The organism is Pantoea sp. (genome assembly GCF_032114055.1).
GTDB lineage: Bacteria > Pseudomonadota > Gammaproteobacteria > Enterobacterales > Enterobacteriaceae > Pantoea.
On record NZ_DAMCTB010000005.1, the window covers coordinates 306,011 to 354,235 of the forward strand.

46 protein-coding genes are annotated in these 48,225 nt (G+C 55.8%); 35 read left to right on the forward strand and 11 right to left on the reverse strand.

The features are described 5' to 3' along the window. Positions 1–273: 273 nt before the first annotated feature. The 5 genes from asnB to nagB all read right to left on the reverse strand — a co-directional run bounded on the left by asnB (position 274) and on the right by nagB (position 6,282). A complete protein-coding gene (gene asnB, locus RT657_RS11430; RefSeq protein WP_313654599.1) occupies positions 274–1,941 on the reverse strand; it encodes an asparagine synthase B in 1,668 nt (555 codons plus the stop codon). 309 nt (positions 1,942–2,250) lie between these two features. After that, a complete protein-coding gene (locus RT657_RS11435) occupies positions 2,251–3,003 on the reverse strand; it encodes an HAD-IIA family hydrolase (RefSeq protein ID WP_313654600.1) in 753 nt (250 codons plus the stop codon). Positions 3,004–3,042: 39 nt separating this feature from the next. Then, positions 3,043–4,263 (reverse strand): N-acetylglucosamine repressor, encoded by a 1,221-nt coding sequence (locus tag RT657_RS11440; RefSeq protein WP_313654601.1) that lies wholly within the window; start codon positions 4,261–4,263, stop codon positions 3,043–3,045. 7 nt (positions 4,264–4,270) lie between these two features. Beyond that, on the reverse strand, positions 4,271–5,419 hold the full coding sequence (gene nagA, locus RT657_RS11445) for an N-acetylglucosamine-6-phosphate deacetylase (protein WP_313654602.1): 1,149 nt from the start codon (positions 5,417–5,419) through the stop codon (positions 4,271–4,273). Positions 5,420–5,481: 62 nt separating this feature from the next. After that, on the reverse strand, positions 5,482–6,282 hold the full coding sequence (gene nagB, locus RT657_RS11450) for a glucosamine-6-phosphate deaminase (RefSeq protein WP_313654604.1): 801 nt from the start codon (positions 6,280–6,282) through the stop codon (positions 5,482–5,484). Positions 6,283–6,610: 328 nt separating this feature from the next. On the opposite strand from nagB, the gene nagE reads away from it, so the two are divergent. The 3 genes from nagE (at position 6,611) to RT657_RS11465 (ending at position 11,089) form a co-directional block, all read left to right on the forward strand. Beyond that, complete coding sequence (nagE, locus tag RT657_RS11455; RefSeq protein WP_313654605.1) at positions 6,611–8,638, forward strand: N-acetylglucosamine-specific PTS transporter subunit IIBC; 2,028 nt, start codon at positions 6,611–6,613, stop codon at positions 8,636–8,638. Positions 8,639–8,790: 152 nt separating this feature from the next. Further along, complete coding sequence (gene glnS / locus RT657_RS11460; RefSeq protein WP_313654607.1) at positions 8,791–10,458, forward strand: glutamine--tRNA ligase; 1,668 nt, start codon at positions 8,791–8,793, stop codon at positions 10,456–10,458. A 235-nt stretch (positions 10,459–10,693) separates the two neighbouring features. Beyond that, positions 10,694–11,089 carry a hypothetical protein gene (locus RT657_RS11465; RefSeq protein ID WP_313654608.1) on the forward strand — a complete coding sequence of 132 codons (396 nt, stop codon included), beginning with the start codon at positions 10,694–10,696 and terminating at the stop codon, positions 11,087–11,089. 69 nt (positions 11,090–11,158) lie between these two features. Here RT657_RS11465 and fur read toward each other — a convergent pair whose 3' ends face one another. From fur to ybfF, 4 genes are all read right to left on the reverse strand, one after another. Next, on the reverse strand, positions 11,159–11,602 hold the full coding sequence (gene fur, locus RT657_RS11470; protein ID WP_128085774.1) for a ferric iron uptake transcriptional regulator: 444 nt from the start codon (positions 11,600–11,602) through the stop codon (positions 11,159–11,161). 347 nt (positions 11,603–11,949) lie between these two features. Next, on the reverse strand, positions 11,950–12,480 hold the full coding sequence (fldA, locus tag RT657_RS11475) for a flavodoxin FldA (RefSeq protein ID WP_111141029.1): 531 nt from the start codon (positions 12,478–12,480) through the stop codon (positions 11,950–11,952). A gap of 132 nt (positions 12,481–12,612) precedes the next feature. Then, positions 12,613–12,888 carry a LexA regulated protein gene (gene ybfE, locus RT657_RS11480; RefSeq protein ID WP_003852811.1) on the reverse strand — a complete coding sequence of 92 codons (276 nt, stop codon included), beginning with the start codon at positions 12,886–12,888 and terminating at the stop codon, positions 12,613–12,615. Positions 12,889–13,056: 168 nt separating this feature from the next. Further along, positions 13,057–13,821 (reverse strand): esterase, encoded by a 765-nt coding sequence (gene ybfF, locus RT657_RS11485; RefSeq protein WP_313654609.1) that lies wholly within the window; start codon positions 13,819–13,821, stop codon positions 13,057–13,059. Between the two features lie 250 nt (positions 13,822–14,071). Here ybfF and seqA point away from each other — a divergent pair, with 250 nt between their 5' ends. Together seqA and pgm are read left to right on the forward strand one after the other, a co-directional pair. Beyond that, complete coding sequence (gene seqA / locus RT657_RS11490; protein WP_313654610.1) at positions 14,072–14,620, forward strand: replication initiation negative regulator SeqA; 549 nt, start codon at positions 14,072–14,074, stop codon at positions 14,618–14,620. A gap of 27 nt (positions 14,621–14,647) precedes the next feature. After that, the gene (gene pgm, locus RT657_RS11495; protein ID WP_128085777.1) at positions 14,648–16,288 is read left to right on the forward strand and encodes a phosphoglucomutase (alpha-D-glucose-1,6-bisphosphate-dependent); all 1,641 of its coding nucleotides are present in this window, start codon (positions 14,648–14,650) and stop codon (positions 16,286–16,288) included. A gap of 215 nt (positions 16,289–16,503) precedes the next feature. On the opposite strand, the gene kdpE is transcribed toward pgm, so the two are convergent. After that, positions 16,504–17,178 carry a two-component system response regulator KdpE gene (kdpE, locus tag RT657_RS11500; protein ID WP_313654611.1) on the reverse strand — a complete coding sequence of 225 codons (675 nt, stop codon included), beginning with the start codon at positions 17,176–17,178 and terminating at the stop codon, positions 16,504–16,506. A gap of 256 nt (positions 17,179–17,434) precedes the next feature. Between kdpE and RT657_RS11505 the strand changes: the two genes are divergently transcribed. The 11 genes from RT657_RS11505 (at position 17,435) to nei (ending at position 26,662) form a co-directional block, all read left to right on the forward strand. Continuing rightward, a complete protein-coding gene (locus RT657_RS11505) occupies positions 17,435–17,635 on the forward strand; it encodes a YbfA family protein (RefSeq protein WP_313654612.1) in 201 nt (66 codons plus the stop codon). Between the two features lie 155 nt (positions 17,636–17,790). After that, entirely contained in the window at positions 17,791–18,747 is a 957-nt protein-coding gene (locus RT657_RS11510) for a 2-thiouracil desulfurase family protein (RefSeq protein ID WP_313654613.1), read from the forward strand. Between the two features lie 12 nt (positions 18,748–18,759). Beyond that, positions 18,760–20,184, forward strand: coding sequence for a deoxyribodipyrimidine photo-lyase (gene phrB / locus RT657_RS11515; RefSeq protein WP_313654614.1), 1,425 nt, complete (start codon positions 18,760–18,762; stop codon positions 20,182–20,184). A gap of 18 nt (positions 20,185–20,202) precedes the next feature. Further along, positions 20,203–20,946, forward strand: coding sequence for a type 2 GTP cyclohydrolase I (locus tag RT657_RS11520; RefSeq protein WP_313654615.1), 744 nt, complete (start codon positions 20,203–20,205; stop codon positions 20,944–20,946). 159 nt (positions 20,947–21,105) lie between these two features. After that, entirely contained in the window at positions 21,106–21,762 is a 657-nt protein-coding gene (gene pxpB / locus RT657_RS11525) for a 5-oxoprolinase subunit PxpB (protein ID WP_313654617.1), read from the forward strand. Further along, positions 21,756–22,685, forward strand: coding sequence for a 5-oxoprolinase subunit PxpC (pxpC, locus tag RT657_RS11530; protein WP_313654618.1), 930 nt, complete (start codon positions 21,756–21,758; stop codon positions 22,683–22,685). The genes pxpB and pxpC overlap by 7 nt, the downstream gene beginning before the upstream one ends. Next, on the forward strand, positions 22,675–23,412 hold the full coding sequence (gene pxpA / locus RT657_RS11535) for a 5-oxoprolinase subunit PxpA (protein ID WP_313654619.1): 738 nt from the start codon (positions 22,675–22,677) through the stop codon (positions 23,410–23,412). The genes pxpC and pxpA overlap by 11 nt, the downstream gene beginning before the upstream one ends. 51 nt (positions 23,413–23,463) lie before the next feature. Next, positions 23,464–24,192 carry a DUF969 domain-containing protein gene (locus RT657_RS11540; RefSeq protein WP_128085634.1) on the forward strand — a complete coding sequence of 243 codons (729 nt, stop codon included), beginning with the start codon at positions 23,464–23,466 and terminating at the stop codon, positions 24,190–24,192. After that, on the forward strand, positions 24,192–25,208 hold the full coding sequence (locus RT657_RS11545) for a DUF979 domain-containing protein (protein ID WP_313654620.1): 1,017 nt from the start codon (positions 24,192–24,194) through the stop codon (positions 25,206–25,208). The genes RT657_RS11540 and RT657_RS11545 overlap by 1 nt, the downstream gene beginning before the upstream one ends. A gap of 6 nt (positions 25,209–25,214) precedes the next feature. Next, positions 25,215–25,862, forward strand: coding sequence for a pyroglutamyl-peptidase I (gene pcp, locus RT657_RS11550; protein ID WP_313654622.1), 648 nt, complete (start codon positions 25,215–25,217; stop codon positions 25,860–25,862). An 11-nt stretch (positions 25,863–25,873) separates the two neighbouring features. Then, positions 25,874–26,662, forward strand: coding sequence for an endonuclease VIII (gene nei / locus RT657_RS11555; RefSeq protein ID WP_313654623.1), 789 nt, complete (start codon positions 25,874–25,876; stop codon positions 26,660–26,662). Positions 26,663–26,927: 265 nt separating this feature from the next. Here nei and RT657_RS11560 read toward each other — a convergent pair whose 3' ends face one another. Further along, positions 26,928–28,211 (reverse strand): citrate synthase, encoded by a 1,284-nt coding sequence (locus RT657_RS11560; RefSeq protein WP_313654625.1) that lies wholly within the window; start codon positions 28,209–28,211, stop codon positions 26,928–26,930. Between the two features lie 632 nt (positions 28,212–28,843). Here RT657_RS11560 and sdhC point away from each other — a divergent pair. The 19 genes from sdhC to cpoB all read left to right on the forward strand — a co-directional run bounded on the left by sdhC (position 28,844) and on the right by cpoB (position 48,010). Further along, positions 28,844–29,233, forward strand: a complete 390-nt coding sequence (gene sdhC / locus RT657_RS11565) for a succinate dehydrogenase cytochrome b556 subunit (RefSeq protein WP_313654627.1) — start codon at positions 28,844–28,846, stop codon at positions 29,231–29,233. Continuing rightward, positions 29,227–29,574, forward strand: a complete 348-nt coding sequence (gene sdhD, locus RT657_RS11570) for a succinate dehydrogenase membrane anchor subunit (protein WP_009091417.1) — start codon at positions 29,227–29,229, stop codon at positions 29,572–29,574. The genes sdhC and sdhD overlap by 7 nt, the downstream gene beginning before the upstream one ends. Further along, complete coding sequence (gene sdhA, locus RT657_RS11575; protein ID WP_313654628.1) at positions 29,575–31,341, forward strand: succinate dehydrogenase flavoprotein subunit; 1,767 nt, start codon at positions 29,575–29,577, stop codon at positions 31,339–31,341. 14 nt (positions 31,342–31,355) lie between these two features. Beyond that, positions 31,356–32,072, forward strand: coding sequence for a succinate dehydrogenase iron-sulfur subunit (locus RT657_RS11580; protein WP_009091413.1), 717 nt, complete (start codon positions 31,356–31,358; stop codon positions 32,070–32,072). A gap of 200 nt (positions 32,073–32,272) precedes the next feature. After that, a complete protein-coding gene (sucA, locus tag RT657_RS11585) occupies positions 32,273–35,080 on the forward strand; it encodes a 2-oxoglutarate dehydrogenase E1 component (protein WP_313654629.1) in 2,808 nt (935 codons plus the stop codon). A 15-nt stretch (positions 35,081–35,095) separates the two neighbouring features. Next, positions 35,096–36,316: a 2-oxoglutarate dehydrogenase complex dihydrolipoyllysine-residue succinyltransferase gene (odhB, locus tag RT657_RS11590; protein ID WP_313654630.1), complete on the forward strand. Its 1,221-nt coding sequence runs from the start codon at positions 35,096–35,098 to the stop codon at positions 36,314–36,316. Between the two features lie 68 nt (positions 36,317–36,384). Beyond that, a complete protein-coding gene (gene sucC / locus RT657_RS11595) occupies positions 36,385–37,551 on the forward strand; it encodes an ADP-forming succinate--CoA ligase subunit beta (RefSeq protein WP_313654631.1) in 1,167 nt (388 codons plus the stop codon). Further along, positions 37,551–38,426, forward strand: a complete 876-nt coding sequence (sucD, locus tag RT657_RS11600; RefSeq protein ID WP_111141778.1) for a succinate--CoA ligase subunit alpha — start codon at positions 37,551–37,553, stop codon at positions 38,424–38,426. The genes sucC and sucD overlap by 1 nt, the downstream gene beginning before the upstream one ends. Before the next feature lie 570 nt (positions 38,427–38,996). Further along, positions 38,997–40,568: a cytochrome ubiquinol oxidase subunit I gene (cydA, locus tag RT657_RS11605; RefSeq protein WP_313654632.1), complete on the forward strand. Its 1,572-nt coding sequence runs from the start codon at positions 38,997–38,999 to the stop codon at positions 40,566–40,568. An 11-nt stretch (positions 40,569–40,579) separates the two neighbouring features. Further along, positions 40,580–41,719, forward strand: a complete 1,140-nt coding sequence (gene cydB, locus RT657_RS11610) for a cytochrome d ubiquinol oxidase subunit II (RefSeq protein ID WP_313654633.1) — start codon at positions 40,580–40,582, stop codon at positions 41,717–41,719. Positions 41,720–41,734: 15 nt separating this feature from the next. Further along, positions 41,735–41,839, forward strand: a complete 105-nt coding sequence (gene cydX / locus RT657_RS11615; protein ID WP_313654634.1) for a cytochrome bd-I oxidase subunit CydX — start codon at positions 41,735–41,737, stop codon at positions 41,837–41,839. Next, positions 41,839–42,132, forward strand: coding sequence for a cyd operon protein YbgE (ybgE, locus tag RT657_RS11620; RefSeq protein ID WP_313654635.1), 294 nt, complete (start codon positions 41,839–41,841; stop codon positions 42,130–42,132). The genes cydX and ybgE overlap by 1 nt, the downstream gene beginning before the upstream one ends. 178 nt (positions 42,133–42,310) lie before the next feature. Continuing rightward, on the forward strand, positions 42,311–42,715 hold the full coding sequence (gene ybgC, locus RT657_RS11625; protein WP_313654636.1) for a tol-pal system-associated acyl-CoA thioesterase: 405 nt from the start codon (positions 42,311–42,313) through the stop codon (positions 42,713–42,715). Beyond that, positions 42,712–43,398: a Tol-Pal system protein TolQ gene (tolQ, locus tag RT657_RS11630; RefSeq protein ID WP_128085646.1), complete on the forward strand. Its 687-nt coding sequence runs from the start codon at positions 42,712–42,714 to the stop codon at positions 43,396–43,398. The genes ybgC and tolQ overlap by 4 nt, the downstream gene beginning before the upstream one ends. 13 nt (positions 43,399–43,411) lie before the next feature. Next, a complete protein-coding gene (gene tolR / locus RT657_RS11635; RefSeq protein ID WP_013357153.1) occupies positions 43,412–43,840 on the forward strand; it encodes a colicin uptake protein TolR in 429 nt (142 codons plus the stop codon). 27 nt (positions 43,841–43,867) lie between these two features. Then, complete coding sequence (gene tolA, locus RT657_RS11640; protein ID WP_313654637.1) at positions 43,868–45,217, forward strand: cell envelope integrity protein TolA; 1,350 nt, start codon at positions 43,868–43,870, stop codon at positions 45,215–45,217. A gap of 114 nt (positions 45,218–45,331) precedes the next feature. After that, positions 45,332–46,627, forward strand: coding sequence for a Tol-Pal system beta propeller repeat protein TolB (gene tolB, locus RT657_RS11645; RefSeq protein ID WP_313654638.1), 1,296 nt, complete (start codon positions 45,332–45,334; stop codon positions 46,625–46,627). A gap of 51 nt (positions 46,628–46,678) precedes the next feature. Beyond that, positions 46,679–47,206 (forward strand): peptidoglycan-associated lipoprotein Pal, encoded by a 528-nt coding sequence (gene pal, locus RT657_RS11650; protein ID WP_111141611.1) that lies wholly within the window; start codon positions 46,679–46,681, stop codon positions 47,204–47,206. 9 nt (positions 47,207–47,215) lie between these two features. Continuing rightward, positions 47,216–48,010, forward strand: coding sequence for a cell division protein CpoB (gene cpoB, locus RT657_RS11655; protein WP_313654639.1), 795 nt, complete (start codon positions 47,216–47,218; stop codon positions 48,008–48,010). Positions 48,011–48,225 lie beyond the last annotated feature (215 nt).

Consider the following 48,225-nt stretch of genomic DNA (forward strand, 5'->3'; position numbering starts at 1 on the left):
CCTGTGACCCCAGCATTATGAGTGCTGTGCTCTAACCAGCTGAGCTACGTAGCCATCTTTTTTTCGCGTTACCTTCATCGGCGTTGCGGGGCGCATTATGCGGAGTTGACCTGACAGCGTCAACCATTTTTTTAACGATTTTTGCCAGATAATCGCTGTTTGACTGGCTTATAACCAGCCTGGGTGTTTATTCGGCAATTTTCCAGTGAATACAATGCCGATCGTCAAAAAAAATGGGCCGCAGCGGGCCCATTCTGACGTCTTTCTGTTTGCTTATTTATAGGCGGACTGATGCACACCGACCGCACGGCCTGATGGGTCATCCATGTTTTTAAACGCTTCGTCCCATTCAATCGCTTTAGCAGACGAACAGGCCACCGATGGGCCGCCCGGTACACACTCTGCCGCGCTGGCTAACGGGAACAGCTCTTCGAAAATCTCACGGTAGAGATAGGCTTCTTTCGAACCCGGCGTGTTGAACGGGAAGCGGAAATGGGCGGTCGCCAGCTGCTGGTCGCTGATTTGCTTCGCGGCCACTTCTTTCAGGGAGTCGATCCAGCTGTAGCCCACGCCATCCGAGAACTGCTCTTTCTGTCGCCACGCCACGCTCTCTGGCAGATAAGAGGAGAAACATTCACGCAGAATGTGCTTCTCCATTTTGCCGTTGCTGCCGCACATCTTATCGGCCGGGTTGATACGCATCGCCACATCCAGGAATTTTTTATCCAGGAACGGCACGCGCGCTTCCACACCCCAGGCGGACATCGCCTTGTTGGCACGGGCGCAGTCAAACATGTGCAGCGCCTGCAGTTTGCGCACGTTTTCTTCGTGAAACTCTTTGGCATTCGGCGCTTTATGGAAGTAGAGATAGCCACCAAATACTTCGTCTGCGCCTTCGCCCGACAGCACCATCTTGATGCCCATCGCCTTGATCTTACGTGACATCAGGTACATCGGTGTCGATGCCCGGATGGTGGTGACGTCATAGGTCTCGATGTGGTAGATCACATCGCGAATCGCATCCAGACCTTCCTGAACGGTGAAATGAATTTCATGGTGAACGGTGCCCAGATGCTCCGCCACAGATTTCGCCGCTTTCAGATCGGGTGAACCTTCCAGTCCGACCGCGAAAGAGTGCAGCTGAGGCCACCACGCATCACTTTTATCCTGATCTTCAACGCGCTTAGCGGCGAAACGCTTGGTCACGGCAGAGATGATCGAGGAGTCCAGACCGCCCGACAGCAGTACGCCGTAAGGCACATCGGACATCAGGTGGCTCTTCACCGACTCTTCCAGCGCATGTTTCAGACCGGCGGCGTCGGTGGTGTTGTGCTCAACGTTTTTGTATTCCATCCAGTCACGCTGCCAGTAACGACGGATTTCGCCATCGGTGCTGGAGAGGTAGCTTCCCGGCGGAAACTCTTTGATGGAACGGCAGACCGGCACCAGGGCTTTCATCTCTGACGCGACATAGAGGTTGCCGTGCTCATCGTTGCCCATATAGAGCGGAATGATGCCGATATGGTCGCGACCAATCAGATAGGTCTGTTTCACGCTGTCATAGAGGATAAAAGCGAACATGCCTTCCAGCTCGTCGAGGAAATCGACACCTTTTTCCTGATAAAGCGCCAGGATCACTTCACAGTCAGAACCGGTCTGGAACGCGTAGCGATCGCTGAGTTCTGCGCGCAGCGCCTGATGGTTGTAGATCTCACCGTTAACCGCCAGTACGTGGGTGTGGTCAGCGTTATAGAGCGGCTGTGCGCCGTTGTTAACGTCAACAATTGAGAGACGTTCATGCGCCAGAATAGCATGGTCATCGGCGTAGACGCCTGACCAGTCCGGGCCGCGATGACGCATTAAGCGTGAACACTCCAGCGCTTTCTTGCGCAGCTCAACAGGATCGCTTTTCAGATCCAGCACACCAAAGATTGAACACATAACTGACTCCTGATCTCGCCTTACGGCGATGTTATCTTTTACCGTTTGTCCGGCAGCCTGACGCTGCGTGATACATAAGAAAATGCGCTATTTGGTGTGATCAATGCAAGAGGAATCGTGATTTACTGATAAAAATATTGTTAGCATGGCGCAAAATTTGAATAAACCATAATTAAATGCCTTTTTTATTATCGAATCGTCAGTGTGCTGGCATTTTTTGCGCAAAAAACAGGCGGAAAAAGGGGGCAGAAAAGGAGAAAAAGGGGAGACGCATCACATCACAATCAGATGCGCCATAAGTAAAAGGAATCAGAACAGGTCAATATCGGCGACAGAAGGGTAGATCCAGTCCGGCCGGAACGGCATGGCGTCAATATCGCTCAGCGTCGAGACGCCTGACAGCACCAGTACCGTCTCCAGACCGGCCTGGAACCCGGCGAGAATATCCGTGCGCAGATTGTCCCCGACGATGACCGTCTCTTCGGAGTGGGCCTGCATTTTGTTCAGCGCGGCGCGCATGATATAGGGGCTGGGTTTGCCGACCACGAACGGGCTGCGGCCCGATATTTTCTCGATACCCGCACAAAGTGCGCCACAGGCGGGGATAAACCCGCGCGCGTGGGTGTCCGGGTTGGTGGCGATAAAGCGGGCGCCGCTGGCCACAAAAAAGGCCGCTTTATGCATCATGTCCCAGTTGAACGAGCGCGTTTCGCCCACAATCACAAAATCGGGATTCACATCGGTAATGGTAAAGCCGGCTTTATAGAGTTCATGAATCAGCGCACCTTCACCAATCACATAGGCCTTTTTGCCCTCCTGACGGCGCAGGAAGTCGGCGGTAGCCATAGCGGAGGTGTAGAAAACGGATTCCGGCACGTCGACGCCCGCCGAAGCAAAACGATTCGCTAAATCCTGCTCGGTTTGCGAGGGATAGTTCGTCAGCACCACCAGCGGCATCTCTTTGGCCAGAATACGCTGTAAAAACTCCTGTGCGCCGGGAACGGCCGTGTTGTCGTGCATCAGCACGCCATCGATATCACAAATTACGCTTTTAATGGTCATAGTCAGATCCGATGTGGCCCGCCACAGCAGCGGGTGAGCTTAGTCTTCCAGAAGATGTTGCAGCAGAATGCCGTTAAGCATGGCACGTTTAGCCAGCGCAAACGCGCCAATTGCCGAGCGATGATCGAGGGTGGAGCGCACGACGGGCAGATTCTTACGGAACGCCGCCAGGGCCTGGGTGTTGATACAACCCTCAATGGCGGGCAGCAGCACTTTTTCAGCCTCGGTGATCTCACCTGCCAGCACCACTTTTTGTGGATTGAACAGGTTGATGGCAATCGCGATCGCTTTGCCAAGATAGCGGCCAACGTGCTCAACCACTTCGCAGGCCAGCGCATCGCCCTGATTGGCCGCTTTGCAGATATGGGCCATCTGGCACGCTTCCAGCGTCAGCACGCTGGGATAGCCCTGATTCAGCAGATGCCGTACCCGATTCTCAATGGCACCATTAGCCGCAATCGTTTCAAGACAGCCAAAGTTGCCACAGTGGCAGCGCTCGCCGAGGGGATCGACCTGAATATGGCCGATCTCGCCCACGTTACCGTTGCTGCCGAGAAAAATATGGCCATTGGCAATAATGCCCGCCCCGGTGCCGCGATGTAAGCGCACCAGAATCGAGTCCGCACAGTCGCGGCTTGCACCGAAGTAGTGCTCGGCCAGCGCCAGGCTGCGAATATCGTGACCGACAAAGCTGGTAACGTTAAACCGTTTCTGCAGGCTGGCGACGAGCGGCCAGTGGCTGACCGCAATATGTGGCATGTAGCGGATCACGCCATTTACCGGATCAACCAGGCCGGGCAGGATGACCGAAATCGCGATTAATTCACGGATTTTCCGCTGGTGCTGCTCAGTAAAGCTGGCAATAGCGTTGAACAGCGCATGTTCCAGCGTCTCCTGAGTGCGTTCCGGCAGAGCATAATCTTCCTGCGCCAGCGATTTACCGCCCAGATCGAACAGGGTCAGGGTCGCATCGTAGCGTCCGAGCCGGACGCCGATGGTGTGAAAATGGCGGGTTTCAGTAATGATTGAGATGGCGCGTCGACCGCCGGTAGACGCCTGCTGGTCTACCTCTTTGATCAGGCCGCGCTCGATTAACTGGCGGGTAATTTTTGTGACGCTGGCGGGCGCGAGCTGGCTGAATTCGGCAATCTGAATGCGCGATATCGGCCCCTGCTGGTCAATCAGCCGATAAACCGCTGCGCTATTAAGTTGCTTAACAAGATCGACATTTCCTATTTGTGACTGGCCGCCAGTGGTCATTCAGTGCTTACTCGCTCAGGACGTCGTCTCCGTTGACAAACGTCTTAATGATTTTAAAGTCGCGCGTAAACACAGTCAGGTTCGCGATTTTTCCTGCTTCGATCGAGCCCAACTGCCTTTCCACGCCCATCGCCCGTGCCGGGTAGAGTGTTGCCATGCGTAACGCTTCATCCAGTGCGATACCCACATGTTCAACGCTGTTCTGTACGGCTTCTATCATCGTCAGGGCAGAACCGCTCAGTGTGCCGTTCTCGTCAACACAGAGCCCGTCACGATAGTAGATTGTTTTGCCTGCAAAAATAAACTCGCTGATGGCGGCGCCTGCGGGTGCGGTGGCATCGGTTACCAGCACCAGTTTGTCACCTTTAATGCGCTTTGCATTGCGCACGTTAGCGTAATGTACATGTAAACCATCTGCAATGATGCCGCAGTATACATCAGGCGCATCAAACAGCGCACCGATCAGGCCCGGTTCGCGTCCGGCAAAGGCGGGCATCGCATTATAGAGATGCGTGGCGAACCGGATCCCCGCAGAAAAACCTGCTTTCGCCTCCTCATAGGTCGCATTTGAGTGGCCAGCTGAAACAATGATTCCGGCGTCGGTCAGCTGACGAATCACTTCGCTGCCGGCATTCTCGGGCGCCAGAGTCACTTTAGTGATGACGTCCGCATTGGCGCAGAGGTAGTCCACCATCTCTGCATCGGGCAGGCGAATCAGCGCCGGATCGTGTGTGCCTTTTTTTGCCTTGCTCAGCCAGGGACCTTCCAGATGCAGGCCCAGCGCCTGATGCTGATGTTTCTGCAGATAGGCCCGCATGGTTTCAATCGCCCGTTTCATCAGGGCGTCGCTGCTGGTGATGAGCGTGGGTAAAAAGCTGGTGCAGCCGGACTTCTCATTCGCGCGCTGCATCGTTTCCAGTGTTTCTATGCTGAGTGCCTCAAGGCTGTCATTAAACTGTACACCGCCGCAGCCATTGAGCTGGAGATCGATAAAGCCAGGCGCAATCATCGCACCTGCCATATCCCGCTGCTCAACCGTGGCCGGGAGCGCCTCGCGCGGGCAGACGCGCGCAATCCGTCCGTCAGCAATCACGATCGCGTGATTATCCAGAACCTCGTGGCCGCTGTAGATTCGACCGTTTACTAATGCGTACATCTCTTTTCTCCCGTCCAGGCCTGCCGTCACTCAGGGTAACAGCAGGGTATGGCAATGTTCTGTTACACGCCTTTCATATTTTCCGCTTCCATTTCGCGGAAATATTTCACGGTTTTCACTTTCAGTTCCATGGTGGCGGGTTCATCACACACCACCACCGATTTTGCGTGAAGCTGCAGACAACTGATGGTCCACATGTGGTTGACGTTGCCTTCGACCGCCGCCTGCAGGGCCTGCGCTTTCACATGGCCGGTCACCAGAATCATCACTTCTTCGGCATCCAGCAGCGTGCCGACGCCCACCGTCAGCGCATATTTAGGCACCTGATCAACGTCGCCGTTGAAGAAGCGAGAGTTCGCCACGCGGGTGTCATGGGTCAGCGTTTTAATGCGGGTGCGGGAAGCCAGCGACGAAGCCGGTTCGTTAAAGGCGATATGGCCATCATTGCCGACACCGCCCATAAACAGGTGTATTTTACCCAGCGCGCGAATTTTCTCTTCGTACTGGCGACATTCTGCGTCAATATCGGGTGCATTACCATTCAGCAGGTTGATATTTTCCGGTTGAATATCAACATGATCGAAGAAGTTGCGATACATGAAGCTGTGATAACTTTCCGGGTGCTCTTTTGGCAGGCCAACATATTCATCCATATTGAACGTGACGACATGTTTAAAACTGACCTGGCCCGTTTTGTGCATATCGATCAGGTGTTTGTACGCCTCCAGTGGCGTACCGCCAGTCGGCAGCCCCAGAACAAACGGCCTGTCCGCGGTCGGGTTAAATGCGTTGATGCGGTTAACGATGTGTCGGGCAGCCCATTTGCCTACCTGAGTCGGGGTCGCTAAAGGAATCAGTCTCATATTTCACCTCAATTGAAATCAGTAAAGGGAGTGCTAAGCCGTTGCGTTATCTGTCAGCCCGAACCGGAGGCTTATTCTCGCGACGACGCATGCAGAATTCAATATTTTGAATGATAAAATAAGTTCGCGGACATGACTACATGTTGACGGGATATGCAATGTTTTTTAGTGATAAAAATCACACTTAACGGGGTTTTAATTTGCGAGGCGAATTAATTTATCAGTACACTTCGCAGCGTGATATGAAGTGGTTAAACGATCTTTGCAGCTGACATAACAACATTAAGCGGCGCAAAGCGACAAGTCAGGTCCATAGGGGGAAGGGGTTATGCTAGGTTACTTACAGAAGGTGGGGCGTGCACTGATGGTGCCGGTAGCAACCCTGCCAGCAGCAGCAATTCTGATGGGGGTCGGTTACTGGATTGACCCTGATAGCTGGGGCGCAGGTAATGCACTGGCCGCGTTGCTGATTAAATCCGGTTCGGCAATTATTGACCACATGTCAGTGCTGTTTGCGATCGGTATCGCCTACGGCATGTCAAAAGACAAAGATGGTGCCGCCGCACTGTCTGGCTTTGTGGGCTTTCTGGTCGTCACTACGCTCTGCTCACCCGCAGCGGTGTCAATGATCCAGAAAATGCCTTTAGATCAGGTGCCTGCTGCTTTTAACAAAATCGATAACCAGTTTGTCGGCATTCTGGTCGGGATTTTGTCAGCAGAGGTTTATAACCGCTTCAGCCATGTCGAACTGCCAAAGGCGCTCTCCTTCTTTAGCGGACGCCGGCTGGTGCCGATCCTGGTCTCATTTTTGATGATCCTGGTCGCCTTTATCCTGATGTACATCTGGCCGGTTATCTTTAATGGTCTGGTCGGCTTTGGTGAACATATCCAGAAACTCGGCTCTGCCGGAGCGGGTATCTACGCCTTCTTTAACCGTCTGCTGATTCCGGTAGGTCTGCATCACGCCCTGAATTCGGTGTTCTGGTTTGATGTCGCGGGGATTAATGACATCCCTAAATTCCTGGGCGGCGCTCAATCCCTGGCTAACGGCTCGGCAACGGTCGGCATTACCGGCCGTTATCAGGCGGGCTTCTTCCCGATTATGATGTTTGGTCTGCCAGGTGCCGCGCTGGCTATTTATCACTGCGCGCGCCCTGAAAACCGTGTCAAAGTCGGAAGTATTATGCTGGCTGCGGCCTTTGCAGCCTTCTTTACCGGCATCACCGAACCGCTGGAGTTCTCCTTCATGTTCGTGGCCCCGGTACTTTATCTGATTCATGCGGTGCTGACCGGAATCTCCGTCTTCATTGCTGCCAGCATGCACTGGATCGCCGGATTTGGTTTCAGCGCCGGGCTGGTGGATATGGTGCTGTCGACCCGTAACCCGCTGGCGACCCACTGGTACATGCTGATCCCGCAGGGGCTGGTATTCTTCGCCCTCTACTATGTCGTTTTCCGCTTTACCATCAAGAAATTCAACCTGATGACGCCGGGCCGTGAGCTGGCGGTAGCGGGTGACGAAAGTGATGGCTATGACGTCAATGTCGACAACACGGATAATGGTGAAACGGCAACGGAATCTCTGGCGCGTCGCTACATCGGTGCGGTGGGGGGATCGACGAATTTAACCGGTATCGACGCCTGTATTACCCGTCTGCGTCTTAACGTGAACGATTCCGCCCAGGTGAATGAGGGTGTTGCGAAACGTCTCGGGGCATCTGGCGTGATCCGTCTCAATAAACAGAACGTGCAGATCATCGTCGGCACCCAGGCAGAAAGCATCGCGTCCGCTATGAAAAAAGTCCTGACCAAAGGGCCGGTTGCGGCCGCTGCCGCCGGCAGTGCACCAGCCGGGCCAGACGTTAAGCATCAGGCGGTACCGGACAGTGAGAAGCGGGTTATCGCCACCCTGCTGGCGCCGGTCTCTGGTGAAGTCGTGGCGCTGGAAGCCGTGCCGGATGAAGCCTTTGCCAGCAAAGCGGTAGGTGATGGTCTGGCGATCAAACCCAGCGACAAGCGTGTCGTGGCGCCGATTGCGGGCACAGTGGTGAAAATCTTTAATACCAATCACGCTTTCTGCCTGGAAACGGACAGTGGCGTGGAGATTGTGGTGCACATGGGGCTGGATACCGTTGCGCTGGACGGCAAAGGCTTTACCCGTCTGGTGGAAGAGGGGGCCAGTGTGGTCGCCGGTCAGCCTGTGCTGGAGATGGACCTTGATTTCCTTAACGCCAACGCACGCTCAATGATGAGTCCGGTCGTGGTCAGCAACAGCGATGATTTCGCCGGTCTGACGCTGCTGGCTCAGGGGCAGGTGGTGGCGGGTGTCACTCCGCTCTACGAAGTGAAAGGTTAATCCCCGCAACAGAACGTCACAGGCAGGAAGCGATTCCTGCCTTTTTTGTTTTAAAGGCTTAACAAACGGTTGTTTCCCTCAGACGCTTTGTGGATCATACTCCGTTACTTCGTGGTACAAATCACCCGTTATTCGTATTGAGGATTTTTGAGATGAGTGAGGCTGAAGCCCGCCCAACTAACTTTATTCGTCAGATCATCGACGAAGATTTGGCGAGCGGTAAGCACAACAGCGTGCATACCCGTTTTCCGCCAGAGCCCAATGGCTATCTGCATATTGGTCATGCGAAATCGATCTGTCTGAATTTTGGCATTGCCCAGGATTATCAGGGGCAATGCAACCTGCGTTTTGACGATACCAATCCGGTCAAAGAAGATATCGAGTTCGTTGAATCCATTAAGCGTGACGTCCAGTGGCTGGGTTTTGAGTGGAGTGGTGAAGTCCGTTACTCATCAGACTATTTTGATCAGCTTTATCACTACGCTGTTGAGCTGATCGCTAAAGGGCTCGCTTACGTCGATGAACTGAGTCCGGACCAGATCCGTGAATATCGCGGTACCCTGAAAGAGCCGGGCAAAAACAGCCCTTATCGCGATCGCAGCGTGGAAGAGAACCTGGCGCTGTTTGAAAAGATGCGTAACGGTGAGTTCGCTGAAGGGACTGCCTGCCTGCGCGCCAGAATCGACATGGCTTCAAACTTCATTGTGATGCGCGATCCGGTGCTCTACCGTATCAAATTCGCGGAACACCACCAGACGGGTAATAAGTGGTGTATCTACCCGATGTATGACTTTACCCATTGCATCTCCGATGCGCTGGAAGGCATTACTCACTCGCTCTGTACGCTGGAGTTCCAGGACAACCGTCGTCTCTACGACTGGGTGCTGGACAACATTACTATTCCGGTCCATCCCCGTCAGTATGAGTTCTCACGCCTGAATCTTGAGTATGCGGTGATGTCCAAACGCAAACTGACTCAGCTGGTGACCGAGAAGCATGTTGAAGGCTGGGATGACCCGCGTATGCTGACCGTCTCAGGTCTGCGTCGCCGGGGGTATACCGCAGCCTCTATCCGTGAGTTCTGCCGCCGCATTGGCGTCACTAAACAGGATAACATCGTGGAGATGGCATCGCTGGAGTCGTGCATCCGCGATGATCTCAACGAGAACGCACCACGCGCCATGGCCGTGCTGGATCCACTTAAAATCGTGATCGAGAATCTGCCAGCGGGTTACAACGAAAACATCACCATGCCAAATCACCCCGGTAAGCCGGAGATGGGCACGCGTGAGGTACCGTTCAGCCGTGAAATCTGGATCGATCGGGCAGATTTTCGTGAAGAGGCGAACAAGCAGTACAAACGTCTGGTGCTGGGCAAAGAGGTCCGACTGCGCAACGCCTATGTGATTCGTGCTGAGCGCGTTGCCAAAGATGAAGCGGGTAATATTACCTGCATCTACTGCACCAGCGATGTTGATACGCTGAGTAAAGATCCGGCGGATGGCCGCAAGGTAAAAGGGGTGATTCATTGGGTGTCTGCGGATCATGCGCAGCCTGCAGAGTTCCGCCTGTATGACCGTCTGTTCAGTGTGCCAAATCCGGGCGCGGCAGAGGACTTCCTGGCGGTCATCAACCCTGAGTCGCTGACCATCAAAAATGGCTTCGTCGAGCCGGGCCTGCGCGATGCGGAACCGGGTGTACCGTTCCAGTTCGAACGCGAAGGGTATTTCTGCGCCGACAGCATTTACTCTAAGCCGTCGCAGCTGGTATTTAACCGTACCGTCGGGCTTCGCGATACCTGGGCAAAAATCGGCGAATAAAACGTTCCGGAACCGACCCCATAAAATGGTAAAAGGGCGATTTTTCGCCCTTTTTTATTTCTCCGATTTTCAACATTACCGACGTTTATGCTTTGTTAAGAGGAATTGCGTCAGTACCCGCCGTGAGAGTTATCCGAGTTTAAAAAAATTAATCAATTTCAGAGTGTGAATTAGCGACTTTCAGGTAGGCTATGCGCTTTTAGAGGCCGCAAAGCGGGTTACAGAAGGAAAAAAAATGAACGCTCTCGCCCAGGAAGCCAGACACAGTGTCGTCGTTTTACATCAGCTCATTGAACGTATTTTTAATCAGGCAGCCGGATCAGATGACAGTTTTGAGCTGCTGATGTCCTATTTCCATCCCGAATTTCGTATGGTGACGCCAAAGGGTAAAGAGTATAACCTCAACGACGTTGAGGATCTTTTCCGGCAGTTGCAGGGCCAGCGGGAAGGGATGCGCATCGCCACCTGCGAGCATGTGATCCTTTCGCATCATGAAAAAGAGATCACGGTGCAGTATCGCGAGATGCAGATGCTGAACGGCAATAATCAGAGCCGTATCTCACTGGCCATTCTGGACTGCAGCAGTACGATTCCGCGCTGGCGTTATCTGCAGGAAACGCTGGTCGCCTGATATCGCAACAGAACGGACGAAAAAAAACCGGTGCATTCACCGGTTTTTTTATTTCAAATCACACCAGAATTACTGGTCGTGCAGGTTTTCGTTTTCCCGGCAGTCGCCCACTGTGCAATGGCCATAGAGATAAAGGCTGTGGTTGGTCAGCTTAATGCCATGGCGGGTTGCAATTTCACGCTGACGCGTTTCGATTGACTCATCGCTGAACTCAATAACCTTGCCGCAATCCAGGCAGATCAGGTGATCGTGGTGATGCTGCTGCGTCAGTTCGAAGACAGATTTACCGCCTTCAAAATTATGGCGCGTGACAATGCCTGCATCATCAAACTGGTTCAGAACACGATAGACGGTAGCCAGACCAATTTCTTCGCCGATGTCGATCAGGCGTTTGTACAAATCTTCCGCACTGACGTGATGGCACTCAGGTTCCTGAAGCACTTCCAGAATTTTCAGTCTGGGCAGCGTCACTTTCAGGCCAGCCTTCTTTAATGCGGTGTTGTTGTCAGTCATGCGGATTTTGTCCTGTTACTAATATCACTTTTTGTGGCTTGTCGCCCTGAATGTCGATCTGTGCTTATTCTCATTTGCGTCTCATTATAGAGCTGAAGCGATGAAATGAAAACCAGAGGGCGTGCCTGAATCGTCGTGGGCTAAAGGGGATGCGTCACCGGGCCGGGGAGGATTCTGGCAGAGTCTGTCTGACCATCGCTTCATCTTCATGCCTGAGAAAATACGCGGAAGATCGATGCGGGTATTCTACAGATTAAACGGAGAAAGTTAAAAAAATGTGGCTATTATTTCTATAGGAATTTCCATTGCCTCAATGTGAGCTGGCGCTCACATTGAGGCATGCAGGATCAGGCTTCCAGAATCTCTTTCAGCTGCAGCTCATCGAAAATCTGCTTAACCCACTGCTCAACGCGCTGGCTGGTCAGTTCCGGCTGGCGGTCTTCATCAATAGCCAGACCCAGGAAGTGCTTATCATCAGCCAGACCTTTTGAGGCTTCAAAGTGGTAGCCTTCGGTCGGCCAGTGGCCAACAATGACCGCACCATGGGGCTCAATGATGTCGCGAATCGTACCCATCGCGTCACAGAAGTACTCTGCATAATCTTCCTGGTCGCCGCAGCCGAACAGCGCAACCAGTTTACCGTTGAAATCGATCTCTTCCAGCGTCGGGAAGAAGTCATCCCAGTCACACTGCGCTTCACCGTAATACCAGGTCGGAATACCCAGCAACAGGATATCAAACGCTTCCAGATCTTCTTTTGTGCTTTTCGCGATGTCATGCACTTCTGCAACGTCTTTACCCAGCTGTTTCTGGATCATTTTTGCAATGTTTTCGGTGTTGCCGGTATCGCTGCCAAAGAAGATGCCTACGAGTGCCATGAGTAAAATAACCTCTTAAATCCTGATGATGAGATGTGTGCCAAAGCACAATTCAGCAAATAATAGCAGACGAGACAAACCCGCGGAACGGTTAAAGCCTCGACATTTGCTCCTGCGTGCGATTCGCCCGCGTTAATCCAGTTTGAGCTGGGCCAGCAGCATCTGTTCGATCAGTTCGCTGCGGCTGAGGTTGCGCTGTTCTGCCAGCGTATTGAGCGCATCGACGGCTTCGCTGTTCATTTTCAGCTCGACACGACGAAGCCCGCGTCCTTTATCGCGTTTCAGTTGATTACGCTTGTTGATGCGCAACTGCTCATCACGCGAAAGCGGACTGGTTTTGGGTCGACCCGGGCGGCGCTCATCAGCAAAGAGATCGAGCGTCGTACGGTCAGTCTGTTCTTTTGCCATGGCTTAGTAAAACTGAATGGGTGCGGGTGTCAGATACTCACCGCGCAGATTATAAATTATTGGCCGCTGCCGCAGAAAAACTGACCTGCGGCAAAATTTTAGCGCGACATCATACTTCACGCTTACGCCCGACGCCAATCCTAAACCTTTACCGCCATCTGTTTGCTTTTAAAGCGCAAAAAATCGGCGAACCGTGCGCAGAACAGCATCAGGTTTTTCCGCATGAACCCAGTGGCCTGCGCCACCGATGACGTGCGCCTGCGCGGCCGGAAACTGCTGAAGCAGGGCATCACGATAGCGATTGTCCAGATAGCTGGAGTTTCCGCCGCGAATAAACAGCGCCGGATGCGACCACGCGGGCACCGGCTGCCAGCCAGAAATCGTTGTGTAGTTGTCCCACAACACCGGCACGTTAAAGCGCCATTCGCCCTCGTGAAACGACTTCAGCAGGAACTGGATGACACCCTCTTCGTCAATCAGCGTACGCATGATGCGCGCCGCCTCGCTGCGCAGAGAGACGCCCGCGGCTGTCACCGCACGGATAGCGGCAAAGATGTCATCGTGGCGGCGGGTCTGATAATCCACCGGTGCGATGTCGATCATTACCAGTCGTTCAATGCGGTCTGGTATTAATGCGCTCATCGTCATGGCGATTTTGCCGCCCATTGAATGACCGATCACGGCGACGCGGTCAATGCCATGGGCATCCAGCGTGTCGACCATATCCTGCGCCATTACAGCGTAGTTCATCTCGTCGGAACGGGGCGAAAGTCCATGGTTACGGACATCGGCCTGCAGCAGCGGACCGGCATCTTTCAGTCCGCGCGCCAGCAGGCCCAGGTTATCCAGACTGCCAAACAGACCGTGAATAAGCAGAATGGGCAGGGAATCAGCAGAGGATTGTTCAGTTTGCAGACGGGCGTTCAAAATCATAGCAAAGTTCTTAAGTTTGAGACCTGAGCTTAGGTTATCATGGTTTCACCTTTTCAGGCGCGCCGGTTCCGGCGGCATTAGGACATATTCTGACTTTTGCCCGTAAACCGTTTGATTACTAACAACCCGCCTGAATTTAACTTTATAATCCTGATGTTAGAACCCGCACATCCGTTGAATCGCCTGGCTATACTCAGGGCTTTTCAGGAAACAGGTGGTTCTGTCATGAGAAAGAACCGTACGGAATAAGATGAAAACGATCGAAGTTGACGAAGAGCTCTACCGGTATATCGCCAGCCACACGCAACATATTGGTGAAAGCGCATCCGACATTCTGCGCCGCATGCTGAAGTTCACAGCCGGTCAGACGGTCAGTGCCTCGCCTGCGCAGGCCGTTTCACAAGATGCAGCGAAAGAGTCTCAGCCTGTGTCTGTGGGATCGCGCCCGCAGGATCGTGTTCGCGCGATGCGTGAGCTGCTGCTCTCCGATGAATATGCGGAGCAGAAGCGGGCGGTGAATCGCTTTATGCTTGTCCTGTCAACGCTCTATCGTCTCGACACCACAGCCTTTGCTGAAGCCACTGCCTCTCTGCAGGGCCGCACCCGCGTCTACTTTGCAGGTGACGAGCATACGCTGTTACAGAATGGCACCCATACTAAGCCGAAGCATGTGCCCGGCACACCGTACTGGGTTATCACCAATACCAACACGGGTCGTAAATGCAGCATGATTGAACACATCATGCTCTCGATGCAGTTCCCGGCGGAACTGACCGAGAAAGTTTGCGGCACCCTCTAAAAACATAAGCGTCAGGGAGCAGCGCCAATGGCCAATCACCCACGTGCCGGGCAACCCGCCCAGCAGAGCGATTTGATTAATGTTGCACAGTTAACGTCACAATATTATGTCCTGAAGCCCGATGTGGCGAACCCGGAACATGCGGTGAAGTTTGGCACCTCTGGCCATCGCGGCAGCGCAGGGCGTCAGAGCTTCAATGAGATGCACATTCTGGCGATCGCGCAGGCCATTGCCGAAGAGCGTAAGAAGAATGGCATTACCGGACCCTGCTACGTCGGTAAAGACACCCATGCGCTGTCAGAACCGGCCATGCTGTCGGTGCTGGAAGTGCTGGCGGCCAACGGCGTCGATGTGATTGTGCAGCAGGACAATGGCTATACGCCGACCCCTGCGATCTCGAATGCGATTCTTGAGCACAACAAAGCGGGTGGCGCGCTGGCTGATGGCATCGTCATTACGCCGTCACACAACCCACCGGAAGATGGCGGCATTAAGTACAACCCACCGAATGGCGGCCCGGCTGACACCAATGTCACGAAAGTCGTGGAAGATCGCGCGAATCAGCTGATGAAAGCGGGACTGCAGGAGGTGAAACGTCTGCCACTGGAGCAGGCGCTGGCCAGCGGTCATGTGGTCGAGAAAGATCTGATCCAGCCTTATGTTGAAGGTCTGGCGGAGATCATCGACTTCCCGGCAATTCAGAAAGCCGGTCTGAAGCTGGGCGTTGACCCTCTTGGTGGTTCGGGTATTGCCTACTGGCAGCGTATTGCCGAGCACTACAAGCTGGATCTGACGCTGGTGAATGATGCGGTCGATCAAACCTTCCGCTTTATGCACCTGGATAAAGATGGCGTCGTGCGTATGGACTGCTCCTCCGAGAGCGCCATGGCCGGCTTGCTGGCGTACCGTGACAAGTTTGATCTGGCATTCGGTAACGATCCCGATTATGACCGTCACGGCATCGTAACCCCGGCGGGTCTGATGAATCCAAACCACTACCTGGCCGTGGCGATCAATTACCTGTTCCAGCACCGTCCACAGTGGGGCCAGGATGTTGCCGTCGGCAAAACGCTGGTGTCCAGCGCCATGATTGACCGTGTGGTCAACGACATTGGCCGTAAGCTGGTCGAAGTCCCGGTTGGCTTCAAGTGGTTCGTTGATGGCCTGTATGACGGCAGCTTCGGTTTCGGTGGCGAAGAGAGCGCAGGCGCCTCCTTCCTGCGCTTCGACGGCACGCCGTGGTCAACCGACAAAGATGGCATCATCATGTGTCTGCTGGCGGCGGAAATTACAGCGGTTACCGGTAAAAATCCGCAGGAGCACTACGACGAACTGGCCGCGCGCTTTGGCGCACCGAGCTACAATCGTCTGCAGGCGTCAGCGACCTCTGCGCAGAAAGCCGCGCTGTCGAAGCTGTCACCGGAGATGGTGAGCGCGGATACCCTGGCGGGCGATCCTATCACCGCACGTCTGACTGCGGCGCCGGGTAACGGTGCTTCGATTGGCGGCCTGAAAGTGATGACGGAAAATGGCTGGTTTGCTGCCCGTCCGTCAGGTACTGAAGACGCTTATAAGATCTACTGTGAAAGCTTCCTGGGCGCGGAACATCGCGCGCAGATCGAGAAAGAAGCGGTGGAAATCGTCAGTGAAGTGCTGAAAAACGCCTGATTGGTCGGGCAGAAAAAAGGCGCCTCGGGCGCCTTTTTTTATGGCTTACAGCGGCGCATCAGGCTTCAGACAGATAAACGCCTGGCCGGACAAGTCAGGCTGCAACCAACTGAATTAATGTACATTTTTACAGTCTTGCCGGTCCCCTGAGCGAACCCGGTGTCACCGCGAACCAGTCTGAACCTTAACCCACTCCGGCGCCTCTGGCACCTGAGTCAGGGCATAAAACGATAACCAATGCCGGTTTCGGTCAGCAGATGGGCGGGCTGGGTCGGATTCGCTTCCAGTTTCTGCCGCAAATGTCCCATATAGATCCGAAGATAGTGGCTGTGCTCGACTGCATTGGGCCCCCAGACCTGGCTCAGCAGCTGCCGCTGTGTCAGCACCTTTCCGGCGTTGTTAAGCAGAATGCTCAACAGGCGAAACTCGATTGGCGTGAGATGAATCTCACTGTCGCCACGCTGTACCCGGCGCGCCGCGAGATCGACGCTGACGTCGGCAAAATGGATTCTGGCATCCGGCTGCGGGCGGCTGTGGCGGCGTAACGCGACCCGGACGCGCGCCAGCAGTTCACCAATGCCAAAAGGTTTGGTCAGATAGTCATCCGCTCCCGCATCCAGCGCAGCGATTTTGTCCTGCTCATCACTGCGCGCCGACAGTACGATGACCGGTATCGCGCTCCACTGGCGCAGATCACGAATAAACGCGGTCCCATCTCCATCCGGCAGGCCAAGATCGAGGATCACCAAATCGGGCTTACGGGTCGCCGCTTCGATCAGCCCGCGCTGCAGCGTTTCGGCATCTGCCACTCTGAGATCTTCATTTTCCAGTGCCAGCCGGACAAAGCGGCGGATCTCTTTCTCATCTTCAACGATTAAAACCGTAGCCACGCATTACCTGCCTTAGGTGGAGAGCGAAGCGTTACTCTACCAATATTTCAGGCTGTCGTCCGCGTACTTAGTGCCGCAGCGTTTAAACCCCGCTGTAACCTGGCGATAACCTGTTTCTGACATAACAACATGTGCATTCAGAAAGAGTAAAAAGAGCAGAAAAGAAGTGGTCAGAGGAGTAGAAGAATTGCACAATCTGGCGTAAAATCAGACACAGATCACATTCACAGACTTATCATTGCCGGGAGGAGAAACCATGTATCAGGCTTATCCACGTTACAAAATTATCGTACGGCGTACGCTGGTCATTCTTCTCGGCGTATCAGCCCTGCCGGTGATGGCGTTCCGTCAGGACAGGGCACGTTTTTACAGTTATCTGCATCGCATCTGGTGCAAAACCAGCGCCAAACCGGTCTGGCTGGCACAATCTGAAGCTGGCGGTGGGGCGTTCTGGTAATCAGCCCGTCTGCGAGAGAAGCCTGGTCTGCTGGCCAGGCTTTTTGTTTGCGTTTTTTCTGAGAATAAGCGATACGGATCTGCGTATTCAGACTTTATTCCTGTCACTTTTGCGCTACACTTAAACCTCTACAAGATTTTGGAGGTTGTACAAGTATGGGCAAAAAAATCCCCGTTGGAATCAGTGCATGCCTGCTCGGCGACAGCGTCAGGTTTGATGGTGGCCATAAACGTCTTACTTTTGCGACTCAGGATCTTACCCCATTTGTGCGCTTCGAACCGATCTGCCCGGAAATGGCGATCGGTCTGCCTACACCGCGTCCGGCGTTACGGCTGGTAAAACAGGATGACGACGAACTGCATCTCTGTTTCAGTAAAGATGGCGGTGAAGAGGTGACAAAAGAGATGCGTGCCTGGTCTGCCGAACGGGTGAAATCGCTACACCATCTCTCTGGCTATATTCTGTGTGCGAAATCCCCCAGCTGTGGCATGGAGCGGGTGCGGGTTTACGAGCCTGATAACAACAATAACCGCAAAGTCGGCACCGGCATTTTTGCGGAATTTCTCCAGCGTGAGATGCCCTGGTTGCCGCTGGAAGAAGATGGCCGTCTGCACGATCCCGCACTGCGTGAGAACTTCATTGGCCGCATCTGCGCGCTGCATGAGTTTAATGAAATGTGGGAAAGCGGCCTGACCCGTCACAAACTGATCGCCTTTCACAGCCGCTATAAACTGATGATGCTGGCGCACTCCCAGGAAAAATATCGTGAACTGGGGCCCTTTGTCGCGTCGATGAGCCAGTGGGAGTCACTGGATGCTTTCGCCTTTGAGTATCGCAACCGCATGATGGCACTGATGTCCCGACCGGCTTCACGTCGTAACCATACCAACGTACTGATGCATGTGCAGGGCTACTTCCGCCGTCAGCTCAGTTCACCCCAGCGTCAGGAACTGGCAACGCTGATTGACCGCTATCGTCAGGGAACGCAGCCGCTGCTTGTGCCAATCACGATCCTCAAGCACTACATGGCGGAGTTTCCGCACCCCTGGCTGGCCCAGCAACGCTATTTTGACCCTTATCCCGAAGCTTTGCGCTTACGCTATGGACAGTAATTCAGGAGGCGTATGACCACCCATCTGGTCTGGCTGCGTAACGATCTACGCATTAATGATAATCTTGCGCTGCACGCCGCCTGCCGGGACAGCAAGGCAAAGGTGATGGCGCTTTTTCTTGCCACGCCCGAGCAATGGCAACAGCATGACATGTCGCCAAAACAGGCCGCATTCATTCATGCCAGCCTGACAGCCGTGCAGGGCGCACTGGCAGAACGCGGTATCGAACTGCATTACAAGGCGTGTAAAACCTTTGGTGACAGCGTCGATGCGCTGGTGAAGTTCTGCGACCAGCATAAGGTCGACCAGCTCTTCTACAACTATCAGTATGAAGTGAACGAGCGGGAGCGCGACGCGGAGGCCGAAAAACGGCTCAACGCTGCCGGTGTCACCTGCCAGGGCTTCGACGACAGTCTGCTGCTACCACCTGGCAGTGTGCAGAGCGGCGATCGCTCGATGTACAAGGTCTTTACGCCGTTCAGCAAAGCCTTCGTCCGCCGGTTACAGCAGGGACTGCCGGAGTGCGTGCCTGCGCCGAAAGCGCGCGAGGGCGCACCCCTGAAAACCACCCGGATCCCGGCCTTTGAGTGCCCCAGTGAAGCGTTTGATGAAAAACTGTTTCCGGCAGGCGAAGAGGCTGCGCTGAAAAAGCTGCGCCATTTCGCGGGTAAGCCGGTGGTCGATTATCCCGCTAAGCGCGACCAGCCCGCGCTGGACGCCACCAGTCGCCTGTCTGTCTATCTGTCGACTGGCGTACTGTCGCCTCGCCAGTGTCTGCATCGTGTTCTGCACGAACATCCTGATGCACTGGAGAACGGCAAGGCGTTTACCTGGCTTAACGAGCTGATCTGGCGTGAGTTTTACCGTCATCTGCTGGTGGCTTACCCATCGCTCTGCCGCCATCAGCCGTTTGTTGACTGGACGCGCAACGTCGGGTGGCAGAAAAACAAGGCTCACTTTGATGCCTGGAAAGCAGGTAAAACCGGCTTTCCGATTGTGGATGCGGCCATGCGTCAGATGAACCAGATCGGCTGGATGCACAATCGTCTGCGAATGATTACGGCCAGTTTCCTGGTCAAGGACCTGCTCATCGACTGGCGCGAAGGCGAACGCTACTTCATGCAGCAGCTGATTGATGGCGATCTGGCCGCAAACAACGGTGGCTGGCAGTGGGCCGCCTCGACCGGCACGGACGCGGCACCCTATTTCCGTATCTTCAATCCGACCACCCAGGGCGAACGTTTTGATCCGCAGGGTGAGTTTATCCGTCAATACCTGCCGGAGCTGGCCGACGTTCCCGACAGCGATATTCACCAGCCGCATCAGTGGGCGGAGAAGCACAAGAAGAAACTCGATTATCCGGCACCAATCGTGGATCATAAGGCGGCACGTAAAAAGACATTAGACGCCTTTGAGCGCGCCAAAAGCGACGCCTGAGGCTTCGAAGGAGCCTGTATGAACCATTACGAACTTGAGAGGCTGATCAATCAGCATCTCGACAGCCACAGCTTCAGCGATTATGCGCCCAACGGGCTGCAGGTCGAGGGACGCAGTGAGATCAAAACCGTTATTACCGGCGTGACCGCCTGCCAGGCGCTGCTGGATGAAGCGGTGGCCCGTCAGGCCGATGCGATCATCGTGCATCACGGTTATTTCTGGAAGAGTGAGCCTGCGGTAATAAAAGGCATGAAACGCCGTCGCCTGCAGACTCTGCTGGCTAACGACATCAATCTCTACGGCTGGCACCTGCCGCTTGACGCGCATCCTGAACTGGGCAACAACGCTCAGCTGGCAAAGCTGCTGGAGATTGACGTCCGGGGTGAGGTGATGCCGCTGGTGTTCCACGGTGAGCTGGCTGAGCCGATCTCTGGCGAGCAGCTGGCCCGCCGCATCGCCGATCGGCTGGGTCGCGAGCCGCTGCATTGCGGTGACAACGCGCCTGCGCTGATTCGTCGCATTGCCTGGTGCAGTGGAGGCGGGCAGGGCTTTATCGACCAGGCCGCCGCGGCGGGCGTCGACGCCTATATTACCGGCGAGGTTTCTGAACAGACGATTCACAGTGCGCGCGAGCAGGGGATTCACTTCTTTGCCGCAGGCCATCACGCTACCGAACGGGGCGGCGTGAAAGCGCTGGGCGACTGGCTGTCACAGCATCACGATCTGGACGTCACCTTCATCGATATCCCTAACCCTGCCTGACGCTCTTCCCGGTCCTGCGCGCCAGCGCAGGACTGAAATCGGTTGACACATCTCTGTCACTTTCGCATAACTGTTTGCTTTAAGTAGATAAGCAAGGGGCCGATCCGGGTATCGGATGTGATCGCCCTGGCGCGATTTCAACCAGGCGGGAGGTAGCTGTTGCAACGAGCACGATGTTATTTATTGGGTGAACGCGCTGTCGTGCTGGAGCTGGAACCGCCGGTCTCGCTGGAGAGCCAGCAGCGTATCTGGGGGCTGAACCAGCGGCTGCAATCGTCTGACAGCGTGCTGGAGGTGATCCCCGGCATGAACAACATCACCCTGATCCTGCGTGACCCGCAGCAGAATGCCCTGGACGCCATTGAACGGCTGCAGCGCTGGTGGGAAGAGAGCGACGCGCAGCTGCCAGAGTCACGTGAGGTCGCGATTCCGGTGATCTACGGCGGCGAGGCGGGGCCCGATCTCGCGGTTGTGGCGGAACAGGCCAGGCTGACGCCCGGCCAGGTCGTTGAGCTGCACAGCAGCAGCGAATATGTCGTCTTCTTTATCGGCTTCCAGCCCGGATTTCCCTATCTTGGCGGGCTGGATCCGCGTCTTCACACGCCGCGTCGGGCGGAACCCAGAATCAGTGTGCCCGCCGGGTCGGTGGGCATTGGCGGCAGCCAGACCGGCGTCTATCCGCTCGCCTCGCCGGGCGGCTGGCAGCTGATTGGTCAGACGCGCACGGCGCTGTTTGATCCGCAACGGCAACCGCCCGTTTTGCTGCGTCCCGGCGACCGGGTCCGCTTTGTGCCACAGCAGGAGGGGGTATGTTAAACATTCTGCGCGCCGGTCTGGCCGCCACCCTCCAGGATGCGGGACGATACGGCTGGCGTCAGTTCGGGATCAGTCCGGGTGGCGTTCTGGATCAGCCCGCGATGATGACGGCTAACATGCTGGTGGGCAATGCCCCGGACAGCGCCGTGCTGGAGATCGTGCTTGGTCAGTTCAGGGCGGAGTTTACCCGGGACGGCTGGTTTGCGCTGACGGGCGCAGGGTGCCAGGCACAGCTTGACGACAAGCCGGTCTGGACAGGCTGGCGTACCCCGGTAAAACGGGGTCAGGTTCTGTCGCTGGCGATGCCGCTGCGCGGCATGCGCAGCTACCTGGCGGTGCACGGTGGTTTTGACATCCCTGACATGCTGGGGTCTGCCAGCACGGATCTTAAAGCGCAGTTTGGCGGGTTTCACGGACGCGCCCTGCGGGATGGCGATCGGCTTCCACTGGGGAGACCGACGCGCCAGTTCGACCGTCAGGCCGGTGTACGGCAACTGTTGTGGGGCAACCGCATCCGCGCACTGCCTGGCCCGGAGTATCACGAATTCAGCCGCGAAGCGCAGGAGGCGTTCTGGCGCACCGGCTGGAAACTCAGCCCGCAGAGTAACCGCATGGGCTACCGGCTGGAGGGACGCAGACTCGAGCGGGAAAGTCCGCGTGAACTGCTGTCACACGGCGTGATGCCGGGCGTGATTCAGGTGCCGCCCAACGGGCAGCCTATCGTGCTGATGGCCGATGCACAGACCACTGGCGGCTATCCGCGCATCGCCTCGGTCATTGAAGCCGATCTCTATCACCTGGCGCAAATCCGGCTGGGTGAGCCAATTCACTTTATTCACTGCAGCCTGCCGGACGCGATGCTGGCGCGTCAGCATCAGCAGCGCGCACTGGATCAGATGATGTGGGGACTTAATGAAGATTGATTTAAATGCCGACCTGGGTGAGGGCTGCGCCAGCGATCAGGCGCTGCTGCAACGGGTGAGTTCGGCCAATATCGCCTGTGGCTTTCACGCCGGTGATGCGCAGACCATGCTGCAGTCGGTGCGCTGGGCACAGGCTGCCGGTGTTGCGATTGGTGCACATCCCGCCTTTCCCGATCGGGAGAACTTTGGCCGCAGCGCCATGCAGCTCCCGCCGGAAACGGTCTATGCCCAGATGATCTACCAGATTGGCGCGCTGAAAACGCTGGCGGAAAGCGAAGGCGCGCGGCTGGTTCACGTTAAACCCCACGGGATGCTGTACAACCAGGCGGCGGCCGATCCGGTGCTGGCTGACGCTATCGCCCGCGCTATCCGCGCGGTCGATAGCCAGCTGATCCTGGTAGGCCTGGCCAATAGCGAATCGATTCGGGCCGGGGCGCACTACGGCTTACGCACGCGGGAGGAGGTCTTTGCCGACCGGGGCTATCTCCGTTCCGGCGCGCTGGTGCCGCGCAGCGAACCCGGCGCGCTGATTGAAGATGAGCAGCAGGCGATCGATCAGACGCTGACAATGGTGCAGCAGGGCAGGGTAAAAAGTATCACGGGAGAGTGGGTAGCGGTGAAGGCGCAGACCGTCTGCCTGCATGGTGACGGCGCGCATGCCCTGCAGTTTGCGCAGCGGTTGTGTGAGGCGTTTACCCGTCAGCAGATTCGCGTCACCAGTGACTGAAAACCATCTTTAACCCGGCATGCGCCGGGTTTTTCACTCTGAGGGAAAAGCATGGAGAGTGCAGTAAATCTCTGGCCATTACTGGGCATTGCCGCCATCGTAATTGGCTTCGTATTGCGTTTTAATCCGGTGCTGGTGGTGATTATTGCCGGATTTGTCACCGGGCTGGCCGCGATGATGCCGCTGGCCGACATTCTGGAAAAGCTGGGCGCAGGCTTTCTGAACACCCGTAACCTGCCGCTGATCCTGCTGCTGCCGCTGGCGGTCATTGGCCTGCTGGAGCGTCACGGGCTGAAAGAGCGGGCTCAGGCGTGGATTGCCCAGATTAAAACGGCCACCGCAGGCCGTCTGCTGATCGTCTATCTGTTTGTGCGCGAAATCACCGCCGCGCTGGGGCTGACCAGCCTCGGCGGCCATCCGCAGATGGTGCGACCGCTGCTGGCACCGATGGCGGAAGGCGCGACAGAAAACCGCTACGGCGAGATTACGCCCGAACTGCGCCATCGGCTGCGCGCGATGTCGGCAGCGACTGACAATGTCGGCCTGTTCTTTGGTGAGGATATCTTCGTCGCGTTTGGCGCAATTATCTTTATGCATAATTTTATGCAGGAGTCCGCCGGGATCCAGACCGAGCCGCTGCACATCGCGCTATGGGGCATCCCGACCGCCGTGGCCGCCTTCCTGATCCACTCGGCCCGCCTGGTGCGGCTAGACCGCCAGCTGGCGCGTGAGCTGCAGCGGCTCAACGGTCAGGCGCTGAAAGCTAAAGGAGGCGCATAATGTTCCAGCAACAGTATCTGATGTGGCTGGCAGGCATCATGCTGCTGGTAGTGGCGATCCTCTCCTGGCGCGACCGCGCGAATCCTCGCCGTCTGACGACCGGCCTGTTCTGGGCGCTGTATGGCCTGGTGTTTCTGGTCGGTGACTGGACGACGCAGATGATGAGCAGCCTGATGGGTTCGGACGCGGCGGGCACCCGAATGCTGCATATCACCATCGGTGTCATTGTGGTGATCATGGCGCTGATTGCCGGCCTGGGGGGCGTCCGGCTGGGCCGCTATCATCAGCGCAGCGATGAAGAGAAGCAGGCCAGTGCGCTGCGTCTGCGCAATAAACTGTTTCTGCCTGCGCTGGCAATTCCGGTCGTGACCGTGGTCGGCGTTCTGGCGTTTAACCATGTTCCCGGTCTGCAGGATGTGGTGTTCGGTCCCGGAAATCACGCCACGCTGGTAACATTGTTTTCAATGATGGTCGGCTGTGTCATTGGCTGGCTGGTGGCGTTAAAACTGACCCATGAAAAACCGGTGCAGTCGATGCAGGAGACCCGCCGTCTGCTGGATTCGATTGGCTGGGCCTTTATCCTGCCGCAGATCCTCGCGACCCTGGGACTACTGTTTACCAGCGCGGGCGTGGGCAGCGCCATTTCGCATCTGACAGAAACCTGGCTGGCAGTCGACAACCGATTTGTCGCAGTCACCGTTTATGCTGTCGGAATGGCGCTGTTAACCATGATTATGGGCAACGCCTTTGCCGCCTTTCCGATTATCACTGCAGGCGTCGGCATTCCGATTCTGGTGCTGCAGCACGGCGGCAATCCGGCGGTGATGGCGGCGATTGGCATGTTCTCCGGCTACTGCGGCACGCTGATGACGCCGATGGCGGCCAACTTCAATATTGTCCCGGCGGCGCTGCTGGAGCTGCCTGACCGAAACGCCGTCATCAAAGTTCAGATTCCAACCGGTGTGCTACTGTTAATCGTTAACATTTTTCTGCTCTATTTCCTGATGTTTCTGTGAGGCAGCATGAAAACGATCCTGATAACGGCCTTTGAGCCTTTTGGCGGTGAAACGATTAATCCTTCCTGGGAAGCGGTGCGGACGCTGGAGGGTAAAGAGATCGGCGGGGCGAAGATCGTCATCCGCCAGCTGCCCGTGGTTTTCCATGAGGTCCTCGGCGTGCTGAATCAGGCGCTGGAAGAGATCAGACCGGATGCGGTGCTGTCTGTGGGGCAGGCGGGTGGTCGCAGTGACATCACCGTCGAGCGTATCGGTATTAATGTCGATGATGCCCGCATCCCGGATAACAGCGGGCATCAGCCCATTGATGAACCCGTGGTGGCTGGCGGTCCGGCCGCCTATTTTTCGCGGCTGCCGATAAAAGCGATCGTCTCCGCCGTGCGGGAGGCGGGCATTCCGGCGTCGGTGTCACAGACGGCAGGCACCTTTACCTGTAACCGGGTGATGTATGGCCTGCTGCACTGGCTTCAGCAGCAGGAGAGCCCGGCGCGGGGCGGCTTTATCCATATCCCCTATCTGCCTGAGCAGGCAGCGCAGCACCCCGGCGCGCCGAGCATGGCGCTGGCGACCATCATTCAGGCGCTGGAGATCGCCGTACGGGTCACGCTGGAGACCGGCGACGACATTAAACAGGCTGGCGGTGCCACCCACTAAGAGGATGAACGATGCCTGAAGGACCGGAAGTCCGCCGCGTGGCGGATAAGCTCGAAGCCGCTATTGTGGGTCAGCCGTTAACGGAAGCATGGTTCGCCTTTCCGCAGCTCAAGACCTATGAACCGGCGTTGATTGGTGAGCAGGTGCAGGCCATTGAAACGCGGGGCAAGGCGCTGCTGACACATTTCAGCAACGGCCTGACGCTCTACAGCCATAACCAGCTCTATGGCATCTGGCGGATTGTGAAACCCGATACCGAACTTAATAGTAACCGTCAGCTGCGGGTGCGGCTGGCGACGGCGGGCAAAGCGATTCTGCTCTACAGTGCCTCCGATATTGAACTGCTTAACGCCGATACGCTGGCGGCGCATCCGTTCCTGAATCGTATCGGGCCGGATGTGCTGAGCAGTGCGCTGACCGTTGAAGAGGTGCGGGAGCGGCTGCTGTCACCCCGTTTCCGGCGGCGTCAGTTCAGTGGACTGCTGCTGGATCAGGCGTTTCTGGCCGGGCTGGGTAACTACCTGCGCGCTGAAATTCTCTGGCTGGCGCAGCTACTGCCACACCATCGGGCGCAGGAGTTGAGTGAGGATCAGCTGACTGCATTCAGCGAGGCGCTGCTTTCGGTGCCGCGTCACGCCTACCGGATGCGTGGCACCATGAAGAAATATCATGAGGAAGCGGCGTTCCAGTTTGAGGTGTTTCATCGACAGGGCAGGACGTGCCGGCGCTGTGGCACGATAGTTGAGAAGGGCACGCTGTCATCGCGACCTTTTTACTGGTGTCCGGGGTGTCAGAGATAGAAAGGGCATGAAGTTAAAAGCGGGTGAGGGTAGAAACAGGCAGCTGTAAAACCGAGCCTGCTCAGTAAACAGGGTCAGATCGGAAAGACGCAAAAGCCGTTATCTATGACATGCTCGTCACGCGCCATTCCTGGCGCGGGACGCTTTCCTCTTCTGACCCGGTTCCCTGCGCAGTGAACTGATTCGTTGCGGCCAGCTTCACCCGTATGCAGGCTTCTCAGCTGGCTAAGGCGGAGAGGTCTCCCCGCTCCCCGCCATCACGAACTTACTTCTCCAGCTTAGAGCTGAATTCGCGCTCGGTATAACCAGTGTAGAGCTGGCGCGGACGGGCAATCTTCATGCCTTCATCGTGCATCTCTTTCCAGTGTGCAATCCAGCCAACAGTACGGGCCATCGCAAAGATCACCGTAAACATGGAGGAAGGAATACCCATCGCTTTCAGGATAATACCGGAGTAGAAGTCCACGTTTGGATAGAGTTTGCGCTCGATGAAGTAGGGGTCGTTCAGCGCAATGTGTTCCAGCTCCATCGCCACTTCCAGCAGGTCATCCTTCATACCCAGCTCATTCAGTACTTCATGGCAGGTATCGCGCATTACCGTCGCGCGTGGATCGTAGTTTTTGTAAACGCGGTGACCAAAGCCCATCAGACGGAAAGAGTCATTCTTGTCTTTAGCGCGTTTCACAAACTCCGGAATGTGCTCAACGGTGCTGATCTCTTCCAGCATACGCAGGGTCGCTTCATTGGCACCCCCGTGCGCCGGTCCCCACAGGGAGGCGATACCTGCCGCGATACAGGCAAACGGATTCGCGCCGCTTGAACCCGCGGTACGGACGGTCGAGGTTGAGGCGTTCTGCTCATGGTCCGCATGCAGGATAAGGATACGGTCCATTGCACGTTCCAGTACCGGATTGACCTTGTACTCTTCGCACGGGGTGGCGAACATCATGTGCAGGAAGTTACCCGCATAAGAGAGGTCATTGCGCGGATAGACAAAAGGCTGGCCGATGGAATATTTGTAACACATTGCCGCCATGGTCGGCATCTTCGACAGCAGACGGAACGCCGCAATTTCACGGTGGCGCTCAATGTTGACATCCAGTGAATCGTGGTAAAACGCGGCCAGTGCGCCGGTCACACCGCACATCACTGCCATCGGGTGAGAGTCACGACGGAAGCCGTGGAACAGACGGGTAATCTGCTCATGAATCATCGTGTGGCGAGTAACGGTGGTACGAAACTCATCGAACTGCTTCTGATCCGGCGCTTCGCCATTCAGCAGGATGTAACAGACTTCCAGATAGTTAGAGTGGGTGGCCAGCTCAGAAATCGGGAAACCACGATGCAGCAGGATGCCTTCATCACCATCGATGAATGTGATGGCAGATTCGCAGGACGCTGTAGAAGTGAAACCGGGATCGAAGGTGAACAGGCCACTTGAACCCAGAGCGCGGACATCAACCACATCCTGGCCCAGCGTGCCCTTCAGCACGTCCAGCTCTACAGATGTTCCATCTTGCAGGGTTAGCGTTACTTTTTTATCTGTCATTTTCGTCTCCATAGCGCCTTATGTAGGTAAGGATCTTTAGACACCTGAAACGCGTTCATGTTGCGGTTGGCAAAACTGCACAGTGTCACTCTGCGGGGTAAAGCGGGTGCAGGGTACAGAGTGAGCGGCGCGTTCCAGGGGAGGAACCGGTGAGCCATGGACATGCTGCATATCGCGGTTGTTAAAGATCCGGTCAGGATATAACTTCTTGGTAACCAATAACCTGATGCTTTTTGTTGCTCATTATCGCAATGTTACATAACTTGCGCTTAGGGGAAAGTGTATCCCCATAACTTTTGTGCATCATAGGAATTTACAGGCTTAGTTTGTAACTGAATTGTTGAACTATTGTCAAATCAGATAATTAAAATTGTATCAATTGTGAAAATCGTGAGTCGGATCACTGTTCCACCCAAAATATACCAAAGAGTTTGTAGGGGAATTGTAATCAGAATGTGATCCTCTTATACTTCCGCCAGGTCTCCGGAACACCCTGACACCAGGAGCCACCCAGCGTTTATTACCGCGTCACTTAACACTGGATGTTGCTTTTTTGGTGACGGTTAAAGTCTGCCACGCGTTGTGATTAGACTCCGCCTCAGGTCCGGAGGAAGCAAAATAAAAAAGGCTGTGTGGGCAAAACCGTGAAAAAACAAAGACCTGTCAACTTGGATCTCTCGACGATCCGGTTTCCCGTTACTGCAATATCGTCCATTCTTCACCGCGTCTCCGGCGTAATCACCCTGGTTGCCATTGGCATCCTGCTGTGGCTGCTCGGTCTCTCTCTCTCCTCTCCTGAAGGTTTCCAGCATGCTGCGTCCATTATGGATGGCTTCTTCGCGAAGTTCATCATGTGGGGCATCCTGACTGCGCTGGCCTATCACGCGGTGAGCGGGATTCGTCATATGTTGATGGATTTTGGTTATCTGGCTGAAACGCTGCAGGTTGGTAAGCGCTCAGCTCATTTAACTTTTGTGATCACTGTCGTGCTGGCAATTCTGGCGGGAGTCCTCGTATGGTAAGCAATGCATCCGCATTGGGTCGCAACGGCATTCAGGACTGGCTGCTGCTGCGGGCAACTGCAATCCTCATTACTCTTTACATCGTCTACATCCTCGGTTTCGTGGTGATGACAGACACGCTGACCTATGATCTGTGGCGTGGCTTCTTCGCTTCTGCCTTCACCAAAGTTTTCACGCTGCTGACGCTGTTCTCTATTCTGATCCACGGCTGGATTGGGATGTGGCAGGTGTTAACAGACTACGTTAAATCACTGCCAACCCGCCTGTTGTTGCAGTTTGTGATTGTCGTGGCGCTGTTGTGGTATGCGATTTATGGTTTTGTTGTGGTGTGGGGTGTGTAAATGAGTTTGCCAATCAGAGAGTTTGATGCCGTGGTGATCGGCGCAGGTGGCGCAGGCATGCGTGCCGCCCTGCAAATCTCCCAGGGTGGCCAGAGCTGTGCTCTGCTGTCCAAAGTTTTCCCGACCCGTTCCCACACTGTTTCTGCGCAGGGCGGTATCACCGTTGCGCTGGGTAATACCCATGAAGATAACTGGGAATGGCACATGTATGACACCGTCAAAGGTTCCGACTATATCGGTGACCAGGACGCAATTGAATATATGTGTAAAACTGGCCCGGAAGCGATTCTGGAGCTGGAGCACATGGGCCTGCCATTCTCCCGTCTGGAAGATGGTCGCGTCTATCAGCGTCCTTTTGGCGGCCAGTCGAAGAATTTCGGTGGTGAGCAGGCGGCGCGTACTGCAGCCGCTGCTGACCGTACCGGTCACGCCCTGCTGCACACCCTTTATCAACAGAACCTGAAAAACAAAACCACTATTTTCTCGGAGTGGTATGCGCTGGATCTGGTGAAGAATGCCGATGGCGCAGTCGTCGGCTGTACCGCTATCTGCATTGAAACCGGCGAAACGGTCTACTTCAAAGCGAAAGCGACCATTCTGGCGACCGGCGGCGCGGGCCGCATCTATCAGTCAACCACCAATGCTCACATCAACACCGGTGACGGCGTCGGTATGGCACTGCGTGCGGGCGTACCCGTGCAGGATATGGAAATGTGGCAGTTCCACCCAACCGGTATCGCGGGTGCGGGCGTGCTGGTCACCGAAGGCTGCCGTGGTGAAGGCGGCTATCTGCTGAACAAACATGGCGAACGCTTCATGGAGCGCTATGCGCCGAACGCCAAAGATCTGGCGGGCCGTGACGTGGTTGCCCGTTCAATGATGATTGAAATCCGTGAAGGTCGCGGCTGTGACGGTCCATGGGGCCCGCACATTAAACTGAAACTCGACCATCTGGGCAAAGAAGTACTGGAGTCCCGTCTGCCGGGCATCCTTGAGCTGTCACGCACCTTTGCGCACGCCGATCCGATTAAAGAGCCGATTCCGGTTATCCCGACCTGCCACTACATGATGGGCGGTATTCCGACCAAAGTGACCGGTCAGGCGCTGCGCGTCAATGAGCAGGGCGAAGATGTCGTTATCCCGGGCCTGTTCGCCGTCGGCGAGATCGCCTGTGTCTCAGTACACGGCGCTAACCGTCTGGGCGGTAACTCACTGCTCGACCTGGTGGTCTTTGGCCGTGCGGCCGGCCTGCATCTGCTGGAAAGTATCCAGGAGCAGGGCGAGCTGCGCGATGCTACCCAGGATGAAATTGACGCGGCCATGGCACGCTTCAACCGCTGGGAAAATAACACCACCGGTGAAGACCCGGTTGAGATTCGTAAAGCGCTGCAGCGCTGCATGCAGAACAACTTCTCTGTGTTCCGCGAAGGCGAAGCGATGGCGCAGGGTCTGGAAGAGCTGAAAGAGATCCGTCAGCGGCTGAAATCAGCCCGTCTGGATGATCGCTCACCGGATTTCAACACGCAGCGTATTGAATGTCTGGAGCTGGATAACCTGATGGAGACGGCGTATGCCACGGCGGTGGCGGCGAACTATCGCACCGAGAGCCGCGGTGCCCACAGTCGCTTCGACTTCCCGGATCGTGATGATGAAAACTGGCTGTGCCACAGTCTTTATGTCCCGGAAACCGAAAGCATGACGCGCCGTGAGGTGAACATGCAGCCGAAACTGCGCGCGGCCTTCCCGCCGAAAGTGCGTACCTACTAATTTCGGAGACGATCATGAGACTCGAGTTTTCCATTTATCGCTATAATCCGGACGTTGACGACAAGCCACGGATGCAGGACTACACCCTGGAATCGGAAGATGGCCGCGATATGATGCTGCTGGATGCGCTGATTCGCCTGAAAGAGAAAGATCCTACGCTGGCGTTTCGTCGCTCCTGCCGCGAAGGCGTCTGCGGCTCTGATGGCCTGAACATGAACGGCAAAAACGGCCTGGCCTGTATCACGCCTGTTTCAGCACTGGGTAACGGCAAACAGAAAATTGTTATCCGTCCTTTACCGGGTCTGCCGGTGGTGCGTGACCTGGTCGTAGACATGAGCCAGTTTTATGCGCAATATGAGAAAATTAAGCCTTTCCTGTTGAATAATGGGGAAAATCCGCCAGCACGCGAGCATCTGCAGTCACCGGATGAGCGTGAGCACCTGGATGGCCTGTATGAATGTATTCTCTGTGCCTGCTGCTCTACCTCATGCCCGTCATTCTGGTGGAACCCTGAGAAATTTATCGGTCCTGCTGGTCTGCTGGCTGCGTACCGCTTCCTGATTGACAGCCGCGACACCGAAACCGAGTCGCGCCTCGATAATCTGAATGATGCGTTCAGTGTATTCCGCTGCCACAGCATCATGAACTGTGTGAGCGTCTGTCCGAAAGGGCTGAACCCGACGCGCGCCATCGGCCATATCAAGTCGATGCTGCTGCAGCGCGGCGCATAATGTTTCTCTGCCGGGAACCTCAGGTTCCCGGTGTTTTACGGAAACCTCTGTAAGCGCGGTAATGACCACGTTTACAAAGGTTCCCTTACGGGCCACGCGCGCTGCGCAGAGTGCTCGTATCGCTGAACTCACTACGGCAAACCGCGAAAGCGGCAACAAATGAAACCTCAAAAAAGCATAGCAATGCTTAAGGGATCACAATGCAGAACAGCGCGATGAAGCCCTGGCTGGACTCTTCCTGGCTGGCCGGCGCGAATCAGTCTTACATAGAGCAGCTCTATGAGGATTTCCTGACCGATCCTGACTCTGTCGATGCAGTGTGGCGCTCGATGTTCCAACAGTTACCGGGCACCGGAATGAAACCTGAGCAGTTTCACTCCACCACACGTGAGTACTTCCGTCGCCTGGCGAAAGACGCATCTCGTTACACCTCATCTCTCTCCGATCCGGAAACCAACTCCAAGCAAGTGAAAGTGCTGCAGCTGATCAACGCGTTTCGTTTTCGCGGCCATCAGCATGCCAATCTTGATCCGCTCGGCCTGTGGAAACAGGACCGGGTCGCCGATCTTGATCCCGCTTTTCACGATCTGACTGAGGCCGATTTTCAGGAAAGCTTTAACGTCGGCTCTTTCGCCATCGGCAAAGAGACCATGAAGCTGGCCGATCTCTTTGAGGCGCTGACACAGACTTACTGCGGCTCAATCGGTGCGGAGTATATGCACATCAACAACACGGACGAGAAGCGCTGGATCCAGCAGCGTCTTGAATCCGTCGCGGGCCGTGCAGCGTTCAGCAACGAAGAGAAGAAAGGTTTCCTGAAAGAGCTGACCGCAGCAGAAGGGCTGGAAAAATATCTGGGTGCGAAATTCCCGGGCGCTAAACGCTTCTCGCTGGAAGGCGGTGATGCGCTGGTGCCAATGCTGCGCGAGATGATCCGTCACGCCGGTAAAAGTGGCACCCGCGAAGTGGTGCTGGGAATGGCGCACCGTGGCCGTCTCAACGTGCTGATCAACGTGCTGGGCAAAAAACCCCAGGATCTGTTCGATGAGTTCGCGGGCAAGCACAAAGAGCATCTCGGCACCGGTGACGTGAAGTACCACATGGGCTTCTCTTCAGACGTGGAAACCGAAGGCGGCCTGGTTCACCTGGCGCTGGCGTTTAACCCGTCGCACCTGGAGATCGTCAGCCCGGTAGTCATGGGCTCTGTTCGCGCCCGTCTGGATCGTCTGGATGAACCTGCCAGCAACAAAGTATTACCCATTACCATTCACGGTGATGCGGCCGTCATCGGCCAGGGCGTGGTGCAGGAAACCCTGAACATGTCTCAGGCGCGCGGTTATGAAGTGGGCGGCACCGTTCGCATCGTCATCAACAACCAGGTTGGCTTCACCACCTCCAACCCGAAAGATGCGCGTTCGACCCCTTACTGCACCGACATCGGCAAAATGGTGCTGGCCCCGATCTTCCACGTCAACGCCGACGATCCGGAAGCCGTCGCGTTTGTGACCCGTCTGGCGCTCGACTACCGCAACACCTTTAAGCGTGATGTGTTTATCGATCTGGTCTGCTATCGCCGTCATGGTCACAACGAGGCGGATGAGCCAAGTGCGACGCAGCCGCTGATGTACCAGAAAATCAAAAAACATCCGACGCCGCGTAAAATCTACGCCGACCGTCTGGAAGGCGAAGCCATCGCCACCCAGGAAGATGCGACCGAGATGGTCAATCTTTATCGTGACGCGCTGGATGCGGGCGAGTGTGTGGTGCCGGAGTGGCGTCCGATGAGCCTGCACTCCTTTACTTGGTCTCCTTACCTGAACCATGAGTGGGACGAGCCTTATCCAGCCCAGGTCGAAATGAAACGTCTGAAGGAGCTGGCGCTGCGTATCAGCCAGGTGCCTGAAGAGGTTGAAGTGCAGTCGCGCGTGGCCAAAATTTACAACGACCGTCGTCTGATGGCCGAAGGCGAAAAAGCCTTTGACTGGGGCGGCGCGGAAAACCTGGCCTACGCCACGCTGGTGGATGAAGGCATTCCGGTGCGCCTGTCGGGCGAAGACAGCGGTCGCGGCACCTTCTTCCACCGTCATGCGGTGATCCATAACCAGTCAAACGGTTCGACCTACACCCCTCTGCACCATGTGCACAGCGGCCAGGGGCAGTTCAAAGTCTGGGACTCCGTACTGTCTGAAGAAGCCGTACTGGCGTTCGAATATGGCTACGCCACCGCAGAGCCACGCATCCTGACCATCTGGGAAGCGCAGTTTGGTGACTTCGCCAATGGCGCTCAGGTTGTTATCGACCAGTTCATCAGCTCAGGCGAGCAGAAGTGGGGCCGGATGTGTGGCCTGGTGATGCTGCTGCCGCACGGCTATGAAGGACAGGGCCCGGAGCACTCCTCTGCGCGTCTGGAGCGTTACCTGCAACTCTGCGCTGAGCAGAACATGCAGGTTTGCGTGCCGTCCACGCCAGCACAGGTTTACCACATGCTGCGTCGTCAGGCGCTGCGCGGTATGCGTCGTCCACTGATCGTAATGTCACCGAAGTCGCTGTTGCGTCATCCGCTGGCGATCTCCACGCTGGATGAGCTGGCGAATGGCAGCTTCCAGCCCGCCATTGGTGAAATCGACGATCTGGATCCGCAGGGCGTTAAACGTGTCGTGCTCTGTTCCGGTAAAGTCTATTACGACCTGCTGGAGCAGCGCCGTAAAAACGAGCAGACCGATGTGGCTATCGTGCGCATCGAACAGCTTTATCCGTTCCCGCATCAGGCGGTGCAGGAAGCATTAAAAGCGTATTCTCACGTACAGGACTTTGTCTGGTGCCAGGAAGAGCCGCTGAATCAGGGCGCCTGGTATTGCAGTCAGCATCACTTCCGTGAAGTTGTGCCGTTTGGTGCCACTTTACGTTATGCAGGCCGCCCGGCCTCGGCTTCACCAGCCGTGGGTTACATGTCCGTACACCAACAACAGCAGCAAGACCTGGTTAATGACGCGCTGAACGTTAATTAATTAAAAGGAAAGATAATGAGTAGCGTAGATATTCTCGTTCCCGACCTGCCTGAATCGGTTGCCGATGCCTCAGTGGCAACCTGGCACAAAAAACCAGGCGATGCCGTCACTCGCGATGAAGTGCTGGTTGAAATCGAAACCGATAAAGTGGTGCTGGAAGTGCCAGCCGCTGCTGACGGTATCCTGGAAGCGGTGCTGGAAGAAGAGGGTGCCACCGTCACGTCCCGCCAGATCCTGGGTCGCCTGAAAGAGGGCAACAGTGCCGGCAAAGAGACCAGCGCAAAATCTGAAAGCAAAGAGTCGACTCCGGCTCAGCGTCAGACTGCGTCTCTGGAAGAAGAGAGCAACGATGCACTCAGCCCGGCGATTCGCCGCCTGATTGCCGAACACAACCTGGATGCGTCGCAGATTAAAGGCAGCGGTGTAGGCGGACGTCTGACCCGCGAAGATGTTGAAAAACATCTGGCGAACGCGCCGAAGGCCAGCACTGCCGCACCGTCAGCGGACACCGCGGCGGTACAGCAGCCAGTGGCGAATCGCAGTGAAAAACGCGTGCCGATGACCCGTCTGCGCAAGCGCGTGGCGGAGCGTCTGCTGGAAGCGAAAAACAGCACCGCAATGCTGACGACCTTCAACGAAATCAACATGAAGCCGATCATGGATCTGCGCAAGCAGTATGGTGAGGCGTTCGAGAAGCGTCACGGCGTGCGTCTGGGCTTTATGTCTTTCTACCTGAAAGCGGTCGTTGAAGCGCTGAAACGCTATCCGGAAGTGAATGCGTCTATCGATGGTGAAGATGTGGTTTACCACAACTACTTCGACGTCAGCATCGCTGTCTCCACGCCGCGTGGCCTGGTGACCCCGGTTCTGCGTGATGTGGATGCGCTGAGCATGGCGGACATCGAGAAGAAAATTAAAGAGCTGGCGGTGAAAGGCCGTGATGGCAAGCTGACCGTGGAAGATCTGACCGGCGGTAACTTCACCATCACCAACGGCGGCGTCTTTGGTTCTCTGATGTCCACCCCGATTATCAACCCACCGCAGAGCGCCATCCTGGGTATGCACGCTATCAAAGATCGCCCGATGGCGGTCAATGGTCAGGTTGTCGTGCTGCCAATGATGTACCTGGCACTCTCTTACGACCACCGTCTGATCGATGGCCGCGAATCAGTGGGTTATCTGGTTGCAGTGAAAGAGATGCTGGAAGATCCGGCGCGCCTGCTGCTGGATGTCTGATTTTCACCGGGCGCGCCTCGCGCGCCCAACCTTCATTACTCTTTTCAGACCTGAATGGATAGAACATCATGAACTTACACGAATACCAGGCGAAACAGCTGTTTGCACGGTATGGCATGCCGGCACCAACGGGTTACGCCTGTACTACACCACGTGAAGCGGAAGAAGCAGCCTCTAAAATTGGCGCAGGCCCGTGGGTAGTTAAATGTCAGGTTCATGCCGGTGGCCGCGGTAAAGCGGGCGGTGTGAAAGTGGTTAACAGCAAAGAAGAGATCCGTGCTTTTGCTGAAAACTGGCTGGGCAAACGCCTGGTGACCTACCAGACAGATGCAAGTGGTCAGCCGGTTAACCAGATTCTGGTTGAAGCGGCGACAGATATCGATCAGGAGCTCTACCTGGGCGCCGTGGTCGATCGCGCGACGCGTCGCGTCATTTTCATGGCCTCTACCGAAGGTGGCGTGGAAATCGAAAAAGTGGCGGAAGAAACCCCGCACCTGATTCACAAAATGGCACTGGATCCGCTGACGGGCCCGCAGCCTTATCAGGGCCGCGAGCTGGCCTTCAAACTGGGCCTGACCGGTAAGCTGGTAGGCCAGTTCACCAAGATCTTTATGGGTCTGGCGACCCTGTTCCTGGAGCGCGATCTGGCGATGGTTGAGATCAACCCGCTGGTTATCACCAAACAGGGCGATCTGATCTGCCTGGATGGCAAACTGGGAGCCGATGGCAATGCCCTGTTCCGCCAGCCAGAGCTGCGAGAAATGCGCGATCCAAGCCAGGAAGATCCACGTGAAGCCCATGCGACACAGTGGGAACTGAACTATGTTGCGCTGGAAGGCAACATCGGTTGTATGGTTAACGGCGCAGGCCTGGCGATGGGCACCATGGACATCGTTAAGCACCACGGCGGTCAGCCAGCCAACTTCCTGGATGTCGGCGGCGGCGCAACCAAAGAGCGCGTAACCGAAGCCTTCAAAATCATCCTGTCTGACGATGCGGTAAAAGCCGTCTTCGTTAACATCTTCGGCGGCATCGTACGCTGTGACCTGATTGCCGACGGCATCATCGGCGCCGTCGCTGAAGTGGGTGTGAACGTGCCGGTTGTGGTACGTCTGGAAGGTAACAACGCCGAGCTGGGCGCCCAGAAACTGGCGGACAGCGGTCTGAACATCATTGCAGCAACCAGCCTGACAGACGCCGCACAGCGTGTTGTTGCTGCCGCGGAGGGTAAATAATGTCCATTCTGATCGACAAAAACACCAAAGTCATCTGCCAGGGTTTCACTGGCGGCCAGGGGACGTTCCACTCTGAGCAGGCGCTGGCTTATGGTACGCAGCTGGTTGGCGGCGTAACCCCAGGTAAAGGCGGCACGACCCATCTCGGCCTGCCGGTGTTCAACACCGTGCGCGAAGCGGTAGAAGCGACCGGTGCCACAGCCACCGTGATCTACGTTCCAGCGCCTTTCTGCAAAGATGGCATCCTGGAAGCGATTGAAGCGGGCATCAAACTGATCATCACCATCACCGAAGGTATCCCGACGCTGGATATGCTGACCGTGAAAATGAAGCTGGATGAAGCGGGTGTGCGGATGATCGGGCCAAACTGCCCGGGCGTTATCACTCCTGGCGAATGTAAAATCGGCATCATGCCTGGCCACATTCACCAGCCGGGCCGCGTGGGTATCGTCTCCCGTTCCGGTACGCTGACGTATGAAGCAGTTAAGCAAACCACGGATATCGGTTACGGCCAGTCGACCTGTGTCGGCATCGGCGGCGACCCAATCCCGGGCTCTAACTTCATCGACATCCTGAAAATGTTCCAGGACGATCCGCAGACGGAAGCGATCGTCATGATCGGTGAGATCGGCGGCAGCGCCGAAGAAGAAGCCGCAGCCTTCATCAAAGAGCACGTGACGAAGCCAGTCGTCGGCTACATCGCGGGTGTGACCGCGCCGAAAGGCAAGCGTATGGGTCATGCCGGTGCGATCATCGCCGGGGGTAAAGGCACCGCAGATGAGAAGTTTGCTGCGCTGGAAGCCGCAGGCGTGAAAACCGTTCGCAGCCTGGCGGACATCGGTGACGCGGTGAAAGCTGTTTTACCTGCTCGCTAAGTCTGATCGACGGAAGTTAAGAAGCCACCTTCGGGTGGCTTTTTTTATGGGCCAAAGGCACAGATCTGCCATCGGCAGAGAGAAGCGGGGGTGTCATAAGAGCATTGTGTCATCCATTACGTTAACGGATAGTGGCGATAGTAAGCTATTTGCTTATTTCAGATTTAAATAATGACATCTTATTAACAAGAAACTGACCTGGCTCGATCTGGAAACTTATTGCGTTAATCCAGATCAATTAATCGCGATTTATATCCAACTATATTGCTGGCAAAGCGCAGCGTTAAAGGCGTAAATTGCGCTGCATCAATCCAGCCTTTTACACAGATTTTCAAACGTCTGCTCAGCCCGGGATGACACCCGCTTTTCTCCTGTTTAAGCACGCGTTCATGAAAGCGCGGATTGACAATTCTCAGAGCTGCCTTATTCACGACTCGCCTGGTCAGGCAGCTCATGGCCCTGTTCTGCGGGTAATAAAAAACTGGAATTATTAAACAGTCGTTCCTGACTCTGATTACGTCCAATTTATCGTGTGCGTGACGGAGACAAAGCGAGGAGCAAGGAGTCTTTATGTTAGATATCGTCGAGCTGTCGCGGTTACAGTTTGCCTTAACGGCGATGTACCATTTTCTGTTCGTCCCTTTAACGCTCGGCATGGCGTTTTTACTGGCGATTATGGAAACGGTTTATGTCCTGAGCGGCAAACAGATTTATAAAGATATGACCAAATTCTGGGGCAAGTTATTCGGGATTAACTTTGCGCTGGGTGTGGCTACCGGCCTGACCATGGAATTTCAGTTCGGGACAAACTGGTCATATTACTCTCACTATGTCGGCGATATCTTTGGCGCGCCGCTCGCTATCGAAGGGCTGATGGCGTTCTTTCTGGAATCCACCTTTGTCGGCCTGTTCTTCTTTGGCTGGGATCGACTGGGTAAAGTGCAGCATCTGGCGGTCACCTGGCTGGTCGCGCTGGGTTCAAACATGTCTGCCCTGTGGATTCTGGTCGCCAACGGCTGGATGCAGAACCCCATCGCCTCTGAATTCAATTTCGAAACCATGCGTATGGAGATGGTGAGCTTCTCCCAGCTGGTACTGAATCCGGTGGCGCAGGTGAAATTCGTCCACACCGTGGCGGCAGGTTACACCACCGGGGCGATGTTCATTCTCGGCATCAGCGCCTGGTACATGCTGAAAGGCCGCGACCTTGCGTTTGCAAAACGCTCTTTCGCTATCGCGGCCAGTTTCGGGATGGCGGCAGTGCTCTCCGTGATTCTGCTGGGTGACGAATCAGGCTATGAAATGGGGGATGTGCAGAAAACCAAGCTGGCCGCGATTGAAGCGGAGTGGGATACCCAGCCAGCACCTGCCTCTTTTACCCTCTTTGGCCTGCCCGATCAGGCGACGCAGGAGAATCGCTATGCCGTGCAGATCCCCTGGCTGCTGGGCCTGATCGCCACCCGTTCCGTCGACAAGCCGGTCACTGGCCTGAAAGATCTGATGGCACAGCATGAACTCCGCATCCGCAACGGTATGAAAGCGTACGCCCTGCTGAATGCACTGCGCAGTGGCAGCCAGGATCCGGCGGTGCGTGACGCCTTTAACCAGCATAAACAGGATCTCGGCTACGGCCTGCTCCTGAAACGCTATACCGACAATGTGGCAGATGCGACAGAAGCGCAGATCAAGCAGGCGACGCAGGACTCTATTCCGCGCGTGGCGCCGCTCTACTTCGCGTTCCGCATCATGGTGCTGTGTGGCGTACTGCTGCTGGGCATTATCACCCTCGCATTCTGGAGCGTGATACGTAATCGCGTAGGCAAAAACCGCCTGTTGCTGAAAGCAGCACTGTTCGGGATCCCGCTTCCCTGGATTGCCGTCGAGTCGGGCTGGTTCGTGGCGGAATATGGCCGTCAGCCCTGGGCTATCGGTGAGATTCTGCCGACCGCAGTGGCCAACTCCTCTCTGACTACCGGCGATCTGCTGTTCTCGATGATCCTGATTTGCGGACTCTACACGCTGTTCCTGGTGGCTGAAATGTACCTGATGTTTAAATTTGCCCGTCTGGGGCCAAGCAGCCTGAAAACGGGGCGTTATCATCATGAGCAGATCACGGCAACCCCTCAGCCGGTGCAGGGATAAGGAGAACGACCATGTTTGATTATGAAGTTCTGCGCTTTGTCTGGTGGCTGTTGATTGGCGTGCTGCTAATCGGTTTTGCCATCGCCGATGGTTTTGATATGGGCGTCGGAATGCTGACACGCATTCTGGGTCGGACCGACACCGAACGTCGCATCATGATTAACAGCATTGCCCCTCACTGGGACGGTAATCAGGTCTGGCTGATCACCGCGGGTGGGGCACTGTTTGCGGCCTGGCCGATGGTTTACGCTGCGGCTTTTTCCGGCTTCTACATGGCGATGATTCTGGTGCTGGCATCGCTGTTCTTCCGCCCGGTCGGCTTCGATTATCGTTCAAAGATCGAAGATACCCGCTGGCGCGGTGCCTGGGACTGGGGCATTTTCATTGGCAGCTTCGTGCCGCCACTGGTGATCGGCGTGGCGTTTGGTAACCTGCTGCAGGGGGTACCGTTCCATGCCGATGAGTATCTGCGCCTGTTCTACACCGGTAACTTCTTCCAGCTGCTTAATCCGTTTGGACTGCTGGCGGGGGTGGTCAGCGTGGCGATGATTCTGGCGCAGGGGGCAACTTATTTGCAGATGCGCACCACGGGTGAGCTCCATCTGCGCTCACGCACCGCTGCGCAGCTTGCCGCGCTGGTGATGATGGTCTGCTTTATCCTGGCGGGCGTCTGGGTCAACTACGGCATTCCGGGCTATGTCGTCACCAGCACGATGGATCACTTCGCAGTCTCTAACCCGCTGGGTAAAACCGTCGTGCGTGAAGCAGGAGCCTGGATGGGCAACTTCCGCCAGCATCCGGTGCTGTGGCTGTTCCCGCTGCTGGGCGTGGTGCTGCCGCTGCTCACCATCCTCTGCTCCCGGATAGAGAAGGGCGCCTGGGCGTTCCTGTTCTCCTCGCTGACGCTGGCCTGCGTCATCATGACCGCCGGCATTGCGATGTTTCCGTTCATCATGCCTTCCAGCACCGTGCCGGGCGTGAGTCTGACTATGTGGGACGCGACCTCCAGCCTGCTGACGCTGCAGACCATGACCGTGGCAGCCGTGATCTTCGTGCCGATCATTCTGGCTTATACCACCTGGTGCTACTGGAAGATGTTTGGCCGTATCACCAAAGAGCACATTGAAAGCAACAGTCACTCACTCTATTAATTAAGGAGACGTCGCATGTGGTATTTTGCCTGGATTCTCGGCACCCTGCTGGCCTGCGCTTTTGGTATCGTGACCGCGCTGGCGATTGAGCAGGCTGACGCGCAGGATGAGCAGCGCTGATGCGAGAGCCCATCCGGATGCTCTGTGATCTGATGGACAGGGCCCCGCTGCGGGCCCTTTCACTGCTGCTGGCGCTGGTCACAGCCGGGGCGGTGATGTGGGACCCGACGCATATTGGCAGTCAGGCTGGCTCGTTACCGGCGCTGCAGGGGCTGGTGCTGATCTGGGCGGTCTGCACCGGCGTGATCCACGGCGTGGGTTTCCGGCCACAAAAGAGCCGATGGCAGGCGCTCTTCACGCCGTTACCCGCCATGCTGGTATTATGCCTGGCGCTTTACCATTTTTACCTCTGAATCCCTCTCTTACCGGCGCTGACAGTGAATTTTTGTCAGCGTCTGGTCAATAAATCTTCCTGAAATCGTTCCGTTTGTTACGGAGCGATAATTATTTTCGTCTGGCTCTGGCGACCCATTCCCAACCCCAATTCTCTTGCGTATAGTAGCAACGTTTAAAACGAGGCCGGGATGTAGAGTGAGTACAACGCTGTTTCGCTGGCCGGTTCGGGTCTATTACGAAGATACTGATGCCGGTGGTGTGGTTTATCACGCCAGCTATATCGCTTTTTATGAACGAGCACGTACCGAAATGTTGCGCCAGCACCATTTCAGTCAGCAGACGCTATTAGAGCAGCAGGTCGCTTTTGTGGTGCGGCGTATGACGGTGGACTACCTGGCGGCGGCGCGTCTTGATGACCTTCTGGAAATCCAGAGCGAAGTGACATCAATGACCCGCGCTACCATGACGTTCACGCAACGTATCGTGAATACTGAAGGCAAAGTGCTCAATGAGGCAGAAGTCCTGATTGCCTGCATCAACCCACATCTGATGAAGCCGATTGCGCTTCCCAAGTCTATTGTCGCGGAGTTCAAGCAGTGACTGACATGAACATTCTTGATTTGTTCCTGAAGGCGAGCCTTCTGGTCAAACTTATCATGTTGATTTTGATCGGCTTTTCTATTGCCTCCTGGGCCATCATTATTCAGCGCACACGTATTCTGAATGCGGCGGGCAGAGAAGCGGAGGCGTTTGAAGACAAGTTCTGGTCCGGCATCGAGCTTTCCCGTCTTTATCATGAAAGCCAGGAACGTCGTGACGAGCTGGCGGGTTCGGAGCAGATCTTCTACTCCGGCTTCAAAGAGTTTGCCCGTCTGCATCGCGCTAACAACCATGCACCGGAAGCGGTTATCGAAGGCGCCAGCCGTGCGATGCGCATCTCCATGAACCGCGAGCTGGAAGCGCTGGAAAACCATATTCCCTTTCTCGGCACCGTGGGCTCCATCAGCCCTTATATCGGACTGTTCGGTACGGTCTGGGGGATCATGCACGCCTTTATCGCGCTGGGCGCGGTGAAGCAGGCGACGCTGCAGATGGTGGCACCGGGTATCGCCGAAGCGCTGATTGCGACCGCAATCGGCCTGTTTGCCGCGATTCCGGCGGTCATGGCGTACAACCGTCTGAACCAGCGCGTGAATAAACTGGAGCAGGGCTACGACAACTTCATGGAAGAGTTCACTGCCATCCTGCATCGCCAGGCTTTCTCCAGCGATAGCGCTAAGTAAATAGAGGTTAATGATGGCCAGAGTACGTGGTCGCAAAAGCCGCGACCTGAAGTCGGAAATCAACATCGTTCCGCTCCTGGACGTCCTGTTGGTGCTGCTGCTGATCTTCATGGCAACGGCGCCCATTATTACCCAGAGCGTGGAAGTGGATCTGCCCGATGCCACCGACTCGAAAACCGTTTCCAGCGATGATAATCCGCCGGTCATTGTTGAAGTCGCGGGCGTAGGGCAATACAGCCTGGTCGTGGATCACGACCGCATGGATCAACTGCCGCCAGAGCAGGTGATCAGCGAAGCGCAGCGTCGGCTGGAAGCGAATCCTAAGACGGTCTTTTTAATCGGGGGCGCGAAAGAGGTGCCTTACGATGAAATTATTAAAGCGCTGAACCTGCTGCACCAGGCGGGTGTTAAATCTGTCGGTTTGATGACGCAGCCGATTTAAAATCGAACCGTTTTTTGGGAACCGAGTGTGTCGAAGGCAACCGAGCAAAACGAGAAGTTAAAGCGCGCGATAATCATTTCGGTGATTCTGCATATCGTGCTGATCGCGCTGCTGATATGGAGCTCGTTTAATGAGCACATTGACCCCAGCAGTGCGGGGGGCGGCGGCGGTGATATTGATGCGGTTATGGTCGATCCCGGTGCCGTTGTCAGTCAATACAATCGTCAGCAGAACCAGCAGAGCGACAGTCAGCGTGCTGAGCAGCAGCGTAAAAAGCAGGCGCAGCAGCAGGCTGAAGAGCTGCAGCAGAAACAGGCGGCTGAGCAGCAGCGTCTGAAAGCGCTGGAAAAAGAGCGCTTAGCGGCGCAGGAAACGGCGAAAGAAGAGGCGAAGCAGCAGGCGGCCCAGCAGAAAGCGGCAGAAGAGGCGGCGAAGCAGGCGCAGGCGCAGCAGAAAACGGCTGAAGCCGCAGCGGCCAAAGCCAAAGCCGAGGCAAAAGCGCAGGCAGATGCCCAGGCCAAAGCCGCTGCCGAAGAGGCGAAGCAGGCGGCAGCCGAGGCAAAAAAGCAGGCTGATCAGCAGGCCAAAGCCGCCGCAGCGGCGGCGGCTAAAGAGAAAGCCGTCGCCGAAGCGAAAGCCAAATCGGAAGCGGATGCGAAAGCGGCCACCGAAGCCAAAGCGAAAGCCGCTGCCGAAGCCAAAGCGAAAGCGGCGGAAGAGGCCAAAGAGAAAGCCGCCGAAGCCAAAGCGAAAGCGGCGGAAGAGGCGAAAGAAAAAGCCGCTGAGGCAGCCAAAGAGAAAGCCGCAGAGGCGGCTAAAGCCAAAGCTGAAGCAGCGAAAGAGGCGGCTAAAGAGAAGGCAGAAGCCGCAGCCAAAGCGAAAGCAGAGGCCGCAGCCAAAGCGAAAGCGGATGCGGCAGCGAAAGCCAAAGCCGATGCCGCGGCGAAAGCTAAGGCCGATGCCAAAGCGAAAGCGGCCGCCGATGCGGCCAATGACAGCGACGTCGATGATTTACTGGGCGGCCTGACGTCCGGTAAAAATGCACCGAAAAGCGGTGCCTCCGGTGGCGCCGCAGGGCAGGGAAACCAGAAGAAAGCCGGTGCGACAGGCGCGGAGATCAACTCCTACATGGGACAGGTGGTCAGTGCGATTCAGAGCCGGTTCTATGATGCGGATCTCTATCGCGGAAAAACCTGTGATTTGCGGATTAAACTTGCGCCGGATGGCTTGTTGATTGATGTTAAGTCAGAAGGCGGAGACCCTGCGCTCTGTCAGGCCGCGATTACCGCCGCCCGACAGGCACGAATTCCGAAGCCGCCTTCGCAGGCGGTCTACGAAGTGTTTAAGAACGCACCGATGCGTTTTAAACCGCAATAATGCAGTAACGGGCGGCAAGTTGATCTATGGTTAGCTTGCCGTACTAAGTCTTACTCGTGGTTTCCAGGAACAGTGCCAATTATCGTGGACTAAGGTTCAGATAAGGGAGATAAAATGAAGCAAGCTCTTCGCGTTACGTTAGGCTTTTTTATCCTGCTGTGGGCAGCCGTGCTGCATGCAGAGGTCCGGATTGAAATCACCCAGGGTGTGAATACCGCACGTCCGATTGGCGTGGTGCCGTTTAAATGGGCTGGCTCGGGTGCCGCACCGGAAGATGTGGGCGGCATCGTGGCCGCTGACCTGCGCAACAGTGGCAAATTTAATCCGCTTGATCGTTCACGTCTGCCACAGCAGCCAACCAGTGCACAGGAAGTTCAGCCTGCCGCATGGAGCGCACTGGGCATCGATGCGGTCGTGGTAGGCCAGGTTGCGCCTAATCCGGATGGCAGTTATCAGGTCTCTTACCAGCTGGTGGATACCGGCGGTGCGCCGGGTACTGTACTGGCTCAGAACTCCTACAAAGTGACCAAACAGTGGCTGCGTTATGCTGCGCATACTGCCAGCGATGAAACTTTCCAGAAACTGACCGGTATCAAGGGCGCTTTCCGCACCCGTATCGCCTACGTCGTACAGACTAACGGCGGCCAGTTCCCGTATGAGCTGCGCGTTGCCGATTATGACGGTTACAACCAGTTTGTTGTGCACCGTTCACCGCAGCCGCTGATGTCACCCGCCTGGTCTCCGGACGGCAGCAAAGTCGCCTATGTGACCTTTGAAAGTGGCAAGTCTGCGCTGGTGGTTCAGACCCTCTCTAACGGTGCAATCCGTCAGGTGGCGTCCTATCCACGTCACAACGGTGCGCCAGCGTTCTCACCGGACGGTTCTAAGCTGGCGTTCGCGCTCTCTAAAACCGGCAGCCTGAACCTCTATGTGATGGATCTCGCCTCCGGGCAGACGCGTCAGGTGACCGATGGTCGCTATAACAGCACTGAACCGACCTGGTTCCCGGATAGTCAGACACTGGCTTATACTTCCGATCAGGCCGGTGCACCTCAGATCTACAAAATTGGCGTTAATGGCGGCACACCACAGCGTATTACCTGGGAAGGGGGTCAGAACCAGGACGCAGATGTCGCTACAGACGGTAAATCAATGGTGATGATCAGCACCAGCGGTGGTGCGCAACACGTCGCCAAACAGGATCTGGAAACGGGAGCCGTTCAAACGTTAACGGACACGTTCCTGGATGAAACGCCGAGCCTGGCACCAAACGGCACAATGGTAATCTACAGCTCTACTCAGGGTATGGGTTCCGTGCTGCATCTGGTTTCAACCGACGGCCGTTTCAAAGCGCGTCTTCCGGCAACTGATGGACAGGTAAAATTTCCTGCCTGGTCGCCGTATCTGTAATGTCTGATACGTCAGACATCGCAAACAATAAACAATAATGGGATTTTTGAAATGCAACTGAACAAAGTGCTGAAGGGTTTGATGCTGGCTCTGCCGGTTCTGGCAGTAGCAGCTTGTAGCTCACACAAAAACAACAACAATGACCAGACTGGCATGGGCGCTGATGGCGCTTACGGTGCAAACTCTGGCATGAACGGCAACGGCGGCAACATGTCTTCTGACGAGCAGGCTCGTCTGCAGATGCAGCAGCTGCAGCAGAACAACATCGTGTACTTCGGCCTGGACAAATATGACGTTCAGTCTGATTACGCACAGATGCTGGATCAGCACGCAAGCTTCCTGCGCAGCAACCCATCTTACAAAGTGACCATCGAAGGTCACGCGGATGAGCGCGGTACGCCGGAATACAACATCGCCCTGGGCGAACGTCGTGCTAACGCTGTGAAAATGTACCTGCAGGGTAAAGGCGTGTCGGCTGATCAGATGTCTATCGTTTCTTACGGTAAAGAGAAGCCAGCCGTTCTGGGTCATGACGAAGCAGCGTACTCTAAAAACCGTCGTGCTGTACTGGTCTACTAAGAGAATCACATGGTTAGTAACTTCAGACGTCATCTCCTGAGTCTGTCGTTACTGATTGGCGTAGCGGCCCCCTGGGCCGCTAATGCCCAAGCGTCAATCAGTAGCGTTGGCTCCGGCTCGGTCGAAGACCGTGTCACCACTCTTGAACGAATCTCCAATGCCCAGGCACAGCTGATGCAACAACTGCAGCAGCAGATGAGCGATAACCAGCGTGATATCGACGCGCTGCGTGGGCAAATCCAGCAAAATACGTATCAGCTGAATCAGGTGGTCGAGCGGCAGAAGCAGCTTTATCAGCAGATCGACAGCCTGAGCAGCGCCAGCAGTGGCGGCGGTCAGCAGGCGGCCGGCAGTGATGCCGCAGCAGATACCGGCGCTGCAGCGACCACAGGCGCGGCCGCATCCACGCAGAGTGCGCCAGCACAAACGGGTGATGCTAACAGCGACTACAACGCGGCTGTGGCGCTGATTCTGGAGAAGAAACAGTATGACCAGGCGATCAGTGCGCTTCAGGCGTGGGTAAAACGTTATCCGGATTCGACTTATCAGCCGAATGCGAATTACTGGCTCGGTCAGCTGAACTACAACAAAGGCAAAAAGGACGACGCGGCTTACTATTACGCCACGGTAGTGAAGAACTATCCGAAGTCGCCGAAAGCCGCAGAAGCGCTGTTTAAAGTGGGCGTCATCATGCAGGAGAAAAAAGACACGGCGAAAGCCAAAGCGGTCTTCCAGCAGGTGATTAAACTTTATCCGGATACTGATTCTGCGAAACAGGCTCAGAAACGTCTGGCAAGCCTGTAATTTGACCGGTTATGACCAGATATCGTGTGATTTCTGGTCTTGCCGTATGAAAGGTAGGCAGTTGGCACTTCTGGCAGAAATAAGAGTTGCGCTACCTCGTTAAATCAGTAATATATGCCGCCGTTGCCGGGACACATTGCAGATGTGTCTGGTAAGCCTGAAGATGGGTCGTTAGCTCAGTTGGTAGAGCAGTTGACTTTTAATCAATTGGTCGC

Excerpts from the sequence above, each read along its gene's own strand:
- pxpA (WP_313654619.1), top strand. The coding sequence starts at position 22,675 with ATGAAGATTGATTTAAATGCCGACCTGGGTGAGGGCTGCGCCAGCGAT.
- pxpC (WP_313654618.1), top strand. The coding sequence starts at position 21,756 with ATGTTAAACATTCTGCGCGCCGGTCTGGCCGCCACCCTCCAGGATGCG.
- nei (WP_313654623.1), top strand. The coding sequence starts at position 25,874 with ATGCCTGAAGGACCGGAAGTCCGCCGCGTGGCGGATAAGCTCGAAGCC.
- cydB (WP_313654633.1), top strand. The coding sequence starts at position 40,580 with ATGTTTGATTATGAAGTTCTGCGCTTTGTCTGGTGGCTGTTGATTGGC.
- sdhA (WP_313654628.1), top strand. The coding sequence starts at position 29,575 with ATGAGTTTGCCAATCAGAGAGTTTGATGCCGTGGTGATCGGCGCAGGT.
- pcp (WP_313654622.1), top strand. The coding sequence starts at position 25,215 with ATGAAAACGATCCTGATAACGGCCTTTGAGCCTTTTGGCGGTGAAACG.
- sucA (WP_313654629.1), top strand. The coding sequence starts at position 32,273 with ATGCAGAACAGCGCGATGAAGCCCTGGCTGGACTCTTCCTGGCTGGCC.
- glnS (WP_313654607.1), top strand. The coding sequence starts at position 8,791 with ATGAGTGAGGCTGAAGCCCGCCCAACTAACTTTATTCGTCAGATCATC.
- ybgE (WP_313654635.1), top strand. The coding sequence starts at position 41,839 with ATGCGAGAGCCCATCCGGATGCTCTGTGATCTGATGGACAGGGCCCCG.
- RT657_RS11580 (WP_009091413.1), top strand. The coding sequence starts at position 31,356 with ATGAGACTCGAGTTTTCCATTTATCGCTATAATCCGGACGTTGACGAC.
- seqA (WP_313654610.1), top strand. The coding sequence starts at position 14,072 with ATGAAAACGATCGAAGTTGACGAAGAGCTCTACCGGTATATCGCCAGC.
- pal (WP_111141611.1), top strand. The coding sequence starts at position 46,679 with ATGCAACTGAACAAAGTGCTGAAGGGTTTGATGCTGGCTCTGCCGGTT.
- sucD (WP_111141778.1), top strand. The coding sequence starts at position 37,551 with ATGTCCATTCTGATCGACAAAAACACCAAAGTCATCTGCCAGGGTTTC.
- sucC (WP_313654631.1), top strand. The coding sequence starts at position 36,385 with ATGAACTTACACGAATACCAGGCGAAACAGCTGTTTGCACGGTATGGC.
- RT657_RS11560 (WP_313654625.1), bottom strand. The coding sequence starts at position 28,211 with ATGACAGATAAAAAAGTAACGCTAACCCTGCAAGATGGAACATCTGTA.
- RT657_RS11435 (WP_313654600.1), bottom strand. The coding sequence starts at position 3,003 with ATGACCATTAAAAGCGTAATTTGTGATATCGATGGCGTGCTGATGCAC.
- nagA (WP_313654602.1), bottom strand. The coding sequence starts at position 5,419 with ATGTACGCATTAGTAAACGGTCGAATCTACAGCGGCCACGAGGTTCTG.
- RT657_RS11520 (WP_313654615.1), top strand. The coding sequence starts at position 20,203 with ATGAACCATTACGAACTTGAGAGGCTGATCAATCAGCATCTCGACAGC.
- tolR (WP_013357153.1), top strand. The coding sequence starts at position 43,412 with ATGGCCAGAGTACGTGGTCGCAAAAGCCGCGACCTGAAGTCGGAAATC.
- cpoB (WP_313654639.1), top strand. The coding sequence starts at position 47,216 with ATGGTTAGTAACTTCAGACGTCATCTCCTGAGTCTGTCGTTACTGATT.
- cydX (WP_313654634.1), top strand. The coding sequence starts at position 41,735 with ATGTGGTATTTTGCCTGGATTCTCGGCACCCTGCTGGCCTGCGCTTTT.
- RT657_RS11540 (WP_128085634.1), top strand. The coding sequence starts at position 23,464 with ATGGAGAGTGCAGTAAATCTCTGGCCATTACTGGGCATTGCCGCCATC.
- odhB (WP_313654630.1), top strand. The coding sequence starts at position 35,096 with ATGAGTAGCGTAGATATTCTCGTTCCCGACCTGCCTGAATCGGTTGCC.
- tolB (WP_313654638.1), top strand. The coding sequence starts at position 45,332 with ATGAAGCAAGCTCTTCGCGTTACGTTAGGCTTTTTTATCCTGCTGTGG.
- RT657_RS11545 (WP_313654620.1), top strand. The coding sequence starts at position 24,192 with ATGTTCCAGCAACAGTATCTGATGTGGCTGGCAGGCATCATGCTGCTG.
- sdhD (WP_009091417.1), top strand. The coding sequence starts at position 29,227 with ATGGTAAGCAATGCATCCGCATTGGGTCGCAACGGCATTCAGGACTGG.
- RT657_RS11505 (WP_313654612.1), top strand. The coding sequence starts at position 17,435 with ATGTATCAGGCTTATCCACGTTACAAAATTATCGTACGGCGTACGCTG.
- RT657_RS11465 (WP_313654608.1), top strand. The coding sequence starts at position 10,694 with ATGAACGCTCTCGCCCAGGAAGCCAGACACAGTGTCGTCGTTTTACAT.
- ybfE (WP_003852811.1), bottom strand. The coding sequence starts at position 12,888 with ATGGCAAAAGAACAGACTGACCGTACGACGCTCGATCTCTTTGCTGAT.
- phrB (WP_313654614.1), top strand. The coding sequence starts at position 18,760 with ATGACCACCCATCTGGTCTGGCTGCGTAACGATCTACGCATTAATGAT.
- pgm (WP_128085777.1), top strand. The coding sequence starts at position 14,648 with ATGGCCAATCACCCACGTGCCGGGCAACCCGCCCAGCAGAGCGATTTG.
- nagB (WP_313654604.1), bottom strand. The coding sequence starts at position 6,282 with ATGAGACTGATTCCTTTAGCGACCCCGACTCAGGTAGGCAAATGGGCT.
- fldA (WP_111141029.1), bottom strand. The coding sequence starts at position 12,480 with ATGGCACTCGTAGGCATCTTCTTTGGCAGCGATACCGGCAACACCGAA.
- RT657_RS11510 (WP_313654613.1), top strand. The coding sequence starts at position 17,791 with ATGGGCAAAAAAATCCCCGTTGGAATCAGTGCATGCCTGCTCGGCGAC.
- nagE (WP_313654605.1), top strand. The coding sequence starts at position 6,611 with ATGCTAGGTTACTTACAGAAGGTGGGGCGTGCACTGATGGTGCCGGTA.
- fur (WP_128085774.1), bottom strand. The coding sequence starts at position 11,602 with ATGACTGACAACAACACCGCATTAAAGAAGGCTGGCCTGAAAGTGACG.
- ybfF (WP_313654609.1), bottom strand. The coding sequence starts at position 13,821 with ATGATTTTGAACGCCCGTCTGCAAACTGAACAATCCTCTGCTGATTCC.
- cydA (WP_313654632.1), top strand. The coding sequence starts at position 38,997 with ATGTTAGATATCGTCGAGCTGTCGCGGTTACAGTTTGCCTTAACGGCG.
- asnB (WP_313654599.1), bottom strand. The coding sequence starts at position 1,941 with ATGTGTTCAATCTTTGGTGTGCTGGATCTGAAAAGCGATCCTGTTGAG.
- RT657_RS11440 (WP_313654601.1), bottom strand. The coding sequence starts at position 4,263 with ATGACCACTGGCGGCCAGTCACAAATAGGAAATGTCGATCTTGTTAAG.